52 protein-coding genes (1 of these 52 running past the window's edge) are annotated in these 57,671 nt (G+C 62.3%); 11 read left to right on the forward strand and 41 right to left on the reverse strand.

Features of this window, described 5'->3' with window-relative positions; translation table 11 throughout:
- The 7 genes from trbL to trbB form a co-directional block, all read right to left on the reverse strand.
- The coding region (gene trbL / locus CH339_RS14255; protein ID WP_111435032.1) for a P-type conjugative transfer protein TrbL at positions 1-935 on the reverse strand (935 nt) is incomplete at its 3' end.
- A 3-nt stretch (positions 936-938) separates the two neighbouring features.
- The gene (trbK-alt, locus tag CH339_RS14260) at positions 939-1,226 is read right to left on the reverse strand and encodes a putative entry exclusion protein TrbK-alt (RefSeq protein WP_111435033.1); all 288 of its coding nucleotides are present in this window, start codon (positions 1,224-1,226) and stop codon (positions 939-941) included.
- A gap of 30 nt (positions 1,227-1,256) precedes the next feature.
- Positions 1,257-2,030, reverse strand: a complete 774-nt coding sequence (trbJ, locus tag CH339_RS14265; protein ID WP_111435034.1) for a P-type conjugative transfer protein TrbJ — start codon at positions 2,028-2,030, stop codon at positions 1,257-1,259.
- Positions 2,017-4,482 (reverse strand): conjugal transfer protein TrbE, encoded by a 2,466-nt coding sequence (trbE, locus tag CH339_RS14270; protein WP_111435035.1) that lies wholly within the window; start codon positions 4,480-4,482, stop codon positions 2,017-2,019. The genes trbJ and trbE overlap by 14 nt, the downstream gene beginning before the upstream one ends.
- 16 nt (positions 4,483-4,498) lie before the next feature.
- Entirely contained in the window at positions 4,499-4,780 is a 282-nt protein-coding gene (locus tag CH339_RS14275) for a VirB3 family type IV secretion system protein (RefSeq protein WP_111435036.1), read from the reverse strand.
- Complete coding sequence (locus tag CH339_RS14280) at positions 4,780-5,112, reverse strand: TrbC/VirB2 family type IV secretion system protein (protein WP_111435037.1); 333 nt, start codon at positions 5,110-5,112, stop codon at positions 4,780-4,782. The genes CH339_RS14275 and CH339_RS14280 overlap by 1 nt, the downstream gene beginning before the upstream one ends.
- Positions 5,093-6,118, reverse strand: a complete 1,026-nt coding sequence (gene trbB / locus CH339_RS14285) for a P-type conjugative transfer ATPase TrbB (RefSeq protein WP_111435038.1) — start codon at positions 6,116-6,118, stop codon at positions 5,093-5,095. The genes CH339_RS14280 and trbB overlap by 20 nt, the downstream gene beginning before the upstream one ends.
- A gap of 187 nt (positions 6,119-6,305) precedes the next feature.
- Between trbB and CH339_RS14290 the strand changes: the two genes are divergently transcribed.
- Positions 6,306-7,418, forward strand: coding sequence for an endonuclease/exonuclease/phosphatase family protein (locus CH339_RS14290; protein ID WP_111435039.1), 1,113 nt, complete (start codon positions 6,306-6,308; stop codon positions 7,416-7,418).
- Here CH339_RS14290 and CH339_RS14295 read toward each other — a convergent pair whose 3' ends face one another.
- From CH339_RS14295 to CH339_RS14430, 29 genes are all read right to left on the reverse strand, one after another.
- Positions 7,419-7,874 (reverse strand): CopG family transcriptional regulator, encoded by a 456-nt coding sequence (locus CH339_RS14295; protein WP_111435040.1) that lies wholly within the window; start codon positions 7,872-7,874, stop codon positions 7,419-7,421.
- A gap of 3 nt (positions 7,875-7,877) precedes the next feature.
- A complete protein-coding gene (locus CH339_RS14300) occupies positions 7,878-9,863 on the reverse strand; it encodes a conjugal transfer protein TraG (protein WP_111435080.1) in 1,986 nt (661 codons plus the stop codon).
- A gap of 237 nt (positions 9,864-10,100) precedes the next feature.
- The gene (locus CH339_RS14305) at positions 10,101-11,069 is read right to left on the reverse strand and encodes a squalene cyclase (protein ID WP_111435041.1); all 969 of its coding nucleotides are present in this window, start codon (positions 11,067-11,069) and stop codon (positions 10,101-10,103) included.
- A gap of 164 nt (positions 11,070-11,233) precedes the next feature.
- Complete coding sequence (locus CH339_RS14310) at positions 11,234-12,973, reverse strand: relaxase/mobilization nuclease domain-containing protein (RefSeq protein WP_111435042.1); 1,740 nt, start codon at positions 12,971-12,973, stop codon at positions 11,234-11,236.
- Between the two features lie 243 nt (positions 12,974-13,216).
- Complete coding sequence (locus tag CH339_RS14315) at positions 13,217-13,984, reverse strand: lytic transglycosylase domain-containing protein (RefSeq protein ID WP_111435043.1); 768 nt, start codon at positions 13,982-13,984, stop codon at positions 13,217-13,219.
- A gap of 3 nt (positions 13,985-13,987) precedes the next feature.
- Positions 13,988-14,323, reverse strand: a complete 336-nt coding sequence (locus tag CH339_RS14320) for a DUF736 domain-containing protein (protein ID WP_111435044.1) — start codon at positions 14,321-14,323, stop codon at positions 13,988-13,990.
- Positions 14,324-14,371: 48 nt separating this feature from the next.
- A complete protein-coding gene (locus CH339_RS14325; protein ID WP_111435045.1) occupies positions 14,372-14,917 on the reverse strand; it encodes a S26 family signal peptidase in 546 nt (181 codons plus the stop codon).
- Positions 14,914-15,435 (reverse strand): DUF2840 domain-containing protein, encoded by a 522-nt coding sequence (locus tag CH339_RS14330; protein WP_111435046.1) that lies wholly within the window; start codon positions 15,433-15,435, stop codon positions 14,914-14,916. The genes CH339_RS14325 and CH339_RS14330 overlap by 4 nt, the downstream gene beginning before the upstream one ends.
- On the reverse strand, positions 15,432-15,683 hold the full coding sequence (locus tag CH339_RS14335; RefSeq protein ID WP_111435047.1) for a ribbon-helix-helix protein: 252 nt from the start codon (positions 15,681-15,683) through the stop codon (positions 15,432-15,434). The genes CH339_RS14330 and CH339_RS14335 overlap by 4 nt, the downstream gene beginning before the upstream one ends.
- The gene (gene parA / locus CH339_RS14340; RefSeq protein WP_111435048.1) at positions 15,680-16,318 is read right to left on the reverse strand and encodes a ParA family partition ATPase; all 639 of its coding nucleotides are present in this window, start codon (positions 16,316-16,318) and stop codon (positions 15,680-15,682) included. Before parA ends, CH339_RS14335 begins: the two co-directional genes overlap by 4 nt.
- On the reverse strand, positions 16,315-17,493 hold the full coding sequence (locus CH339_RS14345; protein ID WP_111435049.1) for a replication initiator protein A: 1,179 nt from the start codon (positions 17,491-17,493) through the stop codon (positions 16,315-16,317). The genes parA and CH339_RS14345 overlap by 4 nt, the downstream gene beginning before the upstream one ends.
- Positions 17,494-17,501: 8 nt before the next feature.
- A complete protein-coding gene (locus CH339_RS14350; RefSeq protein ID WP_111435050.1) occupies positions 17,502-17,774 on the reverse strand; it encodes a helix-turn-helix transcriptional regulator in 273 nt (90 codons plus the stop codon).
- Between the two features lie 127 nt (positions 17,775-17,901).
- A complete protein-coding gene (locus CH339_RS14355) occupies positions 17,902-18,378 on the reverse strand; it encodes a DUF2285 domain-containing protein (protein WP_244669068.1) in 477 nt (158 codons plus the stop codon).
- On the reverse strand, positions 18,326-18,661 hold the full coding sequence (locus tag CH339_RS25420) for a transcriptional regulator domain-containing protein (protein WP_244669067.1): 336 nt from the start codon (positions 18,659-18,661) through the stop codon (positions 18,326-18,328). The genes CH339_RS14355 and CH339_RS25420 overlap by 53 nt, the downstream gene beginning before the upstream one ends.
- A 117-nt stretch (positions 18,662-18,778) precedes the next feature.
- The gene (locus CH339_RS14360; protein ID WP_420825910.1) at positions 18,779-19,147 is read right to left on the reverse strand and encodes a DNA -binding domain-containing protein; all 369 of its coding nucleotides are present in this window, start codon (positions 19,145-19,147) and stop codon (positions 18,779-18,781) included.
- A 20-nt stretch (positions 19,148-19,167) separates the two neighbouring features.
- The gene (locus CH339_RS14365) at positions 19,168-19,428 is read right to left on the reverse strand and encodes a helix-turn-helix domain-containing protein (RefSeq protein ID WP_044406454.1); all 261 of its coding nucleotides are present in this window, start codon (positions 19,426-19,428) and stop codon (positions 19,168-19,170) included.
- Positions 19,429-19,612: 184 nt separating this feature from the next.
- Positions 19,613-19,933, reverse strand: coding sequence for a DUF736 domain-containing protein (locus tag CH339_RS14370; protein WP_111435052.1), 321 nt, complete (start codon positions 19,931-19,933; stop codon positions 19,613-19,615).
- Between the two features lie 581 nt (positions 19,934-20,514).
- Positions 20,515-20,952 (reverse strand): hypothetical protein, encoded by a 438-nt coding sequence (locus CH339_RS14375; protein WP_111435053.1) that lies wholly within the window; start codon positions 20,950-20,952, stop codon positions 20,515-20,517.
- Positions 20,953-21,110: 158 nt separating this feature from the next.
- A complete protein-coding gene (locus tag CH339_RS14380; RefSeq protein ID WP_111435054.1) occupies positions 21,111-21,674 on the reverse strand; it encodes a TetR/AcrR family transcriptional regulator in 564 nt (187 codons plus the stop codon).
- Positions 21,671-22,207 (reverse strand): dihydrofolate reductase family protein, encoded by a 537-nt coding sequence (locus CH339_RS14385; protein WP_111435055.1) that lies wholly within the window; start codon positions 22,205-22,207, stop codon positions 21,671-21,673. The genes CH339_RS14380 and CH339_RS14385 overlap by 4 nt, the downstream gene beginning before the upstream one ends.
- A 121-nt stretch (positions 22,208-22,328) precedes the next feature.
- Positions 22,329-23,249, reverse strand: a complete 921-nt coding sequence (locus tag CH339_RS14390) for a DUF2493 domain-containing protein (protein ID WP_111435056.1) — start codon at positions 23,247-23,249, stop codon at positions 22,329-22,331.
- A gap of 327 nt (positions 23,250-23,576) precedes the next feature.
- A complete protein-coding gene (locus CH339_RS14395) occupies positions 23,577-24,641 on the reverse strand; it encodes a DUF7146 domain-containing protein (RefSeq protein WP_111435057.1) in 1,065 nt (354 codons plus the stop codon).
- Positions 24,641-28,936 (reverse strand): strawberry notch family protein, encoded by a 4,296-nt coding sequence (locus CH339_RS14400; RefSeq protein ID WP_201240954.1) that lies wholly within the window; start codon positions 28,934-28,936, stop codon positions 24,641-24,643. Before CH339_RS14400 ends, CH339_RS14395 begins: the two co-directional genes overlap by 1 nt.
- Positions 28,937-29,030: 94 nt before the next feature.
- Positions 29,031-29,249 carry a DUF6117 family protein gene (locus tag CH339_RS14405; protein WP_111435059.1) on the reverse strand — a complete coding sequence of 73 codons (219 nt, stop codon included), beginning with the start codon at positions 29,247-29,249 and terminating at the stop codon, positions 29,031-29,033.
- Complete coding sequence (locus tag CH339_RS14410; protein ID WP_111435060.1) at positions 29,246-29,656, reverse strand: hypothetical protein; 411 nt, start codon at positions 29,654-29,656, stop codon at positions 29,246-29,248. Before CH339_RS14410 ends, CH339_RS14405 begins: the two co-directional genes overlap by 4 nt.
- 69 nt (positions 29,657-29,725) lie before the next feature.
- Positions 29,726-29,947: a hypothetical protein gene (locus CH339_RS14415; protein ID WP_111435061.1), complete on the reverse strand. Its 222-nt coding sequence runs from the start codon at positions 29,945-29,947 to the stop codon at positions 29,726-29,728.
- Positions 29,948-30,048: 101 nt separating this feature from the next.
- On the reverse strand, positions 30,049-32,157 hold the full coding sequence (locus CH339_RS14420) for a ParB/RepB/Spo0J family partition protein (protein ID WP_111435062.1): 2,109 nt from the start codon (positions 32,155-32,157) through the stop codon (positions 30,049-30,051).
- A gap of 279 nt (positions 32,158-32,436) precedes the next feature.
- Entirely contained in the window at positions 32,437-33,279 is an 843-nt protein-coding gene (locus CH339_RS14425) for an alpha/beta fold hydrolase (protein ID WP_244669066.1), read from the reverse strand.
- On the reverse strand, positions 33,276-34,229 hold the full coding sequence (locus CH339_RS14430; RefSeq protein WP_111435064.1) for an ArdC family protein: 954 nt from the start codon (positions 34,227-34,229) through the stop codon (positions 33,276-33,278). The genes CH339_RS14425 and CH339_RS14430 overlap by 4 nt, the downstream gene beginning before the upstream one ends.
- A gap of 228 nt (positions 34,230-34,457) precedes the next feature.
- Here CH339_RS14430 and CH339_RS14435 point away from each other — a divergent pair, with 228 nt between their 5' ends.
- Entirely contained in the window at positions 34,458-35,120 is a 663-nt protein-coding gene (locus tag CH339_RS14435; protein ID WP_111435065.1) for an SOS response-associated peptidase, read from the forward strand.
- 141 nt (positions 35,121-35,261) lie between these two features.
- Here the strand turns inward: CH339_RS14435 and CH339_RS24720 are convergent, their stop codons facing one another.
- The gene (locus tag CH339_RS24720) at positions 35,262-35,414 is read right to left on the reverse strand and encodes a hypothetical protein (RefSeq protein ID WP_170138531.1); all 153 of its coding nucleotides are present in this window, start codon (positions 35,412-35,414) and stop codon (positions 35,262-35,264) included.
- A 287-nt stretch (positions 35,415-35,701) separates the two neighbouring features.
- Here CH339_RS24720 and CH339_RS14440 point away from each other — a divergent pair, with 287 nt between their 5' ends.
- From CH339_RS14440 to CH339_RS14460, 5 genes are read left to right on the forward strand one after another with little or no spacing between them, the layout of a single operon-like run.
- Positions 35,702-36,010, forward strand: a complete 309-nt coding sequence (locus tag CH339_RS14440; protein WP_111435066.1) for a HigA family addiction module antitoxin — start codon at positions 35,702-35,704, stop codon at positions 36,008-36,010.
- Complete coding sequence (locus CH339_RS14445) at positions 35,991-38,771, forward strand: class I SAM-dependent DNA methyltransferase (RefSeq protein ID WP_111435067.1); 2,781 nt, start codon at positions 35,991-35,993, stop codon at positions 38,769-38,771. Before CH339_RS14440 ends, CH339_RS14445 begins: the two co-directional genes overlap by 20 nt.
- Positions 38,768-40,831, forward strand: a complete 2,064-nt coding sequence (locus CH339_RS14450; protein WP_111435068.1) for a DEAD/DEAH box helicase — start codon at positions 38,768-38,770, stop codon at positions 40,829-40,831. The genes CH339_RS14445 and CH339_RS14450 overlap by 4 nt, the downstream gene beginning before the upstream one ends.
- Positions 40,824-42,047, forward strand: coding sequence for a GIY-YIG nuclease family protein (locus CH339_RS14455; protein WP_111435082.1), 1,224 nt, complete (start codon positions 40,824-40,826; stop codon positions 42,045-42,047). Before CH339_RS14450 ends, CH339_RS14455 begins: the two co-directional genes overlap by 8 nt.
- The gene (locus CH339_RS14460; protein WP_111435069.1) at positions 42,044-44,050 is read left to right on the forward strand and encodes an ATP-binding protein; all 2,007 of its coding nucleotides are present in this window, start codon (positions 42,044-42,046) and stop codon (positions 44,048-44,050) included. The genes CH339_RS14455 and CH339_RS14460 overlap by 4 nt, the downstream gene beginning before the upstream one ends.
- Positions 44,051-44,327: 277 nt before the next feature.
- On the opposite strand, the gene CH339_RS14465 is transcribed toward CH339_RS14460, so the two are convergent.
- From CH339_RS14465 to CH339_RS14480, 4 genes are read right to left on the reverse strand one after another with little or no spacing between them, the layout of a single operon-like run.
- Positions 44,328-45,194: an abortive infection family protein gene (locus CH339_RS14465; protein ID WP_146610181.1), complete on the reverse strand. Its 867-nt coding sequence runs from the start codon at positions 45,192-45,194 to the stop codon at positions 44,328-44,330.
- Between the two features lie 59 nt (positions 45,195-45,253).
- Complete coding sequence (locus tag CH339_RS14470; RefSeq protein WP_111435071.1) at positions 45,254-48,523, reverse strand: error-prone DNA polymerase; 3,270 nt, start codon at positions 48,521-48,523, stop codon at positions 45,254-45,256.
- Positions 48,520-50,043 (reverse strand): DUF6504 family protein, encoded by a 1,524-nt coding sequence (locus tag CH339_RS14475; RefSeq protein ID WP_111435072.1) that lies wholly within the window; start codon positions 50,041-50,043, stop codon positions 48,520-48,522. Before CH339_RS14475 ends, CH339_RS14470 begins: the two co-directional genes overlap by 4 nt.
- Positions 49,958-50,710: an ImuA family protein gene (locus CH339_RS14480; protein ID WP_111435073.1), complete on the reverse strand. Its 753-nt coding sequence runs from the start codon at positions 50,708-50,710 to the stop codon at positions 49,958-49,960. The genes CH339_RS14475 and CH339_RS14480 overlap by 86 nt, the downstream gene beginning before the upstream one ends.
- Before the next feature lie 301 nt (positions 50,711-51,011).
- Between CH339_RS14480 and CH339_RS14485 the strand changes: the two genes are divergently transcribed.
- The 4 genes in view from CH339_RS14485 to CH339_RS14500 are tightly spaced (at most 52 nt apart) and all read left to right on the forward strand, a layout consistent with a single transcriptional unit that may run on beyond the window.
- The gene (locus CH339_RS14485) at positions 51,012-52,268 is read left to right on the forward strand and encodes an ATP-binding protein (protein ID WP_111435074.1); all 1,257 of its coding nucleotides are present in this window, start codon (positions 51,012-51,014) and stop codon (positions 52,266-52,268) included.
- 18 nt (positions 52,269-52,286) lie between these two features.
- Positions 52,287-55,265: a TrlF family AAA-like ATPase gene (locus tag CH339_RS14490; protein ID WP_111435075.1), complete on the forward strand. Its 2,979-nt coding sequence runs from the start codon at positions 52,287-52,289 to the stop codon at positions 55,263-55,265.
- Positions 55,266-55,317: 52 nt separating this feature from the next.
- Positions 55,318-56,880, forward strand: coding sequence for an AAA family ATPase (locus CH339_RS14495; RefSeq protein WP_111435076.1), 1,563 nt, complete (start codon positions 55,318-55,320; stop codon positions 56,878-56,880).
- A gap of 4 nt (positions 56,881-56,884) precedes the next feature.
- Positions 56,885-57,671 carry the 5' portion of an HNH endonuclease gene (locus CH339_RS14500; RefSeq protein ID WP_111435077.1) on the forward strand. Its footprint extends 74 nt past the window's final position, so 787 of the gene's 861 nt are visible here — the first part of the coding sequence; its start codon is at positions 56,885-56,887; its stop codon lies off the right edge, out of view.

Here is a 57,671-nt window from a genome sequence, read left to right on the forward strand (position 1 = left end):
CCACGCGCTGCGGCCGCCGTTCCGGAGAGCGCCATGCTGCCGCCTCTGGCGGCGAGACCCGCAGCACCCGCGCCAGCCAGGGCAGCGCCGCCCACGGCAAGGCCTGTGCCGACGGCTGCACCCGCTCCAAGCTGCGGGCCACCCGAGACAATGCCGTTGGCGATGCCCGGCCCGAAAATTCCGAGGCCGAGCAGTGACAGTGCCGCGAGCACCACGGCCATGGCCTCGTCGATTGTGGGGGTAACGCCGCCGAAGCCGGCGGTGAATTGCGAAAACAGCGTCGAGCCGATGCCGATGATGACGGCCAGCACCAGCACCTTGATGCCGGACGAAATGACATTGCCGAGCACCCGCTCGGCCATGAAGGCGGTCTTGCCGAAGAGGCCGAAGGGAATGAGGACGAAGCCGGCGAGTGTCGTCAGCTTGAACTCGATCAGGGTGATGAAGAGCTGGATGGAGAGGATGAAGAAGGCGAGCAGGACCAGCGCCCAGGCGAAGAGCAGGCAGGCGATCTGGATGAAGTTCTCGAAGAAGGCGACCCAGCCCATCAGGTCGGAAATGGATTCGAGCAGTGGCCGGGCCGCATCAAGACCGGTCTGCGCGACACGGCCGGGCCGCATCAAGTCGGCGGCTGTGAAGCCGGTGCCCGACGCCATCAGGCCGAGGCCGGCGAAGCTCTCGAAGACGATGCGGGCGAGATTGTTCCAGTTGCCGATGATGTAGGCAAAGACGCCGACGAAGAGGGTCTTCTTGACGAGGCGCGCGATGATGTCGTCGTCGGCGCCCCAGGACCAGAACAGCGCGGCGAGCGTCACATCGATCACGATCAATGTGGTGGCGATGAAGGCGACCTCGCCGCCGAGCAGGCCGAAACCGCTGTCGATATAGCTGGTGAAGACCCCGAGGAATTCGTCAATGACGCCGGTATCGTCCATGGATCATTCGCTCTCGTTATCGCGCCGGACGGGATCGGAGGGCGTGCGGCCGAGAAAACGGTCGCGGGTCTCGGCCCAGACTTCGAGACACGCTGCATCGCGCACCGCCGCCTCGCCGAGCCGCTGGCATCGCCGCTGTTCCGCGCGCAGCGGATCGACGGAGGGCGCGAACGCTGGCGCGGGAGCCGCTCGCGAGGGCTCCTCTTCGCGCGTCAACTCGATGACCGTCGCCGTCATGGCGAAGGCGACGAAGACGATCGCTCCGATCCGCGCCAGCGTCTTGCCCTCCATCGCTTCCTCCTTTCCGGCCGGCCGTCCGCGTCAGTTGTTGCCGTTGTTGAACATCTGCGCGTTGCCGGGTTGATAGCCGCTGCCGGGCGTCAGGAAGCGCTCGCGCTGCACACGCCCCTGTTCGGCCGCGGCCGCGCGCCCGGCGTCGGTCAGCGCCTGCGCCCGGCCGTTGGCGGCGATGACGGCCGTCAGATCGGAGAGCTGTTGCGCCTGCAATGCGAGAAGCTGGTTGCCGGCCTGCGTCGCCTGCAGGGCGCCGGTCGCGCCCTGGCTCCGGTCGACCAGCGCTTCCATCTGAGCACGGTTGGTCTCGATATTGCCCACCACGCCGGCCTGGACGCGCATGGCGTCCTGCAAGCCGCCGACGGTGTTTTCCCAGCGGGAGAGGGCATCGGCGACGAGTTGCTGCTCGGAGGCGCTCATGTCGATATTGGCGTATTTCTGCTGGAAAGCCTGGTCGATCTGCTGGACGTCGAAGGCGATGTTCTGCGCCTGCTGAAGCAGGGACTGTGTGCGGCCGACCGCATGCTGTAATTGCTGCAGCGAGGAGTAAGGCAGGCTTGTCAGGTTACGCGCCTGGTTGATGAGCATCTGGGCTTCGTTCTGAAGCGAGGTGATCTGGTTGTTGATCTGCTCGAGGGCGCGTGCCGCCTGCAGGACGTTCTGCGCGTAGTTGGTGGGATCGAATACGGTCCACTGGGCATGGGCCGGCGGCGCCAGCACCATCGGCAGCGCCGCGACCGGCGCGGCGATAAGCGCAGCGGCAAAGCGGGCCGCACGCGAGCGGGATTTACGTGTCTTCATGGTCAGTCTCCTTCTGGGCTTGGGGGATGAGATTGCTGAGGTCGGGAATGAGGTCGGCCGCCCAGTCAGCGCCGCGCTCGCGCAGCCAGGCGGCGAGGAAGTCCGAGCGGTGATGTTCGGTTAGAATGCGGGCGATCGCGGTCTGATCGGTCTTGGCGGAAGTGGCGCAGAGCGCCAGCGCCACTTCGCTTAAGCCGAGTTCGAAGAGCCGGTTGCCGCGCCGCGACTGGCAGTAATAGTCGCGCTTGGGCGTGGCCCGCGCGAGGATCTCGATCTGGCGATCGTTGAGACCGAAACGTCGGTAGATCGCCGTGATCTGCGGTTCGATCGCGCGCTCGTTCGGAAGCAGCAGCCGCGTCTGGCAACTCTCTATGATGGTCGGCGCAATGGCCGAGCCGTCGATGTCGCTGAGGCTTTGCGTGGCAAAGACTACGGAGGCGTTCTTCTTCCGGAGCGTCTTTAGCCACTCGCGAAGCTGGCCGGCGAAGCCCTCGTCGTCGAGTGCCAGCCAGCCCTCGTCTATGATGATGAGGGTCGGCGAGCCGTCGAGCCGGTCCTCGATGCGGTGAAAGAGATAGGCCAGGACCGCGGGCGCCGCGCCGGTGCCGATCAGACCCTCGGTCTCGAAGGCCTGCACGGTCGCTTCACCGAGATGCTCGGACTCGGCATCGAGCAACCGCCCGTAGGCGCCGCCGACGCAATAGGGCCTGAGCGCCTGTTTGAGGTCATTGGACTGGAGCAGCACGGCCAGGCCGGTGATCGTACGTTCCCCAGCAGGCGCGGATGCGAGCGAGGTGAGCGCTGTCCAGAGATGCTCCTTCACCTCGGGCGTGATCTCGACACCTTCGCGCATCAGGATCGCCACGACCCAGTCTGCGGCCCAGGCCCGCTCAGCCGTCTGTTCGAGACGTGAGAGCGGCTGCAGCGAGACGCTCTGGTCTTCGCCTTCGGTGAGGCCGCCACCCAAATCATGCCAGTCGCCGCCCATGGCGAGCGCGGCGGCGCGGATCGAGCCTCCGAAGTCGAAGGCAAAGACCTGGGAAACGGCATAGCGGCGGAACTGCAGCGCCATCAACGCGAGCAACACGGACTTGCCCGCGCCGGTCGGGCCGACGACGAGCGTGTGTCCGACATCGCCGACATGAAGGGAAAACCGGAACGGGGTCGAGCCCTCGGTCTTGCCGAACAGCAGTGGGGGCGCTGCAAGGTGCTCGTCCCGTTCCGGCCCCGCCCACACGGCACTCAGGGGGATCATGTGGGCGAGATTGAGCGTGGAGATCGGCGGCTGCCGGACATTGGCGTAGACATGTCCGGGCAGCGATCCGAGCCACGCATCGACGGCGTTGATGGTCTCGGGCATCGCGGTGAAGTCGCGGCCCTGGATGACCTTCTCGACCAGACGCAGTTTCTCGTCGGCAACGCGCGGGTCGGCGTCCCACACCGTCACCGTCGCGGTGACATAGGCAACGCCGGCATAGTCAGCGCCGAGCTCCTGCAGCGCGAGATCGGCATCGGCCGCCTTGTTCGAGGCGTCGGTGTCGACCAGGGCCGAGGCCTCGTTGGTCATCACCTCCTTGAGGATCGCCGCGATCGACTTGCGCTTGGCGAACCATTGCCGGCGGATGCGCGTCAGCAGCTTGGTCGCATCGGTCTTGTCCATCAGGATCGCGCGGGTCGACCAGCGATAGGGAAAGGCGAGCCGGTTGAGCTCATCGAGCAGACCGGGCGTGGTCGCCGTCGGGAATCCGGTGATCGTGAGCACGCGCAGATGCTCGTCGCCAAGCCGTGGCTCCAGCCCGCCGGCAAGCGGCTGGTCGGCGAGCAGCGCGTCGAGATACATCGGCGTCTCGGGGACGCGGACACGGTGACGCTTGGTGGAGACGCAACCATGGAGGTAGGTCAGCGTCTCGGGATCATCGAGCCAGCGGCATTCGGGCATGAAGGCGTCGACCAGGCGGAGCACGCGGTCGGTGCGGTCAGCAAAACCGGTCAGGACCTCGTGCGGATCGACGCCCTTGGTCTCGCGGCCTTCATAGAGCCAGCTCTCGGCGCGGGCGGCGTCCTCGGCCGGCGGCAGATAGGTGAAGGTGAGGAAGTAGCTCGACTCGAAATGCGCGCCTGCTTCCTCGAAGCTCGCCTTGCGTTCGGCATCGACCAGCGCGGAGGCCGCATCGGGAAAGCGGCTGTCAGGATAGAGGTTGGAAGGATGGCGCTGCGCCTCGACGAAGATTGCCCAGCCCGAGCCGAGACGACGGAAGGCGTTGTTGAGCCTGCCGGCAACAGCGATGAGCTCCGCAGGAACCGCGGAATCAAGGTCTGGACCCCGGAAGCGCGCCGTGCGCTGAAAGCTGCCGTCCTTGTTGAGGACGATACCCTGACCGACCAGGGCCACCCACGGCAGGTAGTCGGCGAGCCGGGTATTGCGGTTGCGGTATTCGGCGAGGTTCATCATCGGCGCGCGCCCCCGTTCAGACTGAGAGGTGCGCGGGAACGCGCAGATGGCGGCGGCCGACCTCGACGAAGAGCGGGTCGCGCTTGGCGGCCCAGACCGCCGCGATGTGTCCGATCGCCCAGATCGCGATGCCCACGAGCCAGAGCCGCAGGCCGAGGCCGACCGCGCCGGCGAGCGTGCCGTTCATGATGGCGATCGCGCGTGGCGCACCGCCCAGCAGGATCGGTTCGGTCAGCGCCCGGTGAACGGGCACCGAAAAGCCGAGCAGTTCCCCGCCGTGGTCGGAGGTGGTCGCCATCAGATCAGCGCCCCGCCGCCGAAGGAGAAGAAAGACAGGAAGAAGGAACTGGCCGCGAAGGCGATCGACAGGCCGAAGACGATCTGGATCAGGCGCCGGAACCCGCCGGACGTGTCGCCGAATGCGAGCGTCAGGCCAGTGATAATAATGATGATGACAGCGATGATCTTGGCGACCGGACCCTCGATGGATTCGAGGATCGACTGGAGCGGCGCCTCCCAGGGCATGGAGGAGCCGGAGGCGTGCGCGGCGGGCGCCGTCATCATGGCAATGACTACGACCGACGCGGCGGTCGCCAGCCTCTGACGGGTGTTACGCAGGGTCTGGTTCATGGGAGCTTTCCTTCGTGGTTGCTGTGGGAAGTGGTGTGTCCGAAGCCTTGATCGCTCCGACGACGCGATAGTCGCCGTCGTCAGCGAGGCCCTCGACGCGGGCGAGCTCTGCGAGCCGGCGCGCGGAGCCGCGTCCCGACAGCACGGCCACGAGATCGATGGTCTCCGCGATCAATGCGCGCGGGACGGTGACGACAGCTTCCTGGATGAGTTGCTCGAGACGGCGGAGCGCACCGAGTGCCGATCCCGCATGGATCGTGCCGACGCCGCCGGGATGGCCCGTGCCCCAGGCTTTGAGGAGATCGAGCGCCTCGCTGCCGCGAACCTCCCCGATGGGGATGCGGTCGGGCCGCAGGCGCAGGGACGAGCGGACGAGATCGGAGAGCGAGGCAACGCCGTCCTTCGTTCGCATGGCGACAAGGTTAGGCGCGGCGCATTGCAGTTCGCGCGTATCCTCGATGATGACGACGCGGTCGGCGGTCTTCGCCACTTCGGCCAGGAGCGCATTGGTGAGCGTGGTCTTGCCGGTCGAAGTGCCGCCAGCGACGAGGATGTTTGCGCGCGCCGCGACCCCGGCCCGCATGGCAGAAGCCTGCTCGGCCGTCATGATGCCGGCGGCGACGTAGTCGTCGAGGGAGAACACCGCGATGGCCGGCTTGCGGATCGCGAAAGCCGGCGCAGCCACGACAGGAGGGAGAAGCCCCTCGAACCGCTCCCCCGTTCCGGGCAGTTCCGCCGAGACACGCGGGCTCGCCGCATGGACCTCGGCGCCGACATGGTGAGCGACCAGGCGGATGATGCGTTCGCCGTCTTCCGGTGCCAGGCGCTCGCCCGTATCGGACAGTCCCTCGGAGAGGCGATCGATCCAGAGCCGCCCGTCCGGGTTCAGCATCACCTCGACGACTCCCGGATCTTCCAGGAAAGTCGCGATGGCCGGACCCAGCGCGGTGCGCAGCATACGCGCGCCGCGCGCAATCCCTTCCGAAATGTGATGTGAGGCTGCCATACGATCCCCGATTCCAACGGGGACAAACAGGCGGTCCCCATGCGGGGATGATTAAAAGAGCCTGATTTAGGGCTGATTCAACAAGGAAATAGCGGCGTCGTAGTGTAGCGTGCAAAGACAGGGGCACGGCGGCGCCGGATGCTGCTACACTTTGTAACTTCTATTCTGTTTGTCGAACGGGGATGAAATGCGACTCGCCGTCTACAATGTGGAGAACCTTTTCGACCGTGCGAAGGCGATGAACCTGGACACTTGGGCAGAAGGCCGCCCGGTTCTTGAGAGGTTTGCCGCATTGAACGGCTTGCTCGGTCAAATAGGTTACAGCGCGGCGGATAAGAAGAAGATGACCAAGCTGATCGTTGAGCTTGGAATGGAGAAATCCGACACGGGTCCGTTTGTAATTCTGCGTCGAAATAGAGGCGGGCTGCTGAAGCGGCCCCGAACAGGCGGTGTCGAGATTGTCGCTGATGGTCGCGCCGACTGGGTCGGGACGCTGGAATTGAGAGACGAGCCGATCAATGAGCACGCTATGCGCAACACTGCTCGGGTCATGAGCGATCTGGAGGCTGACGTGTTGGGCGTGGTGGAAGCCGAGAGTCGACCGGTACTTTCTGCATTCAACCGAGAGATTCTTCCTGCTGTGGACGGCATGCCGTTTCGACATGTGATGGTCATCGACGGCAACGACGAACGGGGAATCGACGTCGGGTTGATGTGTCGAGAGGGCTTTCCGATCGGGTCGATGCGCAGCCATGTCGACGACCATACTCCGGATGGTCAAACAATCTTCTCACGCGACTGTCCGGAGTTCGAGGTGACGACGCCTGCCGGAGCCCAACTGATCGTGATGGTCAATCATCTCAAGAGCAAGGGTTATGGTGGGAAAGCTGCTTCGGATGCGCGCCGCCGACTGCAGGCTGAGCGGGTTGCCCAGATTTACACCGGCTTGATCGATCAAGGCATCGAATATGTCGCTGTTGTAGGTGACTTCAATGACACGCCCGACAGCGATCCCCTGAGTCCCCTCTTAATGGGGACGTCGCTAACCGACATCTTCAAACATGACGCGTTTGACGATGGCGGTTACGCCGGGACATACGGTTTGTGTAATGCTTCGAACAAGATCGATTACATGCTGCTCTCGCCTGCGCTCTTGGCAAAGGTCGAGAGGGGTGGCGTGTTTCGCAAAGGCATGTGGCCAGGGTTAAGACCAAAGCGATGGGACACCTATTCGGAACTGGAACGGCCGAGAGACGCGGGTTCCGATCACGCCGCTTTATGGGCGGACCTCAATATCTGACTACATGCTCGACTTGCCGGAGGATGACGGAGTTTCGTGGGCCGGCATATCTTCCGGTATCTCCTGCCGAAGCTTCGGCCCTTTGGCGAGACGCCGGCCAAGCGTGGTGATGAATGTCTCGTAGCGTTCTGCGGCCTTGGCACGCGCTGCCTGGACAGCCGGTTCAGGCAGGGCCGGCGTCGTGTTGAGCCAGAACCGAACGAAGACGGCCAGTGTTTCGACAGAGATGCCGAGATCTCGCTCCAGACGGGTCATGCGGCGATCGATCTGATCCAGCCGCTTGGCAATGACGGCCTCGCGCCGTTCGGCATCGTCGGGCGACAGGAAGGACGCGATCGCCGCCTCCGCGATCATCGACTGCGATTGCTCGCGGCGTGCCGCATAGTCCGCCAGCATCGTCATGATGTCGGGGTCGAGATAGACGGAGATCTGCGTCTTCTTCTTCCGAGTGGGCATCGGCTAGAGTTCCATTCCGTCCTTGGGGTCGAGCGAGACCTGCCGCGCCACGCGTTGCATCGTGCGGGTCATTCGGCTGTTGCGGGCGGCTTCTTCCTGATCGTCGTCGAGGGGGGCGATCTCGAACTCGTTTTCGATTGGCTCCTTCTTTTTAATGGGCTGGACACGGCTAAGTTCTGGCTGGCGCCGCCATTCGGAATCCGTGGTGTCCTCTTCGTCGCCAGCGCTGCCAGAATTGTCGGCGTGAAGCGTCGGCTTCGGCGGCAATGGCAGCGCGCTCCATTCGTCATTTTCGACATCCGGGGGTTCTGGCTTCGGCGGCGGTGGCAGAATGCGGTCCTTGAAGCGCGGATCCTCGTAATAGCGAACCTTCTTCGCGCGAATGGGCGAGATGCCGGCGACCATTACGATCTCGTCCGCGGGCGGAAGCTGCATGACCTCACCGGGCGTCAGCAACGGCCTTGCGGTTTCCTGCCGCGACACCATCAGATGTCCGAGCCAGGGCGAGAGCCGATGCCCGGCGTAGTTCTTCATCGCACGCATCTCGGTCGCTGTGCCGAGGGCATCAGACACGCGCTTGGCGGTGCGTTCGTCATTGGTCGCGAAGCTCACCCGGACGTGACAATTGTCGAGGACCGAGTTGTTCGGCCCGTAGGCCTTCTCGATCTGGTTCAGCGACTGCGCTATCAGGAAACTCTTCAGCCCGTAGCCAGCCATGAAGGCGAGCGCGCTCTCGAAGAAATCGAGGCGGCCGAGTGCTGGAAACTCGTCCAGCATCAACAGCAATTTGTGCCGCGCGGTCCTGGCCTGCAGGTCTTCGGTCAACCGTCGGCCGATCTGATTGAGGATGAGGCGGATGAGCGGCTTGGTCCGATTGATGTCGGAGGGCGGCACGACGAGGTAGAGCGTCGCCGGGCGCTTGCCGCCGACCATGTCGGTGATGCGCCAGTCGCAGCGTCGGGTCACCTTGGCGACAACGGGATCGCGGTAGAGCCCGAGAAACGACATGGCGGTGGAAAGGACGCCGGAGCGCTCGTTATCCGACTTGTTGAGCAGCTCTCGGGCAGCGCTGGCGATGACCGGATGCGGGCCGGCCTCGCCCAGGTGTTTGGTCTTCATCATGGCCGCGAGTGTGGATTCGATAGGGCGCTTCGGATCGGACAGGAAGGCGGCGACGCCGGCGAGCGTTTTGTCTTCCTCGGCATAGAGAACATGGAGGATGGCGCCGACCAGAAGTGCGTGGCTGGTCTTCTCCCAGTGATTGCGCTTTTCCAGCGAGCCCTCGGGATCGACGAGGATGTCGGCGATGTTCTGCACGTCGCGCACTTCCCACTCGCCACGTCGAACCTCGAGCAGCGGATTATAGGCTGACGAGTTCGGATTGGTCGGATCAAACAGGAGCACGCGGCCGTGCCGGGCGCGAAAGCCTGCCGTGAGCTGCCAGTTCTCGCCCTTGATGTCATGAACGATGGCCGAGCCCGGCCAGGTCAGCAGTGACGGGATGACCAGACCGACGCCCTTACCCGAGCGGGTCGGCGCGAAGCACAGAACATGCTCCGGGCCTTCATGGCGCAGATAGTCATCCTTGAGCTTGCCGAGGACGACACCGTCGGGTCCGAGCAGGCCAGCGGCCTTGATTTCATCGAGTTTCGCCCAGCGCGCTGATCCGTAGGTATCGACACTCTGCGCTTCGCGGGCGCGCCAGACCGACATGAGGATTGCAACCGCGATTGCGATGAAGCCGCCGGACGCTGCGATGATGGCGCCCTCGATGAAGATCGGCGGCGCATAGGCGTCGTAGAAATACCACCACCAGAAGAAGGCCGGCGGATAGTAGATCGGCCAACCTGATATTTCGAACCAGGGAGCGCCAAGCTGCGGCTGAAAGCCGAGACGCCAGGCGGTCCACTGCGTCGCCGCCCAGGTGGTGGAGAGGACGATGATGAAGACGATGAGGATTGGTCCCCATAGGATTTTTGTACCTGACATGGCCATAGTCCGCTCAAATACGGGTAGGCTGAGGGGCGCGAGCACTGCAGGCAAGGGCGCCGTCTGCACGGGCGTAGAAACGGTAGTTGACGGATAGAAAACGGCGGACTCGGGCGCAGAGAAACCTATCCAATCTCGCGAAGTGAGATGCTGGATGATGTAGCGAGCGGGAATCCTATCCCCGTAAAGACAGTTGTCGACGCAGATAGATCAGTGGTTATTCGAAAGGCTGCGCTTCTACCTTTCGTCCCACCACTTCAACACCCGGAGGGCCTTCAATGTGATCCACGAGGACGGTTTGCCTGGGCCGCTATCCATGTGAAACCAGACGCTACCCGGGGTTTGCCAATCGAGATGCCACGTCCCATCGTCTGCCTGCTTCGCTCGCAGTCGATCGATTGCCTCACAAAGGCGTTGGTCTGGTGGCATGCCTGTATGAACGGCGCTCCAACGAAAATAATCGAGTGCCCGCAAGATATCGTAGCGCCAGCGATGCGGGTAGAGAAGGTCCAGGAACCTCTCGTCAGCGGGCTCACCGGTGGAGAGGCGACGGAAAAGGTGGCGTTCCAGAAGATACTCTTCGCCAGACAACCTCGCGTCTCGCGATTCGGTCGTACCCCCTGTTTTTATCTCGTACTCGAGCAGTCCCTCCAGAACATTGATCGTGCTCGCAAATGAAGATCGGGCCGAGCCATTGCAACGTTCGCAATTCCAACCTCCATCCTGCTGCACCTCGCTGACCAACCGTTTGACGATGCCGGTGATATCCGCACCGAAGTAAGCACCATCGGTAACTGTCCGGCCGTTGATGCACTCTTCAACTTCACCATCCCAAAAGGCCTGGCCGCCTTCGTCCCATCTGGAGTTTTGTCCGACCAGCACAACTGTTCGGCGCGCACGTTCCGAAGCCGGGTCGAGGCCGAATTCCCTGAGTTGCGTGATGCAAAAGCAGGTCGCGGTCCAGGGTTGCCCATGTGTCCTGAAGGTGTCCCAATCAAAGCCTTTCGGTACGAAAGACCCACCTGCCCACTGACCATCATCATCCTGATGAGAAAGCAGTTGTGCTCCCCAGCCCTCGGTCTCGACCTTTGCGCGAACTGGCTGCCAATCTTCTCCGGGCGCTTCAAGCATGTCCCGCATGACCTGCCAGGCGATGGATGGATCTCGCCCGAGAAGCCAAGACAGTGTCTGGTCTGTTGTAGCCATTCAATTCTTCCGCCTCAGCACGATAACCCGACAGGGGTGCGGGGCTCGTTGCGATTGCATTTCAAATCGACTCTATGACGTCGCCGCTACTAAACCAACGCCTCGGCTGGGCTCGGCTCCGTCTTGCTGTTCACAACCCGATAGAACAATTGAGTGACTTGTGTTCACCGCCCCAGACCTCGCTTGCGTCCGAAGCTCCAGTCGACACCACCATCGCCACGCGCGACACCCGAGATGTGGCGGCCAAGATGCTTCTCCATCGAAGGCGTCCAGGGGACGAGCTGGAAGCCGAGGCCGTCGTCGATCATCGCGAAGCGCCCCGAGGCGAGCGTCAGGCGCTGGCGATAGGCGCCGGCGACATGTTCGCCGCTGCCGACGCGCTGGAACGGATGCCCGGTCTTCGCCGCCAGTTTCTCGCCGACTTCGTCCACCTCGCGACGACGCAGCGTGTCGATGAGATTGCGGTTGAAGACGATCCGTTTGCCCTGCCGCTCGGCAAAGCCTTCCCCGATCAGATGATCGGCCCGCCTGTCGAGCGCGCCGCGTACTTCCGCGCCGAAGCCGCCTTCGGAGAGCGCAGCGGGCTGGCGCGCGATGTTCTGCCGGTCGAGCCAGGTCGCGCCGGACGCGGTTACCTGCCGTTCGATGTCGAGATCGGAGCGGACCGCGAGCGCGACGCGGCGTTGGCCGCGGGAGTCGTCATAGGTGCGCAGTTCGACGATCGAGCCCGGCGCACTGTCACCGGCGGCATTGAGATCGGCGAGCTTGATATGATGGCTGCGTCCATCGACGCTGTCGACCACGGCATAGGCCGTGCCCTTGAGCTCGTCATCGAGCCCACGCTCGACCAGGCGGCCGACGATCGGCGCATCAAGGCTTTCGGCCGCCAGCACATAGTCCGCCGACCCGCGTTCGATGCCGCGTTCGGTCAGGGCACGGTGCATGCGCTTGATGATGTCGCCGCGCTCGCCGAGTTCGCGCAGCGTTGCCTCGGCTCTTTCGCCTATCGTCCATTGACCGGGGCCGACCTGCTCGGCGAGGCCAAGTGTTTCCAGCTTGCGCAGCCGTCCGATCTTCAGCGCATGGAATTCATCGGGCTGCTCGCCCGGCTGTGGGGCGAGGTCGATGATTCCGGTGCACCGGCCGTCGCGCACAAGCTGACGGTCGAGTTGTGTCCAGCGCTCGGTCTCGATCTGGTTTTCCAAGGTTCGGCGGATATCGAGATCGGTTCGAAGGCCAAGCTCGTGGGTGATGAGATCGCGCGCCCGGTCGCGCATCCCTTCCTTGATATAGTCGCGCGAGATGACGAGATCCTCGCCGTCGTCGCGGACGCCGCGCACGATCAGATGGACATGCGGGTGTTCGGTGTTCCAGTGATCGACGGCCACCCAGTCGAGTTCGGTGCCGAGATCCTTTTCCATCTGGTCAACAAGGTCGCTGGTGAAGGATCGCAGATCTGACATCTCCAGCGCGTCGTCTGGCGAGATGATGAAGCGGAAATGGTGCCGGTCGTCCTCGCAACGCTCGGCAAAGGCCCGGCCATCGGCCTCCTCCTCTCCCGGCCCGAACAGCCGCGCCTTCTCCCCGTCGCGGGTGACGCCGTCGCGGCGCAGATAGTCGAGATGGGTGCCGAGCGGCGCGGCGCGCCCCGAAGAACGAACCACACGCGCCTTGATGACGGCGCCGCGCGAGCGTGCGGTGATGAGACGATTGGCCTGGATACTGGCCCGCTGGCCGTGCCCGAAGCGCGAGCGGTTGCCGGAGGTGACGCGGCCGGAGCGTGACACGCCGCCGCCGGCCTTTTTCGCAGCCGCCAGCGCCTGCGCGATGAAAGGCCGCGCCGCCTGGGCGCGCGTCGAGCGGATGCGGCCGGGGCGGATGCGGAACTCGCGGTCATCGGCCATCGCGTTGTCCCGCAATGTGCGAAAAAGGCAGGAAATCCCGGAAGTTGAGTGCGCGGCGCACATTGCTGCAGAGCAGAACAATGTGCGGAACGTGCAAGAAAACTCCACAAAAACAACCGACCGACCGGCGCGCAATGTGCGCCCTTTTATCCTGCCATCGGTCGGTTGTGGTTCCTGCCGCTCCCCCTCGCGCCCCCCATGACACGCCAGAGCCCGAGATCATGCGATGAGAACTGCAACGCGTCATCGCTCACCCCCCGTATCATCCTGCGCAATGGAGATGGTTTTGGGATGTGACTGATCCCCGGCATCGGGCTGCACCGACACGGAAGCGGAGGTGCCGTCCGAGTGCTTGTCTGTGGCGCTATCCGCGACCGTCCGGTGGTCAACCGAGCGCGGGACGAATAGCGGTGCCTCGCGCCAGTCGGGTGGCGGTGATGGCACAGCCGGAGTGCCGGGCGACGGTGCCGTTGCGCCCAGTGCCGGTGCAAGCAGATCGACATAGGCGCGCGTTTCGGTGGGCAATGGCCGCCCGGTAGCGAGGTGCTCGTCATAGCGATCTGGCCCCGCATTGTATGCCGCGAGCATCGCCGGGATCGTGCCGTAGCGGTCGTACATCTCGCGCAGATAGGCCGCGCCGGCCAAGATGTTGTCGCGCGGATCGAAGGGGTCCGAGCCGAGCCGATAGCGGGCGCGCAGATGGTCCCAGGTCGCCGGCATGACCTGCATCAGTCCCTGTGCTCCTGCGCTCGAGACCGCGCGCGTATTGCCTGCGCTTTCGGCACGCATGACGGCGACAATCCAGCGTTCGGGAATACCGAACCGCTGCGCCGCCTCGGCAATATGCGCGGCAATGGGATCGCGGACTTCGTGTCGTCCAGCGGGCGTCGGCTGTGCGGATGCGCCGCTGGTATCGAGCACGGCGATGACCAAGCCGGAAAGGAGAAGGAGGGCAATGCGGCCGTAGGGGCCGCACCGCCGCAGTGCTGTTGACGGACCGATGAGCGACATCGATCAGTCCTGCTGGTCGTGCTTCTTCGGGCGGGTCCAGTGCAGCCCCCAGTCACGTCCATCCTCGTCCGACTGGAACAGCCGGGCACGCATCGGAAGCGCGAATGCCGGGTCATCGAGGACGACGGAGATGAACGTGCCGGCGCGGTCGCCGGTATGTTTCCATCCAGCGCCGACTTCGGGGCCGGTCTCGTCGCCGAGATGAACGCGGTAGGCCGGCGCGTTCTCGCTGTCGGCATTCTCGGCCGCGACGAAGGTGAGCGCGCAGTCGAAGGACAGCGAGCGCATTCGTCCGCTATAGCCGTCTGGTGTGCGGGTGAACTGACCGATCTGGGGCATGATGACCTCCTGTTTGGATGCGGTGAGATTGCGGGAAGGCGTGCGTCGTCACCGCGTCGGCGCGCGCCAGACGAAGCGGTCATCGCCGTCTTCGTCGGTGTAGAGAGGGACAGCCCGGCCGATGACGGTCGTCGCCGAAAGCGGACCGAAATACCGCCCGTCGAGGCTGTCGGGGACTTGCCAGTTCATGAGGAAGAGCTCGTCTTCGGCGACGGTGCGACAGCCGTTCCAGACCGGCAGCGGGCGGTCCAGGCGATCACGGTCGCGGGCCTCGCCCATGGCGATTCCATCGACCGTAATGATGCGACCGGTGCGGCATATGCGCTGTCCCGGCAGGCCCAGAACGCGCTTCAGGATCGGTACATCGCGGCCGATGTAACCGCGCTCGACCATGTAATCCTCGAGCGGCTCGGGCGGCATCACGGCGACCAGATCGGGGACGTCGAGATGCGCGGCGGGTTCGATGCGGTAGAGCCCGATCGGTGCGCTGGCCGACACGTTCCAGACGAGCTTCAGCGATGTCGGAACGATCGCGGCCGCGGCAACACCCATGACAGTGAAGTAGGTCAGCATGACGTAGCCGTAGCGGGTCATCGCTCGATCTCCCGCCGTTTGAGCCATGCCTGATGGCGCACCGGCGTGTAGGGGCGGGGTTCGTGCCCGGCGCTCATCCGGTGCGCCACATGGCGCCAGTGATCGGGTGCGGCGTCGCAGGGATCGACGTCGGCGTCTTCCACCGCATCGATGTGCTGGAGCACCTTTTCGACCTTCGGCCAGCCTTCGATCTTGAGCAGGATTTCCCCGCCGGGGCGCACGAATGGCAGCGTCTGGTATGCGGCGCCCGGTGCGACCGCGCGCAGGATGTCGATGCGCGAGATGACGGTGCCGTAGTCGTTCGCCGCCCAACGCACGAAGGCGAAGACGGCGCCCGGCCGGAAGGAGACGACGCGTCGGCGGCGGTCGATGATTCGCTCACCGGCCTCGCGGCCAAAGCGAATCCAATATTCGATCCTGCCCTCGATCCAGGTCAGTTCGACATGCGTGAGTGCGTCGGAAGTGTGGGCGGACGGCATCGGGCCGGCGCCGACACCTGCGGCTGTGGCGCCGGTCATGAGGGGTCTCCTTCGTGCTTGGGGAATTCGCGTTCGAGCAGTTCGCGCAGCATGTCGGCGACGGTGACGCCGCGCTGGAACGCGGCGATCTTGATGCGCCCGCGCAGCTCGGGCGTGATGTCGATGGTCAGGCGGGCGGTGAACCCGGACCGCTTGCCGTCACGGGGAGCGGCATCGTCGGACCTGATCCACTGCTCGGGATCGCCTGGTCTCGTGGCGAAGGCGCGGCGGTTTGGACGGTCGCTCATGGTGCGAGCCTTCCGATCTCGGCCGCGAGCGCCGCCACTTCCCGCGCGGCGATGCTGTCTGCATCGCATTCACAAACGAGGCGGCCGGACTGCGCGGCCGACGCAAAGATGACGCGCTGGCCGATCGTCGCGTGCAGCGCGGGCGGGTCCTGGTCGGCGAGCGCATTACCGGTCTCGCGCGCGATGATGGTTCGTGCCGGACAACGGTTGAGGACGAAGCGCACGGCGAGCTGCGGACGGAATATCCGCGCCTCCTCGATCAGGCGCAGGATCTCCGCCGAGGCCCAGCCATCGAAGGGTGACGGCTGAACGGGGATGAGGATGATGTCAGCGGCGAGTAGCGCCGAGCGCATCAGCCCCGCGACGCGCGGCGGACCGTCGATGAAGACATGGTCGGCAGTGCGGGCGAGCTCCGGGGCTTCGTGATGGAGCGTGTCGCGCGCGAGGCCGATGACGCCGAAGCGCCGCGGCAGCCCCTCATGGCTGCGCCGTTCGGACCAGTCGAGTGCCGATCCCTGCGGGTCGGCATCGATCAGGGTGACGGTCCTTCCGCCTCGCGCCCATTCGCCGGCAAGGTGCAAGGCGAGCGTTGTCTTGCCGACACCGCCCTTCTGATTGAGGAGGGCCGCGATCATGAGGCGCCTCCCGGACCGTGTCGGGCAGGCGGACTGCTCGCGGCCGCAGCGTCGTCATCGCGTTCAGAGAATGCCGTCTGGCGTCCGCGCTCTTCCTCTTTTCGGCCCGTCGGAGAGCGGTTTTCCCCAGAATGCCCGCCCCTACAAAAGTTAGATTCATTGTTAGACTCTAAGTTAAGGGGCCGGTTTTCGCTTTGTGCTGAAGAGGTTAGATCAGGTTTGGGTTCCCGATAGCACGATGGGTCGGTTCCCGATGGCACGATAGTCCGGGTTCCTGATAGCACGACGGCTTCCACAGCCTGTCCACAGGGCGCCGGCTCGAAAGCGAGCAGTGTGCGCCCGCCCGCTTCGATCTCGAGAAACAGCGTGTAGCCGGGCAGCGGCTGGCGCTGGATGATCGCGCGCAGTTCGAAGGCGAAGCGCTTGAACGGGGAGAGACTCCCGGATTTGACGTAAAGGTGCCGGAAGTCGAACCGCCAGCCGCGCTTCTGCCTGCCGCCATGCTTGCGCACGATGCGGTAGAGCCAGCGTTCGATCCCGCCGGTCAGACCGAAATAGGCGCGGTCGATGGTGAGGACGAGCGCCTCGTCCAACACCGCCTTGTAGAACCAGTCGGGCACGATGAGTTCGATGCCATCCGGATTGCCAAACGCGTCTGCGCGTTCGGTCCATTCGTTGATCCAGGAGAAGCGGTGCATGCGCCGACCGGTTGTGCGTGTATCGGAGGCAGGTTCATTGCGATTTCGTGGATTGGACGGTGGCTGCCGCAGGGTGGTCGCGACCGTCGTCGATTGCAGCCGGTCGAGCGCGGCTCTCAGCCGGCGATAGTCGCGGGCACTGGTGCCGCGTCCGACGAAGGTCAGGATTTCGTACGGCGTAGTGGCGATCAGGCGCGACGTGCGAAAGCCGTTGTCGCGCGCCTCGACGATCTGGCTGGCCGCCCAGATGAGGATATCGGCATCCCAGATTGTGGCCATGCCGTGCTCGGGCACGGCTTCCACGCGGATGGCGATCTCGCCCGCTCGGAAGTCGATCGGCTCGACGCGGTGGGACTTGGAGAGAGAAAAGAAGGGATAGGCCATGAGGTCCTGCGCATCGCGCGGCGCCAGGTCGCGCGGTAGAGCGCGGAACAGCTCAAGCTGGTCCCGTTCCGATCTGCGAGGCCGCGCCGTCATGGGAGTAATCAGCGGTTTTCGGCAGACGACGGATCGTCATGACGTTTGGCCGGACGGACCGTGCCGACGCCGGGGTCGGAGGTGGATTGCTTGGCGCCGCGTTCCGCCCAGGCCTGCAGGTCGTCGACGGAATAGACGACACGACCACCGAGTTTGCGGTAGGCAGGACCGGTCCCGTAGGTGCGGTGTTTTTCGAGGGTTCGGGCGGAAAGGCTGAGAAAACGGGCCGCCTCGGGCGTTCTCAGATAGCGCGGCGGGATGCCGGCGGTGGCTGCGGACATGATCGTGCCTCCGTGATCCTTGTTGGCGCCGCCGGATATCGGCGGGGCGTCAGGGTCACGGTGGCGGAGAAGAAAGGGCGTGGGGGAGTGCGAAGATTCTAAAGAAAATTCGCACCCTCGTCGGTCGCTAGCCCTGATCGGGTCGGTGACCGAGAAGAAGGCGGCGGTAGCCGCCCGCCACGAGAGCGAGGCCGGAGGCGGTACGACGCATCACGGTGTCGCGCAATGGAGCGGACTTCCAGGTGATGGCGTTGACTGGAGCGGCGCCGAAGACGGCCTCGGCGATTTCCTGATAGGTGGCCCCTGCACGTCGACCGTCGATCGCGCGTAGGCTTTCGATAAGGCGTTGTCTGCGTTGCGGCGTCAATCGTGTGTCAGGCGACCTCCGATGAAAGAGGACAGCATCGCGGAACCGAACAATCGCATCGACTCGATCCTGAATGAACTGGTCGATGAGCGTAACTGCCGCGACCGGTCCGTCGGGTGCTCTGCCGTCGATGCAGATTGCCGCGAAGTGCTCGGTATCGATCACGAAGTGAATATAGAGACCTTCATCCGATGTTCGGGCATCGGCCGGAACGACCTTGAAGTTCACGGTTGTCATGTTCGGCCCCTGCTGTGGGGCGAAGATCAGGACGCTCGGGTCGACGGCAGGGCTCCAGAAGATGTCGGCATTTTGCGCGGACAAGGACGGCTCTATCGGGAAAGCGTAACCCCCAGTGCGCCGTCAGCGCGGTCGCGGCGTGATCGTCCGCCGGATCGGAAGCCGAGACTTCCTTTTCGTATTCGGGGTTGCGCCTGAGAAACTCCCAGGCAAGTTCGGAAGGATTCAGACCGTTCAGATATCGATAGGCCGTCGGGTCGCGCCAGTTCGTTTCCGCCACCATGCCGATTTCCTCCCCGACTCTACGCGGTGGTTCGCAGGTCGTTGGAAGATCGCGTTAAAATTGAAACTTGGATAGCCGGGCAACCGGCATACAGAGATGCGTGTTGGGCATCACCTGTCAGTGATAGGCGGATCGAAGGAGATCGCGGTAGCCGTTCTCAGTCATCCAGTGCGCGCGGGCGAGATGCGTCTGGTGAACATGCTGAGCACGATCGGGTTGTTGTTCGGGATCGAGACCAAAGATGATGCGGACAGCTTCAGCCCAATGCGCGGCGTCGGCCTCCGCATCGAGCAAGCGAAGATAGGTCGCAAAATGCGCACGATCGTATTCGGTCAGGTGCTCGCTGTGCGGCGGCTCGTCCAGAAAGTCAGCTTGCCCCATCTGTTCCCCAGTCTCTTGGCGCGAGGCCTCGTTGCGTATGGTTAACGCAATTTGCCGAAATTTGTAGAGGCGCGCCGAAAAATCGCTGCGAAAGGTGTGGCGCATTGCGCCTGACACCTCCGTCGTCAGGCCAGCGCTTCTGGCTTGTTAGGTCTCGCGGCATCGACAATCATCACTCCTTCGCCTCGGTCAGAGGACAGGAAGACGATGCCAGCTGCTTCCAGCGCCCGGCGAATCTGGTCGCATGTGCTCTCATGCACCTTGAGTCCGTTGACGGACTCGAGGCGCTTGAGCGCGGTCAGCGAAACCAGGGCCTTCTCTGCGAGCATCTCTTGTGTCCAACCGAGCAATGCGCGCGCGGCCCGTGCCTGTCGGGCGGTGATCATGCATGATCACCTCCTACAGACCTCGGCATTCACGCCACTAAAACGACTATAATAGTCGTCTTTGGGAAATTTGAAAGCAGAAGAACCGTTTTGAATCGGGCAATCGGCCGTTGACGGCGCATCTGATTCGGTCGGCACAAGAATAGGTCCCGCCCGGGCCTGCCGGGCGGGAACCTATCTTGCTTCACTCGCCGTTGCGGCGGGTGGGACGGGACCAGATGAGGCTGTAACCGCCGTCCTCGTCGTCGAAGAGGTTGGCGTAGATCGGAGAGGTGAAGCTCGGATCGTCGAGCTTGAGGCCGAGATAGTCGCGGCCCTCGTTCGACTGCTTGGACCAGGCGGCCCCGATCTCGGCGCGGCCGACCAGGACGCGGTGGCTGGGGGCGTTCTCACTGGCCTGGTTGGTTTCGGGGACGATGCGGACGTTCTTGGCCTGCACGTTGAGGGTGACGATTTCGCCGGTGAATTCGTTGCCGGACTTCTTGAAGGTGCCGATGGTTGCCATGGTAGTTCTCCTTGATCACTGGTTTCGAGCCCGCACCATGCGGCCTCGATGGCGATCGGAGGGGCCGGAGGCGATCGACGGCGCATCGCTCGCGACCGCAGCTTCAGCGGAGGATGGCGATCCGGCGGGTTTCTTGCCTCGCGAGGAATGACGGCCCAGCCGGCAGGGGAAGAAACCTGACGGGCGCCATTGCGCCATAGGCGATCGAGGCGCAGCCGGCCTTCGGCCAGATCAGCCCATTGAAGAGGCCGTTTGGAGCGGTCGACTCACAGGGATAGTTCAAGGAGAGGATGGCAATACCGAACACCCCAATTTAAGTCCGGCGAAGGCACGGAAATCGTCTTCGGCCCAGCAAGCCATTCCGCTCCGTATCCAGCCGCACCGCCGGACACGAACCTACAGCCCACCCCCACGCATGTCTGGCTAAGCGAATCGGGACTGCACGCGCCATGCCGTCCGAGGAGGTGACCCACCATCGAAAGCATCGATGCGTTCGGCACCGCGTCTACGCCTCGCTCAGCCTTCGATACGGACGCGGTACAAGACCTCAGCCCCTGTCCCGGCTTCGCCTGCAATGGCATTCAGATGCTGGCAGGCGTCTGTCCGGTAGGCCCGGGCGGGGCCATTGAGGTCACGCGCACGAACGCCGTGATGCCGACCGCCGCCGCGCCGATCACGGAGAAGACGGTCTGCCAGGTCTCCGACGGCATGAGATGTTTGACGATGCCGTGGGTGGCGTGAAAGCCTGCAACGGCGGCAGGTGCGACGAAAGCGAGCGCTACGGCGAGTTTCAACCACATTGGCCGGGCGAACAGAATGAGGAACTGGGCAAGGCCGAACACGAGGCCCGCGCAGACAAGTCCGACAAGGACGCTGCCCGGCAGGCCCGCGCCGGTCTGATAGGCCCACATTCCTGCCGCCACGCCGCCGAGCGCCGGCAAAGCGTAGATGGCGAGCGTGAACAGCAACCAGCAGAGGACTGCAATTGCAGTGATGGATCCTAGAATTGCAATAATCATGGTGGCATCTCCGTAAGATGAGGTTCGCACGGTTGCGCCTCCACCGCCACCACGGCGCAATTCAGCAGTATAGCACACTCGTCGACGAGCCTCGAATTGGCGTAACGGCACCAATCATGCAACGGCATGGGGCGCTCCGCCGGCGCGCTCTGTCGCGGTCAGGTCTCAACTCCTTTGAGCAACTCCGTGAGCGTTTTGTCGTAGTCGTCCTTTGCGTCCGAGACGGCGGAGTTTGACCTATCACCCATCGCGGCTGCGATCGCCGCGCCGTGGGTGAAATCGACGAGAATATTCAGCCAACGACGGGATCGTTCCGACGGCAATCCCGCTTCAACTAGGAGCTGGTCAATGTCATCGGTTATCCGCTGTGCCTGCCGGGGAAAGACTGCGGGCTGCCTGAAGATGAGCAATGTAAGACCAGGGTGGCTTATCACCCGGTCATGATAGGCATTCAAAAGCGATCGTATCCGGTCGTGAAACGTACCCGAAGCTGGCGCGGTCACTTCAGCGTAGACGTGTTCAGACAAGGCGTCGATTAACCCGTCGCGATCCCCGAAATGATGGTAGATGGTCATCGGATTGACCTGAAGGCGATCCGCAAGCGCCCGCATTGTGAAGGCCTCGATGCCGCCGGTATCCAATAGTTCGAGCGCGGCCGTCAGAATCTGATCGCGCGAGGCAGGTGCCTTGTCCCGATGCGGACGTCCTCGCGGACGAGTCATGTGGCGATCCGGTAGCGTGACTGGACGAGACCGGAGGCGAAGCTTTTCGTGTCCTGGTGCGCGAGCGGTATGTCCGAGGATGTCGCGCCGAAAAGACTGCGCCCCTCGCCAAGCAGTACCGGGACCTGCGTGATGGTCAGGTCGGCGATTAGCCCCGCGCGCAGGAACGACTGGATGACCTTTCCACCATCGACATAGACGCGCCGATGTCCCTCCGCTTCGAGCATCTCCATTGTTTGTTCAGGCGATTTGTTTGAGATTCGCACCTTGCCGGCAAGGTCTGCCGGTATGTCCTGGTCTTTCAGCGACGCCGAGAGGACAAGTACCGGGCGTGTGTAGAACCACGGGCGTTCATCGCGCATTTTTTCGAACGTACCGCGACCCATCAATATAATGTCGACCTTCTCGATGAAGGCGTCATATCCATGATCCTCCGCTGGATCGTCGCGCTCCAACAACCAACCTATGTCGCCGTCCTTGCGGGCGATGAATCCGTCCAGACTGGTTGCGATGAAAACGTGCCCGGTGATCATCTCGTTCTCCTTATTTATACGACGTATAATTACATACGCCTCGGACCTCGGCGGGTCAACGTGCCGCGTCGGTGAAACCGACTGATGTGGACGCGAACATTGTCGTGTGGGGCGTGGCGGTTCATTCGAACCGCCAGACCGGAATGCCGAGCCTCCTGGCCTTGTCGGCGAGGTTCTCCTGAATGCCGGTGCCAGGGAACACCATGACCCCGATCGGAAGGACATCGAGCATTTGGTCATTGCGCTTGAAGGGTGCTGCGCGACCGTGCTTCGTCCAGTCTGGTGCGAAGCCGATCTGGGTGACGTTGCGGTGATCGGCCCAGCGGGCGGCGATCTTCTCGGCGCCTTTCGGGGACTTGCCATGCATCAGCACCATGTCCGGGTGCTTTGCATGCACCTGGTCGAGCTTGTCCCAGATCAGCTTGTGATCGTTGAAGTCGGCGCCGCCGGAGATGGCGACCTTCGGACCAGCGGGCAGGAGCACCTCGCGGTTGGCGCGTTTGCGCTCGGCGATGAAGTCCCGGCTGTCGATCATCGCCGATGTCAGCGCGCGGTGATTCACCTGCGAGCCGGTGCGCGGCGACCAGGGCGATCCGGTGGTGCGAAGATAATGCTCGGCGGCGCTATCGCGGAAGACCTCCAGGCTGTCGCGGCGCTCGATGAGGCCTTGTCCGGTCTCGATGAGCCGTTCGAGTTCGACGGCTTTTATTTCGGAACCATCCTGTTCGCGCTGCCCGCGCTTCTGCGCCTGTTCGTTGTCGTCGAGCTTGCGTTCCAGCCGGTCGGCGGCGCGATGGAACATATTGACCGTCGACCAGAGGAGGTCGTCGAGTTCGCCATCGAGGGCGGTATCCGCCATGGTGGCGATCAGGGCGTCGAAGACGTCAGAGATGGCGCCGGCGATGACATTGTCCTCCGGGACGAGACGAGGGTCCGGACCGTGCCCGTCGTGACGGTAGCCGTGGAGTTCTAGTTCGTTCAGCGCGTGCTCGGTCGGCGAGGATTCGTGATGGGGTTCGAAGGTGTCGTCGTCGCGTGTCATCGGGTGGCTTCCTTTGTCGGTTGGCCGCGCCCGCCGCGGCCTTCATGGCGCCGAAAGACGGCGGGCGGATCGGGCCTGCATCCTGGAGCGGCAGCGCAAGGACCGAAGCGGCAGCGGAGGATGGCGAAGGCCGGCGATTTTGTTTCGCGATGGAAAGCGGCCGTCAGGCCGCGCCGGAAAATCGTTGGCCGCAGCCATTGCCGGACCGGGGCGCCTGCTGTCCGGTCGCCCTCTCAGGAAGGCCGGGGCGCGGCCCTCTCCGACATCCATGGGGAGCCGTTGACGAAGGCTCCGACGTCACCGCCATAGCCCGCACCGCTGCCCCGTTCAGGCGGACAGAACGGTCTCCATGAACCTGGCGACATCCTGCGGGGCGAGTTGGACCCGGATCGAGGCCCGGAAGGCGTCGAGACCACGAAGGCGCAGATCCTCGTTGAAATCGCCCAGCATCGGCGAAAGCGGCAGCGCTTCGATGCCGAGCGCATCGGCTCGTTCGACGAGCGTGTCCCGCGCGCCGTCGCCCGCCGGATCGTCGTCGCGGACGATGTAGAGTCGACGCAGCGTGTCGGGGAACAGGATGGCGGCAAGATGAGCTGCGGAGAGCGCGGCGGCCATGGGCATTTCGGGCAATATGCATCGCAGCGACAGCATGGTCTCGATGCCTTCGCCCGCCGCCATGACCTCGCCCGCCACGCCGAAGCGCACCGCATGGCCGAGCAGGTCGCCCATTGCTCGTCGCGGCGTCTCGATCGGGGCCTTGCCGAGTGTCGCCTCACTGAAGCCGCCGGGATCGAGCCAGGTCCGGTGAGCGCCGGCCTGGTGTCCGTCGAGATCGGTCACCGATCCGATCAGCGCCGGCCACGTCTCTGTCGGGCTATGCTCATCGGGCCGGTAATAGCAGCGCGGATGGAACCGCAGCGACGCGGTTCCGTGCAAAGCCGTAATGCCGCGTTTACGGAAATACGATTCCGCCAGTGTGCCCATAATCGGCCGCGCCATCGAGAACAGACGTTTGGCCGCCAGTGGTGAACCCGTTGGTGCGGGCGACGTCCGTCTAGACGATGATGCCGGCTCCGGTTCGGGATGCGGCAGGCTGAGAAACCGCCGGGCCTCGTCGGCGACGTCCCTGAACTCGGTCAAACCGCAGCTCTTGCGGATGACGTCCAGCAAGTCGCCATGTTCACCCGTCGCCGCGTCGGTCCATTTCCCTGCGGCTCCCTTGCCGGACTCGGGGCCGGTCAGGCGCACGAACATTGAGCGCCCTTTTGTGTTGCGGACGTCACCCACCATCCAGTAGCGGCCCTCGCGCCGCCCGCTGGAGAGATATTCGCGGCACACGGCCTCGGCCTGCCGGCCGAGACGATGTGCGAGGTCTGAAGCATCGCGGGTCATCAGGCAGCCTCCCGCTCGGCGATGCGCTCGACCGGAAACCGCTCCAGCAGCCTGGCGAGGACCGCAGCGCCGGACGCGTCGGTCGGGACGAACAGCCGGTACTTCCATGAGATGATCTCGCCGAAGAGACCATAGGCCTTGAGGCGGTCGCGCATCGTGTCGGTGAACCCGGTGAGCTCGATTCGGTTCGCGCCCATGACGCGGGCGCGGCGAAGCTGAAGCCCCTCGGCGAGGTCGAGGATCGTGCGGCCCCCGGTCAGCGCGGTGAAGGCGTCGTCCGCCGAAAGGCTGGCGGTGCCCGTGGTCGCTGCGTTCGCGGCCCAGGCCGGTGAAACCTTTCGGCCGATGATGCGCTCGCCATCGTCGGTCTGGAGCCGGTAGACCCGCGTCGATTCATTGGGCAGGCGCTTCCAGATCGGCAGCAACAGTCCGGATACGATGTGGACGGTGCTGTCGGTAAACTCCGGGACCACCGCCACTTCGGCGTCCCAGATGCGCGCAAAGGTATCGCGGTCGGTTTCGACCCAGTGCGTGTCGCCCATCATTGCTGCGGGCACCTTGGTGGATTCCATCGGCCGGATCAGGCGCACGCGGCGTTCGACGACACCGTCGTCGTCGATCACGCTGGTGGTCGGGACACGCACCGCGGCCCGGCCCGATCGCTCGTTGACCAGCAGGGCGGCACGCGGATCGGTAAGATGGTCGAGCGCCTCGTCCAGCGTGACCGGGTGGTTGCGCTCCCGCTGCGCGATGGTGAGCAGCGTGGTCTCCGCGCTGGTCGCGGGATGGGTGTGGATCACCTGCCGGTCGGTGACGGTGAACTGCTCGCCCCTCAGCGTTTCCAGGCCGACATCATAGGTGCCGCTGGCAATGGCGCCCTCGATCCGGGCGGTGAGGATCTGCTCGAAATGCGCGAACAAAATGTTCTGCAGATCGATGGTGAGCGCCAGGAGCCTGTTGAGGAAGGTGGTGATCGGCGGCAACTCGTCCTTGATGCCGGTATCGTCCATCAACTTCAGGCCGGTTGACGTCTCGAAGGTCTGGAGCGGGCAACCTTCGACCTTGCCGCCGACGATCATCAGATAGAGCCGGCGCAGCGCGTCGCGCGCATAGGCGCTTTCGAGATTGTCCTCGGCGCGGAACAGGCCCTGGCCGCCGGTCTGGCGCTGGCCGCGCGTGATCGCCCCGAGCGTGTCGAGGCGGCGGGCGATGGTGGAGAGGAAGCGCTTTTCCGCCTTCACATCCGTGGCGACCGGCCGGAACAGCGGCGGTTGCGCCTGATTGGTGCGGTTGGTGCGCCCCAGGCCCTGGATCGCCGCATCGGCCTTCCAGCCCGGCTCCAGCAGATAGTGGATGCGCAGGCGCTGGTTCTTCGCCGATAGGTCGGCATGATAGGAGCGCCCGGTGCCCCCGGCGTCCGAGAAGATGAGGATGCGCTTGACGTCATCCATGAAGGCCTGGGTTTCGGCGAGATTTGCCGAAATCGCGCGGCCCTCGACGGCGAGGCGATCAGCGGTGACGCCGGCACCGGGCTTGCGGACGATGCGGCGCGAGCGACCCGTGACCTCGGCCACCGTGTCGGTGCCGAAGCGCTGGATGATCTGATCGAGCGCGCCGGGAACCGGCGGCAGCGAAGCAAGCTTCTCGATCAACCGGTCACGTCGGGCGACGGCCTCGCGGCTTTCGACCGGTTGGCCGTCGCGGGTCACCGGGCGCGAGCATAGATTGCCCTCGGAATCGGTGAAGGGCTCGTAGAGCTGCACCGGGAAGGAGTGAGCCAGGTAGTCGAGCACATATTCGCGCGGCGTGATGTCGACCTGGACGTCGTTCCAGTCTTCGGTCGGGATCTCGGCCAGGCGTCGTTCCATCAGCGCCTCGCCCGTGGAGACGATCTGGATGACGGTGGCGTGGCCGGCTTCGAGATCGGCATCGATGGCGCGGATCAGCGACGGCGTCTTCATCGCCGTGATAAGGTGATTGAAGAAGCGCTGCTTGGCGTTCTCGAAAGCCGAGCGGGCGGCGGACTTGGCCTGCCGGTTGAGCGTACCCTCGCTGCCGGTGACGTTGGTCGCCTGCATGGCGGCGTCGAGATTGTTGTGAATGATCGCGAAGGCGCCGGCATAGGCGTCGTAGATGCGCCGCTGCTCGTCGGTGAGCTGGTGCTCGATCAGCTCGTATTCGACCCCTTCATAGGAGAGCGAACGAGCCTGGTAGAGGCCGAGCGCCTTCAGGTCACGCGCCAGCACCTCCATGGCGGCGACCCCGCCATCCTCGATCGCCTCGACGAACTCGGCGCGTGTGGCGAAGGGGAAATCCTCACCGCCCCACAAGCCGAGCCGCTGGGCATAGGCGAGATTGTGGACCGTGGTGGCGCCGGTCGCGGAGACATAGACGACACGCGCATCGGGAAGCGCGTGCTGCAGGCGCAGCCCGGCGCGGCCCTGTTGCGAGGCGGCCTGATCGCCGCGTTCGCCCTTCGATCCGGCGGCGTTCTGCATGGCGTGGCTTTCGTCGAAAATGATCACTCCATCGAAGTCTTCTCCCAACCAATCGACGATCTGCCGGACGCGCGAAACCTTCGATCCGCGCTCGTCGGAGCGCAGCGTGGCATAGGTGGTGAATAGGATGCCCTGCGGCAGACGAATGGGCGTGCCCTGGCGAAAACGCGACAGCGGCGTGACGAGGAGTCGTTCCTGGCCGAGCGCGGACCAGTCGCGCTGCGCGTCCTCGAGCAGCTTGTCGGATTTGGACACCCAGACGGCGCGGCGACGACCGTTGAGCCAGTTGTCGAGCAGGATGCCGGCGACCTGTCGGCCCTTGCCCGCGCCGGTGCCGTCACCGAGGAACCAGCCACGCCGGAAACGGACAGCGTCGGCGGCGTCCTCCGCCGCGGCAGTGACCACATCGCAGGTCTCATCGACGATCCAGGATCCGGCGAGATGCTGGGCATGGGCTTCGCCGGCATAGATCACGCTTTCGAGCTGGGCGTCGGAGAGAGTGCCGTCGGCCACGAGCTCTGCCGGCAGATGCGGGCGATAGTCCGGTTTCGGCGGCGCGACCGAGGCCATGGCGGCGGACTGAACGAGCCTGGTGGGATGCACCTGAGAGCCGGGAATACGGATCGACTGAAGCGCGTATTCCTCGTAGATCGCATCGGTGAGGCGTCCGCCCTGCGGCGGGGTCCAGTCGACCGTCTCGTAGCTGAGCTCTTCACTGGTCTGTTCGCTAACGGGGGGTGCGGGCTTGGAACCGCACGAACTGCTGCGCGTGGCTGAGGCAGAGCGCGGCGGGGTGACCTGCTGTCCGGAGATCGCCGGCAAGGAAACCGGTGCGCGGGGTGGCATGTCCGCCTCGATCCAGCCGAACAGCGTCGCGACATCAGGCGCGATGCCCCGCGATGGCGGAAAGGCGGTGGGATCGTCGGCCGCGATCTTGTCGATCACCGTCAGCCGCGTGTCGATGGTGGTGCCATGGCGCGCATAGACCTTGCCCTCGATCGCAGCGCTGAAGACCACGCGCCCATGTTCCTGCAGGCGCGCGAAAGCATCCCGCCATCTCGGGGTCTCGAGCGCGAAACTGGCGCCGGTGATGGCAACGAGGCGTCCGCCTGGCGCCAGGCGCGCCAGCGCCGAGGCGACATGGCGATAGGCGGCGTCGGCCATTCGGCCCGACACGTTTGCCATCACCGAGAATGGCGGGTTCATCAGCACGACGCTGGGAACGGCACCGGCGTCCAAATAGTCGTCGATTTGCGCAGCATCGAAGCGCGTGATCGAAAGAGCCGGAAAGAGAGACGAAAGAAACGCGCCGCGTGTCTCGGCCAACTCGTTGAGGTAGAGCCGGCCTCCGGCGATCTCGGCGAGAATGGCGAGCAGGCCGGTACCGGCGGAGGGTTCCAGCACGATATCGTCCACGGTGATCGCGGCGGCCGTCGCCGCGGCGAAGCCCAGGGGGATCGGCGTCGAGAATTGCTGGAAGGCTTCGCTCTCTTCGGAGCGGCGGGTGTGCGAGGGCTGAAGGCCTGCGATCCTGTCGAGCAGTGGCAACGCGCCGGCCGGAGAGCCGGCTTTGCGCAGAAGCGTCTTTCCGTATTTGCGCAGAAACAGGACGGCGGCGCCTTCGCAAACGTCATAGGCGGTCTTCCAATCCCAGGCGCCATCGGTATCGGAGCCGCCGAAGGCAGTATCCATCGCGATGCGGAGCGCGGGCGCGTCGATGCGCTGACCGTGTTCAAGAAGCGGAAGGAGTTGACGGGCGGCGCGGGCGAGCGCCGCCGCGGGAACGATCTCTGTCATGGGGAGAACCTCGGGAGAGCGGGAACGGGGCAAGCCGGGCGGCGCTCTCTCTGGACCGCACCGGCTCAAACCCGTCCCGGCAACCCTCTCCCTCTCATGGTTCGGGCGGCCGATAGACCTCGTATGGATTGCCATCGGCGAGATGACCGAAAGGCGTGATGAGGAACTCGCCGCCGTCTCGGCCGACCGCGCAGATCACATAGCGCACCGCCCCGGTCTCGGCGTCGGCGCATTCGAGCAGGGCGAGATTGCCATCGGCGGCCGCGCGCAACAGCGTCTCGAAATTGGCGCGGGCATGGTCGGGAATGCTCATGACCGGCCTCCCGCAAGCGTGTCGGCGAGCCATTCGCCGGTATAGGTCCACGCCACCGTCTCGCCGGTGGCAAGGTCGAGGACATGCGCGCCGCCGCCGAACGCATCGATACGGGGCCGCGAACAGGTATTGGCGTATTGGAAGCCCCACCGTCCGGTCAGTGAGAACGCTGTGGCGCAGCGTTTGACGAACTGGATGACATGTTCCGGATCGCCGGTGACATCATCGCGTATCCAGAGGCAGGTGCCGCCATGCTCGGGCACGATGGAGAGATCAAACCCCTCTGATGGTGGGTCTTCCGAGGCGTTTTCGTCGGACAGACGGTTGTAGAGGTCGAGCGCGCGTGCGGCGTTCTCGGGTGTTCTGACGTCGAGGACGCAAGAGAAGTGCGTGAAATAGTCAGCCATGTCGGGCTCCTGAAACGAAAAGGCCCGGTGCGGTGACCGGGCTCGAATTGCGGATTTGGGGGTGAGCGGCTAGTAGCCGAATCGCCACGACGGCCAGGCCTGGCCGTCGTCGGCGTGCCTAATGGCCTCGTTGAGATAGGCTGGATCGCCATCGACAAGGGTGGGATCGCGTACGGGGGTTTCGTCGATCACCGTGACGGCGCTGACGACGCCGTCCTCGACCTCGACATGGACGGGCACGAGGAACTGGAAAACGACGCGGCGTGTGGGATGAGCGTGTTCGCTATTCATGAAAGCGCCTCCTGAAACAAAAAGGCCCGGTGCGGTGACCGGGCCGGGTTGGGAATGATGGTGTGCGGTGCGGGGCGGCTCTGGACGCCCCGCCTGAGCGGCTATTCGGCAGCCACGGTTTGCGGTTCGTCGACCGGCTCTTCCGCGCCGTCGTCCTCGTCGGAGAGGAAGGCCGGCAGAGCTTCGGCGCCGTCCCCCTCGGAATCCGAGGCGGTGCCGTCGTCGACGGCGGGGAGACGCAGCGGTTCGGGCAACCAGCCGCTATCGGCGAGCAGCCGTTCCGCCTCCTTGGCCATGTCCGGCTTCTTCAGATGGTCGATGAGCTGCGCGGTTTCCTCGCCCTTGGCTTCGCGCACCGCTTCGAGAATACGGGGCTTGGTCACCCGGCCGAAATAGTTCGCGACCGTTGGCCTCCATCCGGTTTCGACCATGTCGAGCCCGACGGCGCGGGCGAGCCGGTCCGCCTCGTGGATGCGCTGCTTAATGCCGCGTGCTGTCGGCCCCGCACCATAGGGATTGGCCTTCTCGTAGAGCGCATTGACGCCGAAGGAGACGCAATGGGCGAGAAGCGCCATGCGGCTCGCATCGTCGAGACCGTCGATCTTGGCCCAGAGCGCCTCGTCGTCTTCAAGGGGCAGGTCGGCCTTCCAGGCCTCGTGCCGGTCGTAGACGGTCTTGGCGGCGGCACTGTCTTTCAGATCATCACCCTGGACGGGGAAATAGACCTGCCGGACCGACGCCTCCAGGCATCCCGGTGTCGAGACGTGCTGGAAGGCGTCGCGCACCAGCTTGTGGATCAGCGCGGTCACCGCGACGGAAGTGTTGTCAGCCAGAGCGTCGCGCAGCGCCAGGGACCGATGCGCCGTCAATTCGATCACCAGCCGCTCGGGCAGCGGCTTGATCGCATCATCCTCCTCGTCCTGCGGCTCGGGTTCGCCGCCCACGGAGATGATGGTGCGTTGCACAGCGCCGGAACCGACTGCCGCATCGCCATCGCTTCCCGCGTCATCGTCGCCCTCGGCCACTTCGTCCTCGGGGCGAACATAGCCACGCTCGACGGAAAGCTGACCATCGTGGCGGATGCTGACGAATGCGCCGGCGCGGCCGATCTCGCCAGAATCGTACTGCTTCGGGCGATCCTCGAACGCGTCGAGCGCCACCTCGATCTCGCCGAGCCGTTCATCCACCTCGTCAGGCAGTTCGTCGGCCTCGGCATATTCGGTCTCCAGACGGTCGAACTCCTCGCGCAGGGCTTCGCGTGCGGCCCGCTCCTCGTCGGTTAGATCGACCGGCGTGCCGGTGAGCGCCCGCAAGCCGTTGGTGTGGCCATAGGGGAAATCGGCCGCGACCGAGATCCATTTCCAGCCCTCCTCGGCGATGGTCTCCGCCTCGCAAGTGAGCTTCTCGCCGACCAGCCGTTCGAGCAGGGCCACGTCCTCGATCCAGCCCCCGTCATCGTCCTGGAAGAGGTCGCGCAGGACGGCGCCGCCTGCCTCTTCATAGGCTTCCACCGTCACGAAGCGCACGCGCCGGTCCGACGCCCGCACGATGTTCTCCGTCAGCATGCGGCGGATCTGATAGGGTTCCTTCGACCAGCTATGCGCGATGGCCTCCCAGACCTGTTCCTGGCGGGCATGGTCGGTGGAAACCGTGAACGCCATGAGTTGATCGAGCGTCATGGCGTCCTCCGCATAAAGGTCGAGGAGCTTTTCTGACACCGAAGCGAGCTTGAGGCGCTGCTTGACGGTGTTGACCGAGACGAAGAACCGCGCGGCGATGTCTTCCTCGCTCATGCCCTGGTCTCGGAACGTCTGGAACGCACGGAACTGGTCGAGGGGATGCAGTGCAGCGCGCTGGACGTTTTCGGCGAGCGAGTCTTCCTCGGCCGAGATGTCGCTGTCCGCCTCGCGCACGTTGCAGGGCACCGGTGCGGTTCGGGCCAACCGCTTCTTCTTGGCGAGAAGTTCGAGCGCCCGGAACCGGCGGCCGCCGGCCGGGACCTCGAACATACCGGTCTCCTTGCCGTCGTCGTCCACGACCGGACGGACGTTGAGGTTCTGCAGGAGGCCGCGACGGGCAATGTCCTCGGCCAGCTCCTCGATCGAGACGCCGGCCTTGATGCGCCGGACGTTGGACTGGGAGAGGACGAGCTTGTTGAAGGGGATGTCGCGCGAGGCGCTGAGGGTGATCTTCTTGGCTGCTGTCGCCATGGTGATTTACTCCGCGACGGGCGCCGAGAGCCTCTCTCTCGGCTTCCAACCCGTCACGGAAACAGGGCGCAGCCCTCTCACTCTCCTTCTCGCCAATGCCGGAACCGCCGAGTATTCCGATGACTCTGGCCGGGATCCAGTTGCGTGCCCGTTTCTTGCAGTGGGTTGTCGGCGGGACCAACCGATCCTCGCCTAGCTCGGCGCGCGAACTGGCCCACCATCATTGGTCAAACCAGTGTTCAACAGGTTGATCAGTCGGTCCAAGATGAGCTTCGGTATTCAGTGCGGCCGATCAAGAAACCGCAACGCCGTAGAGGCGAAGGGAGTCGCGGCATCGAAAATGGCAGAGTGGTCGCTGCCAGGAATAATCCATAACTCGGAATTCGGTATCGAACGATAAAGGTCGAGCGGAATTTCAACCGGGAAGAAGTTGTCGCGATCACCGTGCACGATGAGCGTGCGCGCTGTGATGGTCGACAAGCTCTCTTTCGTGAAATTCATATCATCATCATTTTCGGCCAGCGCGTTGAATTGAGAGAGGAGTTGGCGGATCTGTTCGTCGCCGCGCTTGGCGCACTCGCGATACATTTCCTGAACGTCACGAGGCAGAGTGCCAATCGAAGCGCGGCGCATTATGGCCCTGGCCTGGTCCGGAAAATGGGTGGTCGTGCTGATAAGCACCATCGAGTCGATGCGATCAGGCTTGCTTGTCGCCATGTGCAGGAGCGTCATTCCGCCAGAACTGATGCCCATTGCCGAAAAGGATTCAATTCCAAGTTCGTCGAGCAGGAGGAACACGTCCTCGGCCGCGTCCCGATGTGTGAACCTGTTATCTGGATTGGTGGAGTAACCATGGCCGCGCAGATCGACGAGGATCAAGCGATAGCGCTCGGAGAGTTGGTCGATGAAGGGATGCCAATTCTGGCTGCATCCGCCGAACCCGTGCAATAGAACAAGCGGTTGCCCGGTTCCGTATTCCTCGTAGTGGATATCGAGTTGGTTGAGTTGGATGGTTTGCCCGGGGCCGGTCGTTCGCTTGGGAGCATATGTTGTCATTGTTGTTGGCTTTACATTGGTCGAACAAGCGGGTGCGCGGCGATGGTGTAGTTGCCATTGAATCATATCGTCAGCGCCTCGGGAATCCCATTGATTGATTTCGCATCTTCTGGCGTGAAGGCCAGAAGCCAGTCGGCGGCCTTGCCCGCCTGGCTGGCGGCGCGGACGATGGCGCGATTGTCCTCGCGCAGCACGTCGAGCCAGGAGGCTATGTAATCGGCGTGCCGAACGGTCGGGGCGATGCCGAGTGAGGCACAGCAGAAGGCGGCGTTGATCTCGGCGATGAGCTCCTCGAAGGCGTATTTCTTTGAGCCGAACGAGCCCGAGAAATCCCGCCCCAGACGCGAGGCATGGCCTGTCGCGTGGCCCATTTCGTGCAGCGCGGTGCGGTGCCAATTGATGGGCTCGAAATAGGCCTGCGGCGGCGGCACCTGCACATAGTCATGGGCCGGCACGTAGAAGGCCCGGTTGCCGCCGATGCGGAAGTCGATGCCCGTCGCTGCGATCAGCGCCTCGACGCGCGGTTCGATCAGGCCGGTCGGCACTGGTGGCGCGGCGGTCGCCACATCCTCCGGCAGATTCTCACACTGGTCGGTGTTGAAGACGGTGAAACGCTTGAGGAACGGGATCGCCTGGGCGTCCTCGCCGGTCTCGCGCGCACGGCGTTTCTCGTCCTCCGGCACGAAGCGGTCGGCATAGACGACGGTGGTGCCACGCTCGCCCTTGCGGACGTTTCCGCCGAGCGACAGCGCCTGGCGGAAGGTCAGCCAGCTCTGGCCGGAAAAGCCGCGTTCGATCACGGCGCCCCACAGCAGCAGGACGTTGATGCCCGAATACTGACGATCGGTGGAGGCGTTCTTCGGAAGGCCAAGGGGCGCTTTCGCCGCCGCCGTTCCCCAGGGCTGGACCCAGGGCACGCGGCCCGCCTCCAGTTCAGTGATGATCTTGTCGGTGATTTCGGAGTAAAGATTGGTCCGGTCGCGCCGGGCGCCGGATTTGCGGTTGTGTCTGGACATCGCGGGTCTCCGCGACGGGCGCCGGAGGCCTCTCCTCCGGTCCTCATCCCGTCACGGCAAACCCGTCCGCACTCTCACTCTCAAAAGGGGGCGTTGCGGGGGAATCCCCCGCTCGAAGGGGTCGGCCGAGACTACAGGCTCGGCCGCAGGGGAAGGCTTTCCCCTCCCAAGATTTTCATCAGAAGAACAAATGCGTACAATCGGAATTGCGAAACTACGGAAACGATTATGTGCAATTTATACTCGGTCACCAAAGGTCAGTCGGCAATCCGGGACCTGTTCGACGCAATGGATGACCGGAGCGGCAATCTTCCCTCCATGCCGGCCGTCTTCCCCGACTACTCCGCGCCGATCGTGCGAAACACGAGCGATGGCGGGCGCGAACTGACCCGGGCGCGCTGGGGCATGCCGTCACCTGTCTTCGCGTTGAAGGGCAAGAAGGTCGACCGCGGCGTCACCAATGTCCGCAACACCAAGAGTCCTCACTGGCGACGATGGTTGGGACCGGAATCGCGTTGTCTGGTGCCCTTCACCTCGTTTTCGGAACCCGCGCGCGGTCCGGATGGAAAGTCCGAGCCTGTGTGGTTCGCGCTCAACGAGGATCGCCCCCTCGCTTTCTTCGCGGGCATCTGGACGAACTGGACATCGACCCGCAAGCTCGCGGAAGGAGAGGTCACCTGCGATCTCTACGGATTTCTGACCACCGATGCGAACGAGGAAGTGGGCGCAGTCCATCCGAAGGCTATGCCGGTCATCCTGACGGAAGCCACGGACTGGCAAACCTGGCTGACCGCACCTTGGGATGAAGCGAAAACGCTGCAACGCCCCTTGCCGGATGGGTCGCTTGAGGTTGTCGCGCGGGGCGCTCCGCAAGACGGGGAAGCCATCTAACCTGACGTGGCGGAATACGCCATATTCAGGCGGTCAGTCGCCTCACGTCTGCCGGGCTGCGGAAAAAATAGACGCGGTCGAAATCGGATGAAACCGGGTCCTGAACGTTGATACCGCTAAATGTCGACGCCATCGACGGGATCAGCAGTTTGGGCGGTTCTTCGGCAGCACGATCGGCGGAACCTGCCCGGCAACAATGACCAGCCACTGCTCGTCGCAGCGCCGATAGTCTCGAAGCGCCTTATGTTTGCGGTGCAGGACCGGCTCGAGATCGGTGCCCGTGGAGTCGTGCATGATTCCACCACGCGAGCCGGTTAGCTCTGGAGTGTCGCAGCTAGTTCAGGGCAATGACGAAATTCGATTGCTGAGCGACGGTTATTGCTCGGTCCTAAGGACTTCCAGGATCGAGCCCCTCCCGAACTAATTCTCGCATAGCTCCCTCGCCGTTGCGATCTGAGCAAACTCGAAAATCCCGCCGTCAGATTCGAGCGCAGCGCGCCAGTGGGTCGGTAAATCCTGTTGTCGAGTGTCGATTATCACTATAGCGTCGTCCCAAGAGAGTTCGGCGGGAATCAACAGCGATGCATCCAGGAACGACAGTTCGGCAGGATTGCCTCGAAAAGAACGGATTGAGCGTCACTGACGCTGCTCGGGTTCTTGGGGTTGATCGACAGACCCTCAGCAACCTGCTGAACGCGCGGTCGGGCATCTCGCCGGAGATGGCCGTCCGGTTGGAAAAGGCGTTCGGCATACCTGCCCGTGAGTGGCTGATGCGGCAGCTCGACTACGAGCTGGCCGAGGTCATGCGTCGGGCCAACAAGATCAAGGTCGAGCCTTTCCGTGCATCGACCACGGAAGGCGGGGGAACGCATGAACGCGGTCGAGATTGAAGAGGCAGTATCCGCGCTCGCCGAGCAGCCGTTCGACGCGCAAGAGTTCCCTTTCGCCTTCCTCGAAGCCTTCGGCAACAAGGCGACGACCATCAAGCGGTTGCGCTCCGGCGCGTCGAACAAGTCCGATGTGGGTGGCGTTCTCCAAACCAGCAACATCCATATCGCCACCGCCGATTCTGGCCGTGTGACTGAGAAGCTTGCCGCGCTGCGGGCAAGCCCCACCACCACGCGCGGTAAGGTCAAGTTCATTCTCGCGACCGATGGCGATATGCTCGAAGCAGAAGACTTGGAGTCTGGCAAAACCGTTGCTTGCGCTTTTGCTGAATTCTCCGATCACTTTGGTTTTTTCCTGCCGCTCGCGGGCATCTCATACACCAAGGAAATCAAAGAAATAGAGATGGACATGAGAGCGGCTCGTCGCCTCAACCAACTCTATGTGAAATTACTCGAAGAAAATTCCGATTGGGGAACCGCCGAGCGTCGTCCGGACATGAATCATTTTATGGCTCGGCTAATCTTTTGCTTTTTCGCAGAAGATACTGACATCTTCAACGGCAGGGGCCTTTTCACCGCTACCATCAACCAGATGAGTGCGCGGGACTCATCCAATACGCATGAGGTCATTGGCGAGATTTTCCGCGCCATGAACACAAAGATTGCCGACCGGAAGGCCGCGAACCTGCCTCGTTGGGCCGATGTATTTCCCTACGTCAATGGCGGGCTGTTCTCGGGCAACCTCGACGTGCCGCACTTCAGCCGGATCGCCCGAACTTACCTGCTCCACATCGGTGGCCTTGATTGGCGGCAGATCAACCCGGATATTTTCGGATCGATGATCCAGGCCGTCGCCGACGATGATGAACGCGGGGCGCTGGGGATGCACTACACCAGCGTTCCCAACATCTTGAAAGTACTGAACCCGCTATTTCTGGACGATTTGCGCGAGAAGTTGGAGGAAGCAGGCGACAACCCTCGCAAGCTCCTCAATCTTCGCAACCGCATGGCCCGCATCCGGGTTTTCGATCCGGCCTGCGGCAGCGGTAACTTCCTTGTCATCGCCTACAAGGAAATGCGGTCCATCGAGGCGATCATCAATGAACGTCGCGGTGAGGAAAGCCGGAAATCGGATATTCCGCTCACCAATTTTCGGGGCATCGAGCTTCGCTATTTTTCCGCCGAGATTGCCCGTTTGGCCCTCATCATCGCCGAGTTCCAATGCGACGTTCTCTATCGCGGCCAGAAACTCGCGCTGAATGAGTTTCTGCCTCTCGATGCCGAAAACTGGATTACCTGCGACAACGCGCTTCGACTCGATTGGCTAACTATCTGCCCGCCGGCCGGCACCGGCGTGAAGCATCGCTCTGACGACCTGTTCCACACCCCGATGGATCAGGCTCAGATCGATTTCGATAATGAAGGTGGGGAAACCTACATCTGCGGAAATCCACCGTATCGTGGAAGTCAGTGGCAGACTAATGAGCAAAAATCCGATCTCAAGGCAATTTTCGACGGGCGGACGAAGAACTGGAAATCACTCGACTATGTATCTGGTTGGTTCATGAAGGCCGCTGACTTCGGCATGAGAACCGAGGCGGTTGCTGCTTTTGTTGCAACAAATTCCATTTGCCAAGGCCGTCAGGTCGATACGCTTTGGTCGCTGATTTTCTCAGCCGGTTATGAAATCGCTTTTGCCCACACATCATTCAAATGGGCGAACCTTGCCAGCCACAATGCTGGCGTTACTGTAGCCATTGTCGGCATTTCAAATCACGCAGGCCGAACACGGCACCTGTTCTCCGACGCCGAGGGTAACGGCACGACCGTTAAGACGGTCGAAAATATCAATGCCTATCTCGTTTCTGGACCAAACACGACTGTAGCCCCGTCGTCTTCTACTATCAGCAACATTCACGATATGAGCTTCGGGAACATGCCTAACGATGGTGGGCACCTGCTGATACCCATGATCGAAGCGATCTCTGCACTTGCAGATCATCACGTCGAACCAAAATTCATCCGCCCATTCTATGGATCGCTTGAGTACATTCGGGGTGTAGAACGGCGGTGCATTTGGGTCGCCGACAACGAATATGGCGCTGCCAACGAGAACGTTTGGTTGAGAAGCCGATTTGACGCTGTTCGAAAACAACGTGCTACGTCTAATAGAAAAACGACTAAGGCGCTTGCTTCCGTCCCTTATCGCTTTGGTGAAGTGCGCCAAATGGGCAACGAGACCGTAATTATTGTGCCAAGTGTATCGTCGGAGATGCGGGAATATCTGCCAGTTGGTTATGCGTCAGCCGGAGCAATTGTCTCCAATCTCGCCTTCGCTCTCTATAATGCCCCCCTCTGGAATATGGCTCTGATCGCGTCGCGCCTGCACCTTGTCTGGATCGCTACCGTATGCGGTAAGCTGAAAACAGATTTCCGTTATTCCAATACACTCGGCTGGAATACCTTTCCTGTTCCGACACTGACCGAAAAGAATAAGGCCGACCTAATCCGCTGCGCCGAGGACATCCTGTTGGCGCGGGAGGCGCACTTCCCCGCCACCATTGCGGACCTCTATGACCCGGAGAAGATGCCCACAGATTTGCGCGAGGCGCATGAACGTAACGACGAGGTGCTCGAACGCATCTATATCGGGCGGCGCTTCCGCAACGATACCGAACGGCTGGAAAAGCTGTTCGACCTTTACGCTAAGATGACTGCATCGGCGGGGACAGCGAAGAAACGACAGGCGGGGGCAACAACGTGACCATCGAAAAGAAATCAGTTCCTTCCGTCTCGGTTTCCTATGCCCGCAACGGCAGCACCAACAAGGCCAATGCCCTTGGGATGAGGCCGATGCAGGAGCGCGCCTATGAAAAGCGAGGCGAGCAATATCTGCTTATCAAGTCGCCCCCCGCGTCCGGCAAGAGCCGCGCCCTCATGTTCATCGCGCTCGATAAACTGGCGAACCAGGGGCTGAAACAAGCGATTATCGTCGTGCCGGAGAAAAGCATCGGCTCCAGCTTCGCCGACGAGCCATTGAGCAAATTTGGCTTCTGGGCGGATTGGACCGTCACCCCGAAATGGAACCTCTGCAACGCGCCGGGCGAGGACGGCGGCAAGGTCAACAGTGTCGGTGCGTTTCTCGAAAGCGATGACAAGGTGCTGGTCTGCACCCATGCCACCTTCCGTTTCGCTGTGGACAGGTTCGGCGTGGAGGCGTTCGATAACCGGCTGATTGCGGTGGACGAGTTCCACCATGTTTCCGCCAATCCGGATAACAAGCTGGGCCTGCACCTTGGCCAGTTCATTGCCCGGAACAAGGTGCATATCGTCGCCATGACGGGCAGCTATTTTCGTGGCGATGCCGAAGCCGTCCTCGCCCCGCAGGACGAGGCCAGCTTCGATGCTGTCACCTATACCTATTATGAGCAGCTCAACGGCTACGAGTATCTGAAACAGCTCGACATCGGCTATTTCTTCTATTCTGGCGCATATGCAGACGACATTCTCGCCGTTCTAAATCCGGCAGAGAAAACGATCATCCACATCCCCAACGTCAATTCCCGCGAAAGCACCGGCCAGAAGATCAAGGAAGTCGAACACATCATAGAGGAGCTTGGCGAATGGCAGGGCGTCGACCCGGCCACCGGCTTCCAGATGGTCAAGACGGTGGAAGGCCGCGTCTTTCGTATCGCGGACCTTGTGGATGACGACCCGTCCAAGCGAGATCGTGTTTCCGCCGCGCTCAAGGATCCCGCGCAAAAGAACAACCGCGATCATGTGGACATCATCATCGCGCTCGGCATGGCGAAGGAAGGCTTCGACTGGATTTGGTGCGAACACGCACTGACGGTTGGCTATCGCTCCAGCCTGACCGAGATCGTGCAGATCATTGGCCGCGCAACCCGTGACGCGCCCGGCAAGACCCGCGCCCGCTTCACCAACCTGATCGCCGAGCCTGACGCTTCGGAAGAAGCCGTGACCGAGGCCATCAACGACACGCTCAAGGCTATCGCCGCCAGTCTGCTTATGGAGCAGGTGCTTGCACCCCGTTTCGAGTTCAAACCCAAAAACCCGGCGACCGACACCGCCACGCCCGGCTTCGATTATGGTGAAGGTGGCTACCAGTCAGACAAGTGCAATGTCGGCTTCAACGAAGAGAGCGGCCAGTTTCAGATCGAGATCAAGGGCCTTGTCGAGCCGAAAAGCGAGGAAGCGCAGCGCATCTGCCAGCAGGATTTGAATGAGGTTATCGCGGCCTTCGTGCAGGACAAGCCCGCCATCGAGCGCGGCCTGTTCGATGAGGAGCTCGTGCCGGAGGAACTGACCCAGCTTCGCCTGGGCAAGATCATCAAGGACAAATATCCCGAACTGGACGAGGAGGATCAGGAAGCCGTGCGCCAGCACGCCATCGCCGCGCTAAACATCACGCAGCAGGCGAAGAAAATCGCGCTTGGCGGCGATGGTTCTGGTGCGGAACCAAGCACCAACACCGCGTTGATCGACGGTGTGCGCAAATTCGCGATGGACGTGCGCGACCTGGACATTGACCTGATCGACCGGATCAATCCGTTTCAGGAAGCCTATGCCATCCTCGCCAAGACCATGAGTGAGGAAAGCCTGAAACAGGTCGCTGCCGCCATCGCCGCCCGTCGCACCAGTCTCACCCCGGAAGATGCCAAACAGCTTGCCGTCCGGGCGGTTCAGTTCAAAAAGGAACGTGGACGGCTCCCCTCCATCAGTTCGACCGATGCCTGGGAAAAGCGAATGGCCGAGGGTGCCGCCGCCTTCGTGCGTTTCAAGGATGAGGGTCGCTATGAGTGATCCCGACCTTGACGACCTTCGCGCCGAACTGGCGGACTTCGCCCAATCCGAAAAGAAAATCGGGCGGACCCCGCGCGAGGAGCGCATCATCGCCGGGTTTGAGGAAATCCAGCGTTTCGTCGATGAGCATGGTCACGAGCCCCAGCATGGCGAGGACCGTGATATATTCGAGCGGCTTTATGCCGTGCGGCTGGACCGACTTCGCGCGTTAGAGGAGTGCCGCTCGCTTCTCGCGCTGTTCGACCGTCAGGACCTTTTAACCGGAGCGGAAGCCACTGTCCCCGCATCCGCCGAGGAGATGGATGCGGACGCTTTAATGGCCGAACTCGCCGGAGCCGCAGGCGAATCCGAAATCACCGAACTTCGCCATGTGCGTTCCGCAGCCGAGAAACGCGCCGCTGAGGAGATCGCCAACCGAGAACCGTGTCCCGACTTCGACAGGTTCAAGCCACTGTTCGAGCAGGTGCGGATTGACCTCGATTCAGGCGTCCGCACTACCCGGCAGTTCGTGAAGGATGCGGGTTTCCTGAAGGCGGACATCAATGAGGGGCAGTTTTTCATCCTTGGCGGTCAGGTCGCCTACGTTGCAGAAGTCGGTGAAACCTTCCGTGCCCCAAATGGAGAAAATGATGCTCGCCTGCGCGTCGTCTATTCTAACGGGACCGAAAGCAATCTGCTTCGCCGGTCGCTCCAGCGGGCGCTATACAAGGATGAGGCGGGACGGCGCATCACCGAGCCAACCGCTGGCCCGCTGTTTACCGGCGATAGCGACGACGAGGATATAGCAAGCGGCACCATCTATGTGCTTCGCAGCAAGTCCGATCATCCTGTTGTGGCCGCGAACCGCGAGGTGCTGCACAAGATCGGCGTGACCGGTGGCGATATTACCCGCCGCCTTGCCAACGCTAAGCTCGATCCAACCTTTCTCATGGCCGACGTTGAGGTGGTCGCCACCTACACACTCTACAATATCAACCGCGCCAAGCTGGAAAATTTGATCCACCGCATCTTTGGTCCGGCCCGGCTCGATATCGAGATCAGGGATCGTTTCGGTAATCCCGTTGTGCCCCGCGAATGGTTCCTTGTGCCCCGTTTCGTGGTCGATGACACCGTAGAGAAAATCAAAGACGGAACGATCACCGAATATGCATACGACCCAAGCAGCGCTCGTCTGGTAGAACGCAGCGCGCTGCCACCGTCGGGAGATTTGGCATGAGCAATGTCAATATCAAGCGGCTGGTCGATAACATCCGGTCCGGCACCAATATATACACGCCCTTGGTCGAGTTGGTCGTAAACGCGATTCAGGCCATCGACGCGAAGGGCATACGAAACGGCTTGGTGGAAATCGAAGTTCTCCGAAACGGGCAGCCTGACGTGATCGACCGCCTGGAGGAGGTTGATGGCTTTGTCGTCAAGGACAATGGAATAGGCTTCACCAAGAGCAACCGTGATGCCTTCGACACCCTATACACTGAACAAAAGATTGCGGACGGCGGCAAAGGTTTTGGCCGGTTTACTTGCCTGAAATATTTTCAGCGGGTGAAGGTTTCCAGCACCTTCGCCGAGAGCGATTTATTCCGTGACCGGTCCTTCAGGATGGGTTTGGACAAGGACATCATCGTTGATGAGAAGGAAGCTCCGTCGCAAGGGCAGACCACCGGCTCGACCGTCGAGATTTCCGGCATCAAGTCAGTAAGGTTCCCAGATAAAAAACTGGAAACAATCAGCCGTGTCGTCGTGGAACGACTGCTGCCCTATTTCGTGGATGAGCAGCGCGACTGTCCCCGCGTGGTTATCCGGGATGCCAACAAGCCGTCCGAGGCCATCTCCCTCAATGATTATCTTGGGAAGGATAGTAGCCAGATCGTCGAAATGAACGTGGACGAAAGTGCGTTCTCGCTATCGGCGAACGAGGATGAAAAGAGCTTTCAGGTCCGCGTATTCAAGTTCTTCGCGCCGAGAACGGCGAAGAGCAAGGTCAGCCTTGTTGCCCACCGGCGGGAAGTGACAGACAACCCACTCGAAGCATACATTCCAGAATTTGCGGAAGAATTTTTTGAACCGGGGCCGGATCAGGATTTGGCTACGGGTCGCAACTTCATCATCAAAGCCTATGTGTTCAGCGAATATCTGAATGACAGCGTGTCCCTCGAACGAGGCGAGTTTCGTTTTCAGACCGACGCCGACCTGTTGAATGGGATCTCTCAAAACGACATCGAACAGAAAGCTGCCGATATCGTGCAATCGGTAGTTGGCGCAGAGATTGCCGAACGGAAGAAGCGCAAGGAAGTGCGCATCTCCGAATATATAACCAATGAAGCCCCTTGGCACCGCGTCCTTGCAAACGAGGTGGATTTCAACACCCTACCGATGCGGCCGTCTAATCAGGACATCGAGCTTCATCTCCAAAAGAAGAAATATGAGAAAGAGATAGCGACAAGAACGCAGGTCACAGCATTGCTGAACTCGGAGAACCCGGATGAGCTTGGCGAGAAAATCTCACAGTTGATCGAGAACATTTCCGACAACAGCAAGAACGACCTAATTCACTATGTATCCATGCGTAAGTGCGTCCTTGATCTGTTCTCCAAGTCGCTAGAAATCGGAGCCGACGGAAAGCACAAGTCCGAAGGCGAGGTGCATGACATTATCATGCAGCGGAAGAAGGATTCCGATGAGATCGACTTCGATGCTCACAACCTTTGGATGTTGGACGAGCGGCTGAATTTCTCTGCCTATATTTCATCGGAAAAACCGATCAACAAGGCTAACGGTGATCGGACAGACATTACGATTTTCAACAATCGCGTTGCATTTCGCGGTGAGAATGAGGCCAGCAATCCCATCACGATCTTCGAGCTCAAAAAGCCACAGCGGGATGATTTTGCGAACCCGTCATCCAAGGACGATCCGGTGCAGCAGATCGTCCGCTATGTGAATCAGATTCGCGACGGGAAATTCAAAACCCCAAAGAACCGCGATATGCTCGTGAACGCCAACACACCGTTCTACGGCTACGTCGTATGCGACCTGACCAAGAAAGTCGCCGATTGGCTCGAACGTGAGAAGGATTTCACGCCCATGCCCGACGGGCTTGGCTGGTTCCGCTGGTTCGGCAATATTAATCTCTACATCGAGGTGCTGAGCTGGACCAAGGTCCTGCGCGATGCCGAAATGCGGAACAAGATATTCTTCAACAAGCTCGGCATCGACTGAACGGCCTGATCGTTGCGGAAAATAAGCGCGACGAGTCGCGCGATGGCGATCAGTACTGCGATAATTGAGGTCTCCGCACCGCCCGCCATCGGTCACGCCTGGTCATGCCGTATGTGCGATGTGGTTGGCGCTTTTGTATCCTGTTCCGTCGCGAACGCTTCCTTTCCCATTGCTGCCCACAGCTCGCGGATCCCGGTGGCTCCAAAGCGAGCAAATCGAAGACCAAGAATTTCGTAGCGAATGTTTGTGAGCATGGAACGGACGGACGACGCACCGATCAAACGGGACTGCCTTGGGTGGCGATCCCGCGATCTCCACCTTCGGAGGCGCGCCTGGCCTCAAGACGTTCGATAAAGGCGAGTGAGGCCACCACGCACTCGATGACATACTGGGCCTCGGACAGGTCCAGCAGCTCATTGTCATGGGCGAGCGAGCGTTTGTTGCGCGCCTGATTCAGGCCGTCGAAAAGCTTGTGCTGCATGCGCAGGGTGGGAAGTGCGAACTCGCTGACGTCTCGGCTGTCGCGCAGGATACGACCATAGGCACCGAACAGGGCGTCGAGGGGTGTTCGCGCGTCGGTCGACTGGCCGTGCCGGGAAAGAAGGTGCCGAAATCGCTTTACGCAATAGGTGTGGACCCGGTCGAGCGCCACGTCGGGTTTCTCGGCGATGAGATCCGCCGCAATCGAGGCGCGGAGCTTGGCAAGCGTCGTATCTGCGGAGAAATCGGTGAACGACTCGTCGAAGCGCAGTGTCGATGAGGATTCGAGTTCGGCGGTGAACTGTTTCAGCCAATCGTGAAGTCTTGTCTCCTTTTTCGGGTCGTCGTCGGTATATCCGTCGAGGGTGTTGCGATAAGCCCAGAGCGCGCGCAGCACCTGAGCGACAAGACGCGGTTCGGCGACGGAAACGAAACCGCGAAGGGTCTTTCCCTTGCTGGAGCCCTCAATCTGGAAGCGCTCCTGAAAAATATTGATCCCGAAATTCTCCTCGAACCATTCCGACATTGTCCGATCGCTGAAATCGAGCACATATCCGCCGCCGCTATGAAATATTTGATCGAACACCTGCCGCTGATTGCTGGGTAGGCGCAAGGTTCGGCCGATGATGCGGGGTTGTTGAGTGTCCGGAGTTTCGCCAGCCATCTTTGTCGGTCCCAGTATTTGAAGCCATTCTAGCCGACGATAGTCTGTTGAGCATCTGCTCATCGAAAATCGCGGGTTTTCACCTTGATCTCGCTGATATGCCGATGGGGGTCGAACATGTCGCGTGGCTGAAATCCCTTTGGCGGCAGCCCGCGCGGATCGGGGCCGGGCGCGCCGCGGCGGGCTTCGTCACCGCGACCATGGGGCACCGGAAAGGCGTCCCGGTTGCCAATGCCCGCAAGGTCGGCGGTGAGATCGGTGATCTTTTGGGCGACGAGATGGACCACGTCGCCTTCGCGCTGGATGCGTCCGCGCACGGCCATCATACGCGCGGACAGGACGGTGCGGCGGTTGGCCTCGAAGACCTTCGGCCAGACCACCAGATTGGCGATGCCGGTTTCGTCTTCGAGGGTAATGAACATCACGCCCTTGGCGCTGCCCGGACGTTGCCGCACCAGGACGATGCCGGCCGCCTCCAGCCAGCGTCCGTCACGCTCCTCCATGGCCTGGCGACAGGTGACGATCCGGCTCCGGGAGAGATTGTCCCGCAGGAAGGCAACCGGATGATTGCGCAACGACAGGCCGAGATGGCCGTAATCCTCCACCACCTCGCGGCCCGCTGTCATCGGCCGAAGCACAACCGGGGGCTCGTCGCACTCGGCGCCCGCTCCATCCTCGCGTGCGGCAGCGGCCACAAAGAGAGGAAGAGGGTCGTCGCGCAATGCCTTGATCGCCCATAGCGCTTCGCGGCGGGCAAGGCCGAAGGCCGCGCGGAATCCGTCGGCTTCGGCGATCCGCGTCAGGGCAGCGACCGGAACGCCAGCGCGTTTCCAGAGATCGTCGACGGAGACGAAGGGCCGGTCGGCGCGCGCGGCGGTGATCGTGGCGGCATCCGCATTGGCGAGCCCCTTCACCCGTCGCAGGCCGAGCCGGACGGCGAAACGCGTGTCGTCCTCCGTCGGCTCCAATGTGCAGTCCCAGCGGGAGGCGTTGATGCAGACCGGACGGATCTCGACGCCATGATCGCGCGCGTCCCGGACAATCTGGGCCGGGGCGTAAAAGCCCATGGGTTGGGAATTGAGCAGAGCGGCGCAGAAAACATCCGGGTGCCAGCATTTGAGCCAGGCGGACGCATAGGCGATCAGTGCAAAAGAGGCTGCGTGGCTTTCCGGAAATCCGTAGGAGCCGAAGCCTTCGAGCTGCTTGAATGTCTGTTGGGCAAAGTCCTCGTCATAGCCATTGGCGACCATGCCTGAGACCAGCTTCTCCTCAAAGGCCGAGACACCGCCGGTGAATTTGAAGGTCGCCATGGATTTGCGCAGCATGTCTGCCTCGCCCGGCGTGAATCCGGCGCATTCGATGGCGACCCGCATGGCCTGTTCCTGAAACAGCGGCACGCCGAGCGTCTTGCCGAGCACCTTTTCCAGCTCCGGCTTGGGGTAATGGACGGGCTCGAGACCTTCGCGGCGGCGCAGATAGGGATGCACCATGTCGCCTTGGATCGGACCGGGGCGGACGATCGCGACCTGCACCACCAGATCGTAATAGGTGCGCGGCTTCAGACGCGGCAGCATCGACATCTGCGCGCGCGACTCGATCTGGAAGGTGCCGAGCGTGTCGGCCTTGCGGATCATTGCGTAGGTGCGCGGATCCTCGGCCGGTATGGTAGCAAGATCGAGCCGGATGTCCTTGTGATCGGCCAGGAGGTCCAGACCGCGCTTCATGCAGGTGAGCATGCCGAGGGCCAGAACATCCACCTTCATGAAACGCAGCGCGTCGATGTCGTCCTTGTCCCATTCGATGACCTGCCGGTCGGCCATGGCGGCCGGTTCGATCGGCACAAGATCGTCGAGCCGGTCATGAGTGAGGACGAAACCGCCGGGATGCTGGGACAGATGCCGCGGCGCACCCATGAACTGGCGCGCGAGATCGAGCGTGAGTTTCAGGCGTCGGTCGGCAAGGTTGAGGTTGAGTTCCTTGAGATGGCGTTCGGCAACGCCGTCCTCAGACCAGCCCCAGACCTGGCCTGAAAGGGTCTTGATGAGGTCTTCGGGCAGGCCGAGCGCCTTTCCGACGTCGCGCAGCGCGCCCTTGGTGCGATAGCGGATCACGGTCGAGCAGAGCGCGGCATGATCGCGGCCATAGGTGTCGAACACCCACTGCATGACGATCTCGCGTCGTTCATGCTCGAAATCGACATCGATGTCGGGCGGCTCGCGGCGCTCTTCCGAGACGAAGCGCTCGAAGAGCAGATCGTTGCGGCCCGGATCGATCGAGGTGATGCCCAAGACATAACAGACCGCCGAGTTGGCCGCCGAGCCGCGGCCCTGGCAGAGAATGTCGCGCGAGCGGGCGAAGCTGACGATGCTGTTCACCGTGAGGAAGTAAGGGGCATAGTCGAGCTTCTCGATCAGCCGCAATTCATGCTCGATCGTCGTCCGCACGCTGCCGGGCAGGCCTTCGGGATAGCGCTCCGCAGCGCCGGCCCAGGTGAGGTCTTCGAGCGTCTGTTGCGGGGTCAGGGCCGGATCGTCGCGCTCCTCGGGATATTGATAGGCGAGTTCGTCGAGCGAGAACCGGCAGCGCTCGGTGATCTCGATGGTTCTTGCGAGCGCTTCGGGATAGCGGCTGAACAGCCGGTGCATTTCCTCTGGCGGCTTGAGATAGCGGTCGGCATGGCGTTCGCGCCGATCGCCGAGACCGTCGATGGTGACATTGTGCCGGATGCAGGTAACCACATCCTGCAGGATGCGGCGCCCCGGCTCATGGAACAGCACATCATTGGTGACGATGGTCGGCACCCGCATCTGCGTGGCGAGATTGGCGAGTTCGTGAAGCCGGAGCTGATCGTTGGGCCGCCGCCTGAGCGACAGCGCCAGATAGGCGCGATCGCCGAAGGCGTCGCGCAGCCGCCGGAGCCGCAACCCGCATTCGTCATCGGCGCGATCGGGCACCAACACCGCGAGCAGACCGTCTCCGTAGGCGGCAAGGTCCGCCCATTCGAGATGGCACTTCGCCTTGCCGGCCCGGCCCTTGCCGAGTGACAGCAGACGGCAAAGCCGCGAATAGGCGGGCCGATCGGTCGGATAGACGAGAACCGACATGCCATCGGTCAGATCGAGGCGGCAACCGACAATGAGGCGGACTCCCGTGGCTTTGGCCGCCTCATGGGCGCGCACGATTCCGGCCAGCGAATTGCGGTCGACCACGGCAAGCGCCTCGATGCCGAGCGCGGCGGCCTGGCCGAAGAGCTCGTCACAGGACGAGGCGCCGCGCAGGAAGGAGAAATGCGAGGTGACCTGCAGTTCGGCATAGCGGGGGCCGGTCATCCGAACACTCCATGCAGGAACCATCGGTGCGAGCCGGTTGCCGCGTCCTCGCCGTCGCCGGCGCGGTAGATCCAGTAGCGTTCGCCGGCATCGTCCTCGACGCGGAAATAGTCGCGCACCGCGATCAGCTCCGCGTCGCGCTTCCACCATTCGCCGAAGACGCGCTCGGGGCCATCGGCCCGTTTTACCCGCCGCCGCACGCCGCGCCAAGTGAAGGAAACCGGCGGATGATCGGGCAGAAGCGCGACGGTTTCGATAATCTCGGGCCGGGGCAGCAGGCGCGACGGCCTCGGCCAGTGGTCGGGCCAAGTCGCTCCGGTCTCCGGAGCCGCCGCCGGTATCCGGCAGACCGCACGCTCCGGTACGTCGCTTGCGACGGGGGCAAGGCGGTAGATGGCGCGCTCGCCGACGCGGTTCATCAGCGTATCGACGAGACCGGTGACGTCCGGTGTTTCCTCCTCGATCAGTGTGCTGACCGATTGCCGGCATTCCAGCGGCTCGGCACTGGTGGCGGCAAGGATCATCACCTCGATGCCGAAGCCGGGGTCGATGGTCTCGATCTTGTCGCAGAGAAGCCGGGTCAGGCGAGCCGCATCCCGGACAGGTACCGCCATGCCGACCCGAACCACTTGTGCGCGGTTGTCGACCCGCTGGCAGAGGAGATCGAGCCGGCGAGCGCCGAGACCGCGTGCCTCCAATGCTGCGCAGAGCACTCCGACCAGCTTGCCGATATAGCGGGCGATGGTCTCGGCCGCACCGATGGGCTCGGCGAAGGCGCGGCGGACCTCGATGAGATCGGGCGACTGCACCCGCTCGATCGGCTCCGACAGCACACCGGACGCCTGGTCGAGCCGACGTCCGAGTTCGGGGCCGAAGCGCAGGGTGAGCGGCGCGCGCGGCTGCGCCGACAGGTCGCCGATGCGCTCGAAGCCGAGCACGCGCAAATCGGCCACCATGGGGGCTGGCAGCCGTAGCGCTTCGAGCGGCAAGGCCATCAGCGGCGCCGTGCCATGTCCCCGCGCTGCCACGGTGACAGGTTCGCTGGCAAAACGCGCCAGCGCGTGAGCAGCGCCCCAATTATCGGCGATGGCCGCGCGTGCGGCCACGCCCGACATGGCGAGCCGGCCGATCAGCGTTTCCAGCATGATCTGTTCGCCGCCATGCAGATGATCGGCGCCGGTGGTGTCGATGACGATGCCGTCCGGCGGATCGGCGGCCGCAATCGGCGCGAAACGCCTCAATGCCCAGACCGCGAGCCGTTCCAGCGCCTCGGCATCCGCTACGGGATCGGCATTCTGCGTGACGAGACCGGGCACCAGCACCTGCGCCTTGGTCGCGGGCATTCCAGGGCGAATGCCGGCGGCAAGCGCCGCGGCATCCGCCGCCATCACGACCCGCCTGTTTCCTTCCCGGCCAACCAGGACGAGCGGCGCCTCAACCGGAGGCGCCGCGTTGCCGGCCTTCCGCCGCACCCGGTCGGTGGACCAGGTCGGCAGGAAGAGCGAGACGACCCGCTGCATCGCATGCCTCCAGTTCGAAATCCGCGCTCTCGCCCGCACGGGCGCGAATGAGTTCAACAAGCCAGCGGTGCCGGCCGACGCCGGGCACCGGCAATGCGGTCGATGGCAGTGCAGACACGCGCCAGCGTGTCATTGCGGCGGTGGGCTGGCCGAAATCGGCGGTTTCGGTCTGTCTGCGCCAGCGGCGCAGAGCAATGCCGATCGATTGGGTTTCTTCGGCGGCCAGTTGGAGCCGGCGCGACGCGGTCATGGACAAGCGCGCCACCTCGGCAACAACCGCGCCGAGCCCGCCATGGCGCAGACCTTCCTCCACGCAGGCGAGCACGGTCTTGTCGTCACCGGCCTCGACGTAAATCACGCGATCCGGCGCAAGGCCGGCCTGGGCGAGCGCGGGGGCAAAGAGGTCCGGTCGGGTGATGCACCAAAGGACTTTGCCCTTGGTGCGGGCAGCTATTCCCGCCGCGAACAGCGCGGCAGCGGCACCGTCGACGGCACCGTTGCCGCCGCCTGCAATCTCGTGAAGGGCTCCGATAGCGAGCCCATTGCCCGGAAGGCGCGAGTCAACCTCGGCGATCCCGAACGGGAGAACCGATCTTGCGCGTCTTTCCCGGCCTTCGATCTGGGCGATCTGCGCACGTAATGACTCCAGGGCGACCTTCGGTCCCAAGCTCCTTCTTGACCTCCAAGGGCGGATGTGTCTGCATGTTCTCTATTTGTTCTATCTTTTGCTTGAAAGAGTCAAGGCGCTGTTAGGTGCATGTCGATATGTGGGTTTGGCTCCGACAAGCGCTCGGCGTGGCAAGACCGGCACCGGCGACATGCAGCCCCGAGATGCCTTTGCAGTTTCGATGCAGCGTCTTCCGTCTCAGCCCCTCCCAACTTGCGGAGTGGCCAGTTCCAATTAGCGGGACGTTGACTTCCAATCTGCCGACATGAATAGTTCCAATTGCCGGAGACTCGGAGATTGGATGTTCAAGCGGTTTGTAGAGCGTCGGGCAGAGGAAGCCCTTCTGGATACGCCCGTGGTTCTCATCGTGGGGCCACGTCGGGCGGGCAAGACGACGCTGGTCAAGAAGATGGGGGAAGCTGGCCGCACCTATGTCACGCTGGATGACCAGACCGTGCTGGAAGCCGCCCAGGCCGATCCGGCCGGGTTTATCCGCGGACTGGATCTTGCCATCATCGACGAGATTCAGCGCGCCCCGGACCTGTTGCTCGCCATCAAGAAGACAGTCGACGAGGACTACCGCCCCGGCCGATTTCTTCTCACGGGTTCGGCCAACGTCCTGACCCTGCCGCGTATCGCCGACAGCCTCGCTGGCCGGATGGAAACGCTCCAGATGCTGCCCCTGGCGAGGGCCGAGATCGAAGGCAAGAAGCCGACCTTCCTGGAACGCCTGTTCGAAGGGGACCTGCACAATCAGAGCAACGCAATCGTTGGTGACGATCTCGTCAGCGCCGTCTTGCTTGGCGGTTTTCCCGAGGCCATTGCCCGCGCGAGCGAGCGGCGAAGGCAGGACTGGGCACGGTCCTATCTCACCTCGATCCTCACCCGTGATCTGAGGGACATCGCCGATGTCGAGAAGCTGACCGAGCTTCCGAAATTCGTGCGTCTGCTGGCCGAACACTCCGGCCAGTTGGTCAATTATTCGCAGTTCGGGGCCAGCATCAATGTCAGCCACAAGACGGGGCAGCGCTATGTCGGGCTGCTCGAACAGGTCTTTTTGATCGCGACGCTGCAGCCCTGGTTCACCAATGCGCTGAAGCGCATCGTCAAGACACCGAAGCTGCATTTCCTCGACTCCGGCGTCCTGGCGAGTGCGCGCGGAATGACTTTCGACCGGGTGAAGGCAGATCGCGGGACGTTCGGCGCCCTGCTGGAAACATTCGTTTTCTCGGAAGTGCTCAAGCTGATGACGGCCTCGGACCTGCGTCTGACGCCGCATCACTTCCGGGACAGGGACATGCGCGAGGTCGACATCGTGCTGGAACGTGACGACGGCATGATCGCCGGCATTGAGGTCAAGGCGAGCGCCACGGTCAAGTCCGGCGATTTCGCTGGACTGCGCGCCTTGGCCGAAGCCTGCGGAGACCGTTTCGCGTTCGGCACCGTCCTCTACGACAGCGCGGATGTCGTGCCGTTCGGCGACAAGCTGGCAGCAGCACCGCTATCGAGTCTTTGGAATGGAGATTCGCTGACGAACAAGAAAGTTGAGTCGAGATAATCGACGGAAGGGGGAGCAATGCTCAACAGAGGGTCAGAATGGCGGAGATGGGAACCGCATATTCACGCGCCAGGTACGGTCATGAACAATCAATTCAGTGGCCCAAGCGCGTGGAACGATTATCTGACCGCGCTCGAGCGAGCCACGCCAGTCATCGAGGCAATCGCGGTCACCGACTATTATGTGACAGACACGTACGAAGAGGTGTTGCGACACAAGGCCGCCGGTCGGCTTCCTAGCGCCAAGCTGGTCTTTCCGAACGTCGAACTCCGGCTTGACGTCGCCACGACGAAAGGGGGCTTCGTCAATCTCCACCTGTTCGTCAGCCCGGAAGATCCCCAACATCTCGACGAGCTGCAGCGTTTGCTGTCGCGTCTGCAGTTCAACGTCATGCAGGACCGTTTCGATTGTACGCGGGCCGATCTCATCCGGCTCGGCAAGAAGGCTGATGCCAGCATTACCGATGATCGGGCGGCGCTGGCCTATGGCGTCAACCAGTTCAAGGTCAATTTCCAGAAGCTTCGCGAGGTGTTCTCCGAAAGCGCATGGGCCAAGAAGAACATCCTGATTGCTGTCGCGGGCGGTGCAACGGATGGCACCTCGGGTGTGCGCGAGGCCGCAGATCAAACGATCCGGCGTGAGATTGAGAGCTTCGCCCATGTGATTTTTGCTGGCAGTCCTGCGCAACGTGAATTCTGGCTGGGGCAGAAGAGCCTTGGTCCCGATGAAATCCGTACCCAGTACGGGGGCCTCAAACCCTGCCTGCATGGGAGCGACGCGCACAAACTGGAGGATGTGGCATCGCCATTCGGCGATCGCTTCTCATGGATCAAGGGTGGACTCGAATTTGATGCGCTCCGCCAAGCTTGCATCGATCCCGGCGGGCGCGCCTATGTCGGTGATCAGCCGCCGCGGTCTGCGATGCCGTCGCAGGTTATCTCGCACGTTCGGATTGACGATGCGGATTGGGCGACCGCTCCAGACGTTCCCCTGAACCCCGGACTTGTGGCGATCATCGGTGCGCGGGGATCGGGCAAGACAGCGCTGGCTGATGTGATCGCTGCTGGATGCGACGCGATCACGCCGGCGGGCTGGGATGCTGATGAAAACGTAAGCCCCTCCTTTCTGGCACGAGCGCGCAATCTGATCGGCAGCGCGACGACGACCTTGACTTGGGGCGGCGGCGCAGCGGTCACCCGCGCCCTCAATGGGAGCGATGCAAACGGCCATATGTCGTTCCCGCGTGCCCGGTATCTCTCCCAGCAATTCGTAGAAGAGTTGTGCTCGTCCACGGGCGTGTCCGACGGCCTCGTGGACGAGATCGAACGTGTGATTTTCGAATCCCACTCGCAGGACGACCGCGAATGGGCACTCGACTTCGCGGAGCTGCGCAACCAGCGGACCTCTCGCTTCCAGCAAGCGCGCGAACGCGAGGCGGAAGCGATTGCAGACATCTCTGATCGCATCGCTTCTGAGTTCGAGAAGGAGAGTCTCGTCTCCACCCTCACCACGCAGGTTGGTCAGAAAAAGAAGCTGATCGCCGACTATATGGCCGACCGTGCGAAGCTTGTGGTCAAAGGTACTGAAGCGCAGGTCGCGAGGCACACCCAGCTCAGTGAGGCAGCTCAGAAGCTTAGGAATAAGATACAGGCGAACGGCAATCAGCGCCGTACCTTCATTGCCTTACAGGACGAAGTTCGCAGCATGCGCGCCACGGGCGCTCCTGAAATGCTCCGCCAGGCACAAGCGCGCCACGACAACAGCGGTCTTGACGCCAAGCAGTGGGACGAGTTCCTGTTGATCTACAAGGGTGACGTCGACAAGAGTCTCGCGGCGTACATTGCCTGGGCCGATGGCGAGGTCCGCAAATTCAACGGCGTACCGCCGCCACCCGGCGATCCGAATACGCCGCTAATTGCCGATACCGCTGATCTCTCGACTTTGCCACTCGCTCCGATCGTCGCTGAAATGACGCGCCTTGAAGCGCTGTTCAGCGCCGACAAGCTGGTCCGCGATCAATACACCGCACTGACCGGCCGCATCGCGCAGGAGAACTCTGCGCTTCAAACGCTTGAGACCAGGCTGACCGATGCGCAGGGTGCGGCGGCACGCCGCAAGGAGCTTCAGACCGAACGCGATGACACTTACGGTCGCGTATTCGAGGCGATCATCAACGAACAAGACGCGCTTGCTGGACTCTACGCCCCGCTGATGGCGCGGCTGGCGGAATCATCGGGCACACTGAGGAAGCTGAGCTTCTCGGTTCGCAGGATCGCCGACGTTCAAGCGTGGGGCACGATCGCCGAAGAAGAGCTTCTCGACCGCCGCAAGGCCGGGCCGTTCTACGGTCGAGGTTCGCTGATCACTGCCGCCACAGAAGCGTTGAAGCGGGCTTGGGAAAGTGGTTCGGCGGTCGAAGTGCAGTCAGCTATGACAGCATTTATGGCAAGGTACTTGAAGGACTTGCTTTCGCACGCGCCGTACGCGCCAACGCAGCAAGCCGAGTATCGAGCTTGGTCGAAGCAGCTTGCCCATTGGCTCTTCGGCACCGACCACATCACGGTTCGCTACGAAATCGCCTATGACGGTGTCGACATTCGCAAGCTGTCGCCCGGCACACGCGGTATCGTGTTGTTGCTGCTCTATCTCGCTCTCGACGATTCAGACGATCGTCCGCTGATTATCGACCAGCCTGAGGAAAATCTCGATCCCAAATCTGTGTTCGATGAGTTGGTGGCACTATTCATTGCAGCTAAGGCAAAGCGGCAGGTGATTATGGTCACCCATAATGCCAATCTCGTCATCAACACCGATGCGGACCAGATCATCGTAGCGGCTGCTGGTCCGCACCCCTCGGGCGGTCTCCCGCCGATAACTTATTTGTCGGGTGGGCTGGAGAGCGCGGAAATCCGCAAATCGGTGTGTGACATCTTGGAAGGGGGCGAGGCCGCCTTCCGCGAAAGGGCGCGGCGCCTTCGAGTGAGGTTGGAACGATGAATCGGCGGATCAAAACACCGAAGAACACATTGGCCGCTACAGGGATATTCGAATGAGATTTGTCGTTGAGTTCCGGTCGGGAAAATCACCGACGACCAATCGGTATCCGCATGCTGTGCTCGTCCAGGACAACTGGGACGACTACGGGTACAAAACAACTTTCCAAGTCACGTTGCACTTGTCAGCAGATGAAAGCTACGATCTTGGAAATATCAAGATTATTCAAACGGGGCGTTCCAGTGGCTATACCGAAATGCCCAAGCGCGCTTTTCGTGAGCTGCCCGAGAGCCATGCGTCACTGGGCGCAGATCTCGACTACTATGAAACGATCTACAAGCTCGGACGAGGTGTCTTTGAGCCCTACTTGAGGGGTCTTCGAGACGTCGCGTTCGACGACGAGATAAAAGCTGGCGTCGAGGATAGCGAAGCATATCAGGTTTCGCTGCTACGCTTTAGCGGGGCGAAGCGTACGATCGCCGACGCTGCACGATTGCTGCGTGCAGACGCGCTACCAGCAAGACGGCGAAGCGCAGGATTCAAGGTCAAATTCAAAACGCGAGTGGCACGCAATTCGAACGCGTTCACGATCGAGTTCGATTTTCAGCGCAGGGGCCGGTTGCCCAATCGAATCAATGCGCTGATTGGATACAATGGGACAGGTAAAACCCGCCTACTATCCAACCTCGCTATCGTCGCGAGCGGCTTTGGATATGGTAGCAAGAAAGATGTCCTTGAAGATACAGCGGGCCGGTTCGTCGGTAATGCGCCGCCATTCAAGACAGTGGTTGTGGTGTCCTACAGCGCGTTCGACACGTTTGTCATTCCGGGAGGCACCGAGGAGGAGAAGGAGAGGCTCCAGGACAGCGGAGAAATATTCGGTTACGTCTATTGCGGCCTTCGCGAGCGATCGGACGATGATGCACCCGATGACGAGCAGGCTTATCGGTTGCGCACGCCGTCGGAAATCGAGGCGGAGTTCTTAGCTGCACTCAAGCGGGTTCGCGAGGCCGACCGGCTGGAGAACCTGTTGGAGGTGTTGAAACCGCTCCTTCGTGACCCATCGTTTCAACGCATTGGTTTGACCCAGCTCTATGCCAATCGGGATGAGGAAGACCTGGCGGAACTCTTTCGCGGATTGAGCAGTGGGCACAAGGTCGTCCTCAAGATCGTCACCGAACTCACGGCGCATATCTCAGGGTCGGAACCAACCCTGGTACTGATCGACGAGCCAGAAACCCACCTTCATCCGCCGCTGCTCGCCGCGTTCCTCAAGAGTGTGCGTGACTGCCTCGAAGCCTTCGACGGTTATGCGATCATTGCCACTCACTCGCCTGTGGTTTTGCAGGAAACACCGGCGAAGTATGTCCATGTGCTTCGCAGGTTAGCCGACCAGAACCGCGTTGTGTCTCCGAGTGTGGAGACGTTTGCCGAGAACATAGGCGTCATAACGCAGGAGGTGTTCAATCTCGGTGATGGCTCGACCGATTGGCACGAGACGCTGAGGGCATTGGCGCGCCGGAACACTCTCGAGGAGATTGAAGAAGCCTTCGGCCGCAAGCTTGGTTTCGCGGCGCGCTCCTACGTATTGAGCATTCGCGATGAGATGGAGGAGTAGCGGGATGCGTTCGATTCCGCTGCTGGCCGTCGACGCGACGGACGTTTTTGATGATATCGCCGCAGCCAAGCGTCAGCCGCGACGGCGACGTATGTTGGCAGTACGCGCTAGGGTGCTCTCCGCCTACCAAGACTATGACGCTGCTGTCCCGGAAGTCGGCGGCTTGGCAGAAGTCCAGATGACCAATTTGCAGAAAGATGCGATGCGTCACGCATATACGGTGGAGACCCAGCCGATGACGCAGCTCCGCGGCGATCTTCTGAAGAGGATTAGCGTCGCACGTTGTCCATTCTGCGGGATCAGCGAGTCGTCGACACTGGATCACTATTTGCCCAAGGAGCAATTTCCGGAGTTCTCAGTCTTCCCAAAGAATCTCTGTCCGAGTTGTGCGGTGTGCAACACGCGCAAGCGAGACCGAATTCTGGACGAAGGAACGAACGTGCGCATGTTCCTGCATCCTTGCTATGACCAGATCCCGGACATGGGATTCTTGGTGGTGCGAGTGAGGGTGGAGGCAGACGCACTGGTACTTTCGTACCGTCTCGTCCGACCTGCCGGTATGGCGCTTCAAGTATTCCAGCATTTGCAGTCGCACTTCAACGAGTTGAACCTCGCGGATCGCTACAGAAGGATGGGGTTGGAGCATTTGGGAGGGCAGTACCCCGCACTTCGCCGAGCTTATGGATTGGGTGAAGATGCCGAACGGGTTGCGGAAAAACTCAGAGAGGGCGCAGAGGATTTTGAGGAAGTGTTTGGCCCTAACTACTGGCTGGCGAAGCTGTATCGAGCGA

This window comes from Rhodobium orientis (assembly GCF_003258835.1).
Taxonomy (GTDB): Bacteria; Pseudomonadota; Alphaproteobacteria; order Rhizobiales; family Rhodobiaceae; genus Rhodobium; species Rhodobium orientis.

Coding starts and splice junctions, on each gene's coding strand:
- trbK-alt (WP_111435033.1), bottom strand. CDS start 1,226: ATGGAGGGCAAGACGCTGGCGCGGATCGGAGCGATCGTCTTCGTCGCC.
- trbJ (WP_111435034.1), bottom strand. CDS start 2,030: ATGAAGACACGTAAATCCCGCTCGCGTGCGGCCCGCTTTGCCGCTGCG.
- trbE (WP_111435035.1), bottom strand. CDS start 4,482: ATGATGAACCTCGCCGAATACCGCAACCGCAATACCCGGCTCGCCGAC.
- CH339_RS14275 (WP_111435036.1), bottom strand. CDS start 4,780: ATGGCGACCACCTCCGACCACGGCGGGGAACTGCTCGGCTTTTCGGTG.
- CH339_RS14280 (WP_111435037.1), bottom strand. CDS start 5,112: ATGAACCAGACCCTGCGTAACACCCGTCAGAGGCTGGCGACCGCCGCG.
- trbB (WP_111435038.1), bottom strand. CDS start 6,118: ATGGCAGCCTCACATCACATTTCGGAAGGGATTGCGCGCGGCGCGCGT.
- CH339_RS14290 (WP_111435039.1), top strand. CDS start 6,306: ATGCGACTCGCCGTCTACAATGTGGAGAACCTTTTCGACCGTGCGAAG.
- CH339_RS14295 (WP_111435040.1), bottom strand. CDS start 7,874: ATGCCCACTCGGAAGAAGAAGACGCAGATCTCCGTCTATCTCGACCCC.
- CH339_RS14300 (WP_111435080.1), bottom strand. CDS start 9,863: ATGTCAGGTACAAAAATCCTATGGGGACCAATCCTCATCGTCTTCATC.
- CH339_RS14305 (WP_111435041.1), bottom strand. CDS start 11,069: ATGGCTACAACAGACCAGACACTGTCTTGGCTTCTCGGGCGAGATCCA.
- CH339_RS14310 (WP_111435042.1), bottom strand. CDS start 12,973: ATGGCCGATGACCGCGAGTTCCGCATCCGCCCCGGCCGCATCCGCTCG.
- CH339_RS14315 (WP_111435043.1), bottom strand. CDS start 13,984: ATGTCGCTCATCGGTCCGTCAACAGCACTGCGGCGGTGCGGCCCCTAC.
- CH339_RS14320 (WP_111435044.1), bottom strand. CDS start 14,323: ATGCCCCAGATCGGTCAGTTCACCCGCACACCAGACGGCTATAGCGGA.
- CH339_RS14325 (WP_111435045.1), bottom strand. CDS start 14,917: ATGACCCGCTACGGCTACGTCATGCTGACCTACTTCACTGTCATGGGT.
- CH339_RS14330 (WP_111435046.1), bottom strand. CDS start 15,435: ATGACCGGCGCCACAGCCGCAGGTGTCGGCGCCGGCCCGATGCCGTCC.
- CH339_RS14335 (WP_111435047.1), bottom strand. CDS start 15,683: ATGAGCGACCGTCCAAACCGCCGCGCCTTCGCCACGAGACCAGGCGAT.
- parA (WP_111435048.1), bottom strand. CDS start 16,318: ATGATCGCGGCCCTCCTCAATCAGAAGGGCGGTGTCGGCAAGACAACG.
- CH339_RS14345 (WP_111435049.1), bottom strand. CDS start 17,493: ATGACGGCGCGGCCTCGCAGATCGGAACGGGACCAGCTTGAGCTGTTC.
- CH339_RS14350 (WP_111435050.1), bottom strand. CDS start 17,774: ATGTCCGCAGCCACCGCCGGCATCCCGCCGCGCTATCTGAGAACGCCC.
- CH339_RS14355 (WP_244669068.1), bottom strand. CDS start 18,378: ATGACAACCGTGAACTTCAAGGTCGTTCCGGCCGATGCCCGAACATCG.
- CH339_RS25420 (WP_244669067.1), bottom strand. CDS start 18,661: ATGGTGGCGGAAACGAACTGGCGCGACCCGACGGCCTATCGATATCTG.
- CH339_RS14360 (WP_420825910.1), bottom strand. CDS start 19,147: ATGCGCCACACCTTTCGCAGCGATTTTTCGGCGCGCCTCTACAAATTT.
- CH339_RS14365 (WP_044406454.1), bottom strand. CDS start 19,428: ATGATCACCGCCCGACAGGCACGGGCCGCGCGCGCATTGCTCGGTTGG.
- CH339_RS14370 (WP_111435052.1), bottom strand. CDS start 19,933: ATGGCAACCATCGGCACCTTCAAGAAGTCCGGCAACGAATTCACCGGC.
- CH339_RS14375 (WP_111435053.1), bottom strand. CDS start 20,952: ATGATTATTGCAATTCTAGGATCCATCACTGCAATTGCAGTCCTCTGC.
- CH339_RS14380 (WP_111435054.1), bottom strand. CDS start 21,674: ATGACTCGTCCGCGAGGACGTCCGCATCGGGACAAGGCACCTGCCTCG.
- CH339_RS14385 (WP_111435055.1), bottom strand. CDS start 22,207: ATGATCACCGGGCACGTTTTCATCGCAACCAGTCTGGACGGATTCATC.
- CH339_RS14390 (WP_111435056.1), bottom strand. CDS start 23,249: ATGACACGCGACGACGACACCTTCGAACCCCATCACGAATCCTCGCCG.
- CH339_RS14395 (WP_111435057.1), bottom strand. CDS start 24,641: ATGACCCGCGATGCTTCAGACCTCGCACATCGTCTCGGCCGGCAGGCC.
- CH339_RS14400 (WP_201240954.1), bottom strand. CDS start 28,936: ATGACAGAGATCGTTCCCGCGGCGGCGCTCGCCCGCGCCGCCCGTCAA.
- CH339_RS14405 (WP_111435059.1), bottom strand. CDS start 29,249: ATGAGCATTCCCGACCATGCCCGCGCCAATTTCGAGACGCTGTTGCGC.
- CH339_RS14410 (WP_111435060.1), bottom strand. CDS start 29,656: ATGGCTGACTATTTCACGCACTTCTCTTGCGTCCTCGACGTCAGAACA.
- CH339_RS14415 (WP_111435061.1), bottom strand. CDS start 29,947: ATGAATAGCGAACACGCTCATCCCACACGCCGCGTCGTTTTCCAGTTC.
- CH339_RS14420 (WP_111435062.1), bottom strand. CDS start 32,157: ATGGCGACAGCAGCCAAGAAGATCACCCTCAGCGCCTCGCGCGACATC.
- CH339_RS14425 (WP_244669066.1), bottom strand. CDS start 33,279: ATGATTCAATGGCAACTACACCATCGCCGCGCACCCGCTTGTTCGACC.
- CH339_RS14430 (WP_111435064.1), bottom strand. CDS start 34,229: ATGTCCAGACACAACCGCAAATCCGGCGCCCGGCGCGACCGGACCAAT.
- CH339_RS14435 (WP_111435065.1), top strand. CDS start 34,458: ATGTGCAATTTATACTCGGTCACCAAAGGTCAGTCGGCAATCCGGGAC.
- CH339_RS24720 (WP_170138531.1), bottom strand. CDS start 35,414: ATGCACGACTCCACGGGCACCGATCTCGAGCCGGTCCTGCACCGCAAA.
- CH339_RS14440 (WP_111435066.1), top strand. CDS start 35,702: ATGCATCCAGGAACGACAGTTCGGCAGGATTGCCTCGAAAAGAACGGA.
- CH339_RS14445 (WP_111435067.1), top strand. CDS start 35,991: ATGAACGCGGTCGAGATTGAAGAGGCAGTATCCGCGCTCGCCGAGCAG.
- CH339_RS14455 (WP_111435082.1), top strand. CDS start 40,824: ATGAGTGATCCCGACCTTGACGACCTTCGCGCCGAACTGGCGGACTTC.
- CH339_RS14460 (WP_111435069.1), top strand. CDS start 42,044: ATGAGCAATGTCAATATCAAGCGGCTGGTCGATAACATCCGGTCCGGC.
- CH339_RS14465 (WP_146610181.1), bottom strand. CDS start 45,194: ATGGCTGGCGAAACTCCGGACACTCAACAACCCCGCATCATCGGCCGA.
- CH339_RS14470 (WP_111435071.1), bottom strand. CDS start 48,523: ATGACCGGCCCCCGCTATGCCGAACTGCAGGTCACCTCGCATTTCTCC.
- CH339_RS14475 (WP_111435072.1), bottom strand. CDS start 50,043: ATGCAGCGGGTCGTCTCGCTCTTCCTGCCGACCTGGTCCACCGACCGG.
- CH339_RS14485 (WP_111435074.1), top strand. CDS start 51,012: ATGTTCAAGCGGTTTGTAGAGCGTCGGGCAGAGGAAGCCCTTCTGGAT.
- CH339_RS14490 (WP_111435075.1), top strand. CDS start 52,287: ATGCTCAACAGAGGGTCAGAATGGCGGAGATGGGAACCGCATATTCAC.
- CH339_RS14495 (WP_111435076.1), top strand. CDS start 55,318: ATGAGATTTGTCGTTGAGTTCCGGTCGGGAAAATCACCGACGACCAAT.